The following is a 57,671-nucleotide window of genomic DNA, read 5'->3' on the forward strand; positions in this document are numbered from 1 at the left end:
AAAGGTCGAGTCCGTGTCGCCATAAATCACGTCATAACCCTGCTCTTCGATCAGCGCTTTGGTCTGGCGCATGATCTCATGGCCGCGCATGGTGATCGACGAGGCCAGGCGAGGATCGAAGAAGCGGCAGGCGCTGGTGCCGAGCACGCCGTAAAAGGCATTCATAATGATCTTCAGCGCTTGTGAGAGCGGCTTGTTGCCCTGGCGCTTGGCGTCGTCCCGCCCGTGCCAGATTTGCCCGACGATCTCCGGCAGGCAGTGTTTCTTTCGCGAGAACCAGGCGCCAAGAAAGCCCTCTGTGCTGTGTGCGTTATCCGGCTGCGCCATTCCTTCGACCAGGCCGACAGGATCAATCAGAAAAGTGCGGATAATCGAGGGGTACAGGCTCTTAAAGTCAAGCACCAGCACCGAGTCATACAGTCCGGGCCGTGAATCCATCACATAGCCGCCGGGACTGGCTTGTGGCGGCACCTCGCCAAGATTCGGCGCCACAAAGCCCGCGCGGTGCATACGGGGAAAATAGAGGTGGCTAAACGCGGCGACTGAACCGCCATGCCGGTCAACCGGTAAGCCATTGACTGTCGCACGTTCCAGCAGGAATGGCATGATCTCGGTTTTATGGAAAATGCGTGTGACCAGCTCGCAATCTTTCAGGTTATAAGTGGCGAGCGCCGGTTTGTCTTCGGCAAAGCGACGATCGATTTCGTCCATCCGATCCCATGGATTATCAATGGCTTTCCCTTCACCGAGCAGCTCCCGCGACACGGCTTCCAGGGAGAAAGACGAGAAATTCCAGAAGGCGGACTTCAGCGCTTCAATGCCGTCGATAATCAACCGACCGGTGGCTTGAGCAAAGAAGACGCCATTTTTAAAGCCGTGCTCTCGCCACTCCAGTTCGCTGCCCTGACGGCCAAGCGTCAACGGAACGCGATAACGTTCAGCGCTATTTTGCAGGACCCGCAGATCGAACTGCACCAGGTTCCAGCCGATGATCACATCCGGATCGTGTTGAGCAAACCAGGTGTTAAGTTTTTCCAGCAATTGGGGGCGACTGGCGACATACTCCAGATCGAAATCCACCTCCTGCGGGTTGCCGTTCTCTGGCCCGAGCATATAGACCGTGCGCTGTCCGCAGCCTTCAAGGCCGATACAATAAAGCTCGCCGTGGCGGCTGGTTTCGATATCCAGCGAGACCCATTTCAGCGGCGGGCGGTAGTGCGGGTTGGGTTTTAGGCGTGCATTGACCAGCGCCGTTCCCTGACTCTCGCCATCGGCCCACACCGGCGCGGTGATAAAGCGTTCCATCAGAAAGCGTTCAGGCGGGCGCACATCGGCTTCATACACGGTGACACCGCCTTCGCGCAGCGCTTTTTCGATACGCATGAGCTGGCGATGACCGCGGCAGTAGAGGCCGTAAACGGGTTGACGGTGGAAATCCGTCAGGCTCAGGGGCGTTAAACGCCAGTGGCTTTCACTGCGCAGCAGGAGTTTGGTTTTTTCCACATGGGCGGCGGGAATAAACGCGACCGATTCCTGCGGCGGCAAGACTACGCGCAGCGGGCCACTGTTGGTCGCCAGCCAGAACTCCACCTCGGTGCCGCCGGGGGTATCCCGCCAGTGTCGGGTTAATAAAAAGCCTTCTCGCGCTTGCGCCACAGCGTTCTCTCATAAAACAAAACCAGGCAAGATTATAGCCTGGTTCGGTGTGATAAGCTGTGGTTTTATACAGTTATTGCCCGTAATAGGCTTTGGCGCCATGTTTACGCAGATAGTGCTTATCCAGCAAGGTCTGCTGCATCGGCGGCAGGCGCGGTTCGAGCTGGCGGCAGAAAATGCCCATATAGGCCACTTCTTCCAGCACGATGGCGTTATGCACCGCATCGTCGGCATTTTTACCCCACGCAAACGGCCCATGAGAATGCACCAGCACACCGGGCATTTGCGCCGGATCGATACCTTTTCTTTCAAAGGTTTCGACGATCACATTACCGGTTTCCCACTCGTACTCGCCGTTAATCTCTTCATCGGTCATCTTGCGCGTGCAGGGGATTTCACCATAGAAGTAGTCAGCATGCGTGGTGCCGGTCGCCGGGATCGGCTGACCCGCCTGCGACCAGATGGTGGCATGCCGCGAATGGGTGTGCACAATGCCGCCAATCGTCGGAAAAGCCTGGTACAGCAAGCGGTGGGTGGGCGTGTCCGATGACGGCTTTTTCTGCCCCTCGACCACTTCCCCGGTGGTGATATCGACCACCACCATATCGTTGGCGGTCATCACGCTGTAATCAACGCCAGAGGGTTTAATCACCAGCACGCCTTTGTCGCGATCGACGGCGCTGACGTTGCCCCAGGTCAGGGTGACCAGGTTATGTTTTGGCAGCGCCAGGTTGGCTTCCAGCACCTGACGTTTGAGATCTTCGAGCATACTCCTCTCCTGAAAACGTTGCCGGACAGCGCTGCGCGTATCCGGCCTGCGGGGTTTGTGGCCCGGTGAATGAAGCGTCACCGGGCGTAAGCGCGAAGGTTTAACGTTTTGAACCGTAATACACTTCGTTCCAGCGCAGGGCATCTTTAAATGCCGGCAGGCGGGTGTCGTTATCGATGACGGTCAGCTCAACATCGTGCAGCTCGCTGAACTGGCGCATATCGTCGAGGGTCAGGGCCTGACTAAAGACGGTATGGTGCGCGCCACCGGCAAGGATCCAGGCTTCCGATGCGGTGGGCAGATCCGGCTGCGCTTTCCACAATGCGTTAGCGACCGGCAGTTTCGGCAGATCATGCGGGGTTTTTACCGCATCCACGCAATTCACCAACAGGCGGAAACGATCCCCCAGATCGATCAGGCTGGCGTTAATCGCCGGGCCGGTTTGGGTAGAGAAGATCAAACGTGCCGGATCGGCTTTGCCGCCAATGCCAAGGTGTTGCACATCGAGGATCGGTTTTTCATGCGTGGCGATGCTTGGGCAGACTTCCAGCATGTGGGAGCCCAGCACCATGTCGTTGCCGTTTTCGAAGTGATAGGTGTAATCCTCCATAAAAGAGGTGCCGCCCGCCAGTCCGCCGGACATCACTTTCATGATGCGCAGCAGCGCAGCGGTCTTCCAGTCGCCCTCACCGGCAAAACCGTAACCTTGTTGCATCAGACGCTGTACCGCCAGGCCCGGCAACTGTTTCAGACCATGCAAATCTTCAAAGGTGGTGGTAAAGGCGTGGAAGCCACCCTCTTCAAGGAAGCGTTTCATACCCAGTTCAATACGGGCGGCATCAAAGACATTCTGACGTTTATCGCCATGCACCTGCGCCGCCGGGGTCAGGCGGTAGCTGCCTTCGTACTCATCCACCAGCGCGTTAACATCGCCATCGCTGACGGCGTTGACCACCTGCACCAAATCGCCCACGCCCCAGGTATTGACCGAGAAGCCGAACTTGATTTGCGCCGCGACTTTATCGCCGTCGGTCACCGCCACTTCGCGCATGTTATCGCCGAAACGCACCACTTTCAGATGACGGGTGTCCTGTTTGGAAACCGCCTGACGCATCCACGCACCGATACGCGTATGGGCGTGTTTGTCCTGCCAGTGGCCGGTCACAACGCTGTGTTGCAGACGCATACGTGCACCAATAAAGCCGAACTCGCGGCCGCCGTGCGCTGTCTGGTTAAGGTTCATAAAGTCCATATCAATGCTGTCCCACGGCAGGGAAGCGTTGAACTGGGTGTGGAATTGCAGCAACGGTTTGTTAAGGATGGTCAGGCCGTTGATCCACATTTTGGCCGGAGAGAAGGTGTGCAGCCACACCACCATCCCGGCGCATTTGTCGTCGTAGTTGGCGTCGCGGCAAATGGCGGTGATCTCATCAGGCGAGGTTCCCAGCGGTTTCAGCACCAGCTTGCAGGGTAATTTCGCTTCGGCATTGAGGGCGTTGACCACCTGTTCGGCATGCTTCGTCACCTGTTTCAGGGCTTCCGGCCCGTACAGGTGCTGGCTGCCAATGACGAACCACACTTCATAATTGTCGAAAATAGTCATGATCTTGTCCTTAATGAGTTAAAGCGGCCTGCGAGACTGTCGCGGCTGAAGGGAGATAGTGCTGTTCGGCGCTCTTCGCCCACTGCTGATAGCGACGATAGAGCCGTTCAAACTGTTGCGCCTGCGGCGAAGGCTGCAGGGTTTTTTCGATGGCGCTGGCCATCTTCTGCTGCGCCGCCGGGATATCCGCATGGACTTCCGCCGCCACGGCAGCAAAGATCGCCGCGCCCAGGGCGCAGCATTGCTCGGAGGCGACAACCTGAAGCGGACGGTTGAGCACGTCGCAGCAGGCCTGCATTACGCCGATGTTTTTGCGTGCAATGCCGCCCAACGCCATCACGTTGTCAACGGCGATCCCCTGTTCGGTAAAGCACTCCATAATGGCGCGTGCGCCAAAGGCGGTTGCGGCAATCAGGCCGCCAAACAGCGCGGGCGCATCGGTAGCCAGATTGAGGTCAGTGATAACGCCTTTCAGGCGTTGGTTGGCATTAGGCGTGCGCCGACCGTTAAACCAGTCGAGCACCACCGGCAGATGTTCAAGAGACGGATTTTTCACCCATGCGTCAGTCAATGCGGGCAGAAGCTGTTTCTGGCTGGCTTTGATGTGCGTTTTCAGTTCCGGATGCTGCTGCGCCAGTTGTTCCAGCGGCCAGCCGAGGATGCGACCAAACCAGGCGTAGATATCGCCAAACGCGGATTGCCCGGCTTCCAGACCAATAAACTGCGGAACCACGCTACCGTCGACCTGACCGCAAATGCCTTTCACTGCGCGATCGCCCACGCTCTGTTTGTCGGCGATCAGAATGTCGCAGGTCGAGGTGCCAATTACTTTTACCAGCGTGTTCGGTTGCGCCCCTGCACCCACGGCACCCATATGACAGTCAAAGGCCCCGCCGGAGATCACCACGGATTCGGAAAGCCCGAGGCGTTGCGCCCATTCGGCGGTCAGCGTGCCGACCGGTAAGTCTGCGGTATAGGTTTCGCGAAACAGCGGCCAGTCCAGATGTTTATTGATTATCGGATCCAGCGCGTCGAAGAACGATGCCGGAGGCAGACCGCCCCAGCTTTCATGCCACAAGGATTTATGCCCGGCGCTGCAGCGGCCGCGACGAATGGCTTCCGGACGCGTGGTGCCGGAGAGCAAGGCGGGAACCCAGTCGCAGAGCTCAATCCACGATGCTGCCGCCTGGGCGACGGCGCCGTCGGCGCGGGTAACATGCAGGATTTTTGCCCAGAACCATTCACTGGAGTAAATACCGCCAATATAACGGGAGTAGTCCGTGCTACCCGGCGTATGGCACAAGCGGGTGATCGCTTCTGCTTCTTCAACGGCGGTGTGATCTTTCCACAACACAAACATGGCGTTCGGGTTGTCGGCGAATTCGGGTCGCAGCGCCAGCACACGACCTTCAGCATCAATCGGCGCCGGTGTTGAACCGGTACTGTCCACACCAATGCCCTTGATCTCCGCTCGCTGAGCATCGCTTAATTCCGCCAGCACTGTTTTGAGTGCGGCTTCCATCGACTCAATGTAATCCCGCGGGTGGTGGCGGAACTGGTTATGCGGTGCGTCGCAATAGCGCCCTTCCTGCCAGCGCGGATACCATTCCACACTGGTGGCGAGCTCCGCCCCGGATGTGCAGTCTACCGCCAGCGCACGTACTGAATCGCTGCCGAAATCGAGGCCAATTGTGATTGCCATTGTGTTGCTCCATAAGAATAACCGTTAGGAAAAACATAGTGAGCGGCGGCAAAAACCGTCAGGCAGGATCCGCTAATCTTATGGACTAAATTGCTATGGCATCGCAAAGTGTGACGCCGTGCAAAAATTCGATGTGGACATTTCTGCCACCTTTATAGACACTTTCGTTATCCCTTTTAACCCTGCGTGAGGGCGTCAAAAAGGCGTAATCGCTTTTGTCTGGCGGGATTAAGTCATCACCGGGTTTGCGCCATTTGTCCGCAGATGGCGGAGAAGTGAAGGGATTATCAATATGGACAATTGGTTTCTTTGCCGAGCACGGGAGTATTGCGTTTATGGCTGAATCACAAAATGATCCACTGCTGCCTGGCTACTCGTTTAATGCGCATTTGGTGGCGGGTTTGACGCCCATAGAGGCGGACGGTTATCTCGATTTTTTTATCGATCGTCCGCTGGGGATGAAAGGCTTTATCCTGAACCTCACCGTGCGCGGTGAAGGGATTGTAAAAAATCACGGTAAACAGTTTATCTGCCGCCCGGGGGATATTCTGCTCTTTCCTCCGGGGGAAATTCACCATTATGGTCGCCATCCGGATGCCTCCGAATGGTATCACCAGTGGGTTTACTTCCGTCCGCGCGCCTACTGGCATGAGTGGTTAAGCTGGCCGACGCTTTTTGCACAAACCGGTTTTTACCGCCCTGATGATGCAAATATGGCGCGTTTTCGCGAGCTTTTCGCGCAAATTATCGATGCCGGGCAAAGTGCCGGACGCTATGCCGAACATCTTGCGATCAACCTGCTGGAACAACTGCTGTTGCGCAGGATGGAAGCGATCAACGAATCGTTGCATCCGCCGCTGGATAACCGCGTGCGCGATGCCTGCCAGTACATTAGCGATCATCTGGCGGATAACCATTTTGATATCGCTGGCGTTGCGCAGCATGTCTGCCTGTCGCCTTCGCGGCTTTCGCATCTGTTTCGCCAGCAGCTCGGGGTGAGTGTGCTGAGCTGGCGCGAGGATCAGCGCATCAGTCAGGCCAAATTGCTGCTCAGCACTACGCGCATGCCGATTGCCAGCGTCGGGCGCAATGTCGGGTTTGACGATCAGCTCTACTTTTCCCGGGTGTTTAAAAAATGCACCGGAGCCAGCCCGAGTGAATTCCGTGCAGGATGTGAATAATTCGTAAAGATTGGCAATGGTTGGTTCTGAAAAAGGATATAGCCTGTAAAATTTTCAGATAATTGAAGGCTTGACGATCGCGGCTCCCCTCCGGAGAATCCGGCCTTCATTGCTGAACAGGACAGGTTATGGAAGCACTGCTGGAACATTTTATTACCCAATCCGCCACTTACTCCCTGGCGGCGATTGCGCTGGTGGCGTTTTTCGAGTCGCTGGCGCTGGTCGGGCTGATCCTGCCCGGCACGGTAATGATGGCGGCGCTGGGCGCGCTGATTGGCAGCGGTGAAGTCAATTTCTGGCAGGCATGGTTAGCGGGCATTGTCGGTTGTCTGCTGGGCGACTGGATCTCGTACTGGCTGGGCTGGCGTTTCAAAGCTCCGTTGCACCGCTGGTCGTTTATGAAAAAGAACAAAGCGCTGCTGGATAAAACCGAACATGCACTGCATCAGCACAGCCTGTTCACCATTCTGGTGGGGCGTTTTGTCGGGCCGACGCGCCCGCTGGTGCCGATGGTGGCGGGGATGCTGGATCTGCCGGTCAGTAAATTCCTGCCGCCGAACATTATCGGTTGCCTGCTGTGGCCTCCTTTTTACTTCCTGCCCGGCATTCTGGCGGGGGCGGCAATCGATATTCCTGCGGATATGCAAAGCGGCAATTTCAAATGGTTGCTGTTGCTGGCGGCGCTGCTGCTGTGGCTGGCGTTCTGGCTGTGCTGGCGTTTGTGGCGCTCGGGGAAAGCCGGGATCGATCGTTTAACCACTTATCTGCCGCGCCAGCGTTTACTCTGGCTGGGGCCGGGAATGATGGGCGCAGCGGCGATCGCCGTTTTCACGCTGATGGAACACCCGCTGATGCCGGTTTACCTCAACATTTTGGGCAAAGTGATCCGCGGTTACTGACCGCGAATGCCCAGCAACGCAGACACCGCCGGTTTGCCGCTCAGCAGGTCGGTGGTCTTCCCATCCCAGGCGATACGCCCATCGGCGATAACCAGCGAACGCTCAGCAATGCGCGCAGCGTCCTCAACGCTGTGCGAGACCATCAGCAGCGTTAATTGCTGACGACGGCACACTTCCTGCACCAGGGCCAGCATCTCCTGACGTAGCGCCGGATCGAGGGCGGAGAAGGGTTCGTCCAACAGCAGTAGCGGTTGTTCGCGCACCAGGCAACGGGCAAGCGCCACGCGCTGACGCTGGCCGCCAGAGAGCTGATCCGGCAGCCGATCCTGCAGCGTCTCAAGCCCCATTGTGGCGGCAATTGTGACCAGTTTTTCCTGCTGATTGTGATTCAGTTTCAGCCCGGGGTTAAGCCCCAGACCGATGTTCTGGCGCACGGTCAGGTGGGTAAACAGGTTGTTTTCCTGAAATAGCATGGATACCGGGCGCTGTGACGGTGGTGTTGTCGTGTGCGTGACGCCCTCTATCATCAACGTGCCGCTGGCCGGGGTCAGAAACCCGGCAATCAGATTCAGTAGCGTACTTTTCCCTGCCCCGCTGGGGCCGAGAACGGCAATATGCTCTCCCCGTTCGACGGAGAGCGTGAAGCGCATCGGCAGATGCTGGTAAAGCCAGGTGACATCAATCAGTCTTAGCATGGCGGCCCGGAAGTTTTTCAATCACGGTGAATAATGCAAAACAGAGCAGCAGCAAAAGCAGTGCGGTGATGGCACCATCCTGGCTGCGGTAAGCGCCGATTTGCTGATACAGATAAAACGGTAAGGTGCGAAAGTCGTCATTGCCAAACAGCGCCACAACGCCAAAATCGCCAATGGAGAGCACGCAGGCAAAGGCCAGCGCCTGCGCCAGCGGGCGTTTCAGCGCGGGCAGTTCCACCACCCGCAGGCGCTGAAAACCCTGCATGCCCAGCGACTGGCACAGCACGCTGTAACGCGCCGTCAAATCACGCATTGGGTTTTCCAGCACTTTTAGCGCGTAAGGGATCGCCATCAGCGCGTTGGTGAAGATCACGATGCCATCGGCGGAGGTGGGCACGCCAATGCTGCTGTTGAACAGCAAAAAGAAGCCGGTCGCCAGCACGATCCCCGGCATCGCCAGAATCAGCATTCCGCTCAACTCCATGGCTTGCCCGGCGATCTGCCGCTCACGCGCGCGGAGCTCGCGGCTGCTCCACAGTAGCATCATGGTCAGCACAACACACAAAATCCCCGCAGCCAGCGCAATGCGCAGAGAAGTCCACACCGCCTGCCACAGTACCGGTTCAGACAGCACCCTGAGTAAGCTCAGGTTGACGCCATCGACGATCACCGCCAGTAACGGAGGGAGCAGCAGTAACAGCGCCAGGACGATCAGTGTGCTATCGGCGATCCGGCTAAACAGCCGATCTTCCGGGTTACGCCAGCCCTGGATCTGATGGCTACCGACGGCAATCGCTTTGCTTAAACGTTGGCTGAGCAACACCAGGCCCAGGCAACAGAGCATCTGGATCAGCGCCAGCATCGCGGCGCGGGTGGGATCAAAGTCGAAACTTAATGCCTGATAGATAGCCAGCTCAATGGTGGTCGCCTGCGGCCCGCCGCCCAGCGACAACACCGTGGCAAAACTGGCGAAACAGAGCATAAAAATCAGCGCGGCAACCGCCGGTATCTGGCGGCGCAGCCATGGCCACTCCACAAAGCGGAAGAAGGACCAGCCGCGCATGCCCAGTTGTGCTGCCAACTGCCGCTGCTCACCGGGGATTTGCTCCAGCGACTGCAACAACAAACGCGAGGCCATCGGCAGGTTAAAGAAAATGTGGGCTAACAAAATGCCCTGCAAACCATACGGCGAGAAGGTCCATTCCAGCCCAAGCGCGTGGCAGAGCGTGGCAAGCCAGCCCTGACGACCATACACGCTGAGGATACCGAACACGGCGACCAGCACCGGCAGGATCAGCGTCATCGCGCACAGGCGCAGCAGTGCGAGTCGGCCAGGAAAGCGCCGTCGGTAGAGCGCACGGGCAAGGAAAATCGCCGGGACGACCGAAAACAGGGCGGAGAGGAAGGCCTGCCAGAAGGAAAAACGCACCACATGCCACAAGTAGCTGTCCTGCAGGAACGCGGTGAGTCCGGTCGCCGGTGCGTTTTGCCAGAGTGCGAAAAATGCCGCCAGCGCCACCGCCACCATGAGGGTGGCGGCGGTGATGCCGGGGAGCAGCCAGCCTGCTATTAGCGGCTGACGGCGCGTTGCCATGCATTAATCCAACCCGCGCGCTGTGCGGCGACATCCTGCGGGCTATATTCGAGAGAGGTTTGTGGTTTCACCAGCGTTTCAAAACCGGCAGGCAACGTGACATTGCTCACCGGATACATCCAGTTGCCAGTGGGAATGGTGTTCTGGAAAGAGGGCGAAACCATAAATTTGAGGAATTTCCCGGCCAGTTCAGGCTGTTTGCTGGCGGCGGTGCGTGCGGCGACTTCTACCTGTAAATAGTGGCCTTCGCTGAAATTCGCCGCGGCATAGTTATCTTTTTTCTCTTCGATCAGATGGTAAGCCGGCGAGGTGGTGTAGCTCAGCACCAGGTCGCTTTCCCCTTTCAAAAACAGACCGTAGGCTTCGCTCCAGCCTTTGGTGACGGTGACCGTTTTCGCCGCCAGTTTCTGCCAGGCTTCCGGGGCTTTGTCGCCATAGACTTTTTGCATCCACAGCAGCAGACCCAGACCCGGCGTACTGGTGCGGGGATCTTCGTAAATCACGCGCCATTTTTGATCGCTTTCGACCAGCTCTTTCAGGCTTTTCGGCGGGTTTTTCAGCTTGTTTTTATCGTAAACAAAGGCGAACCAGCCGTAGTCAAACGGGACAAATGTTTCGTTTTTCCAGCCGCCAGGTACGCTGATCGCATCAGTGGCGACGCCGCTTTTGGCGAACAGATTTGTCTGCGTTGCGGCTTCCAGCAGGTTGTTATCCAGCCCCAGCACCACGTCGGCTTTGCTGTTTTTACCTTCCATGCGCAGGCGGTTAAGCAGCGAAACGCCATCTTCCAGCGTCACGAATTTCAGTTCGCAGTTACAGTCGGCTTCAAAGGCTTTTTTGACCGCAGGACCTGGCCCCCACTCGGCGGCGAATGAGTCGTAGGTGTACACGGTCAGTACGGGTTTGGCAAAAACAGGCGCTGCGATCAGCAGCAGGAATGGCAATGATTTTTTTAACACTTTGCACCTCAACATGGGTGGCAAAGGATTTTGAGCAATAGCCTCAAATCCCTTCGCCGGCGTTATCCGGATCAGGTTCGACGGGTATTTTCTCAGCACACGCCATGGCGCAGCACCCCGTTGAGAACGCCGCTATTGTAATGATTTGGTAAAAAATGCGAAAGCCTTATGGATCCGGCGGCGCAAACCAGGCGGATTTAAAATCGAACCAGCCTAACGTGTTCATACGCAGGCCGCGCATGGAACGCTGGCCCTGGATCATTAACCAGTGATGAATCAGCGGCACAATGGCTTTGCTGGCCAGCAGTTGCTGCGACCAGATGGCAAGATTCATTTCCCCTTTGCGCCACTGTGCGGCATCTGCCTGCCAGTCACGCTGAATACAGTGTTGTACCAGCGGGACCTCATACAGGTTAGCAAACACCGAGAAATCCAGCGGCAGGGTAAAGTTGGCGCTGTTGAGCCAGATATCGCTGGCGGCGTCGCCGCGGTGCCACTCCTCGTAATCCACTTCCTGTACGATCAGTTTCACGCCTTGCTGCGCCAGTAAAGTGCTCATGGTGCGGGAGAGCGCTTCGTGCTCATTATGCTCGCGATAAAACGTCAGGGTCAGGGTTTCCAGTCCGGCGGGCTTCTCTCCACTGCCGGGGCGCGCATGGTGCCAGCGTGGCAGCAGGCCATACGCCGGGAACCAGTAACGTTGGTATTGTTCGTTGGCATGCCACAGCAGATTGGTCGGCGAGAGAATCTGGCTGACCCATTCTCTGACTTCAGGGTTGGCGCCACGGCTGGAGCGGGCGTCGAACAGCAGGTAGTAGCAGCCTTCTTCGAGGCGGCTCTCCACGGCTTTTTCGCCGTCGGTCGGTCCCTCCAGCGTCAGGCCGCTGGTCGGTTCGTCGGCCAGGTCCGGTAATACCCAGACATTGACCTCATCGATCAGGGCGCGAAAGCCGAAGTAATCGTCAAAAGCATGGATCTTTAGCTGGTTGCTGGTATTCCGTGTGACGGCGTAAGGACCGGTGCCAATCGGTTGACTGGCGAAATTACCCAGTGTGTTCCACTCACGCGGCAGGATCATCGACGGAACATAGCCCATTAACCAGGGCAGCCAGTTATCCGGTTGCGTGAGATGAATATCCAGCGTCCACGGCGTGGGTGAGAGCACTTCGCGAATATGGGAGTACAGCGGCAGCGAGGTTGCGCGCTGGAGTGAGGCAATCACATCGCTCATGTCTAATTCACGGCCGTGGTGAAAATGGATGCCGGGACGTAAATAAAAGCGCCAGTGCAGAGGCGATATCGACTTCCAGTGGTGGGCAATATCCGCTTCCAGTTCCCCGTTTTCCTCATTTATACGCGTCAGCGCACTGAAGATTTGCCGCGCCATGTGGGTTTCGGAACGCCGCAAGGCTGTACCGGGCAGCAGGTTACGCAGTGGCCGGTAATAGAGCACGCGCAGGATATGCCGACCGCTGCGGAAGCTGCGACCGAGATGAGAGACCAACATCTGGCGAACCGCGGTTTTATCCCCCACCAGTTGCACAAGCTGATCGATACGATCCTGCTCCAGCAGATCTTCGGCGCGCTGCTGTTGCAGCGCAAGGCCGGTATAGAGGAAGGTCAGGCGCGATCGTTTGCCGCGTCCGGCTTCGGCATCCCACGTTAGCCACCCGCGATCCTGCATGGTATTCAGCAGCGTACGCATGTGACGCCGCGAGCAACTGAGCAACTCCGCCAGCTCATTGAGCGTGGTTTCCTGGGATTTTCCATCGCAGCATTGCCACAGACGGATGAACTGTTGTTGCAGGCGACCGGACGACATAAAAGGGGAACTCCTGGCAGAAACTCAGCAATTTATTAATCCCTATATTAAGCCAATAATTCTCCGTGATGAAAGCGAGGAGGTGATTATGAAAGGATCATCCACACGGCGGTTTTATCTGGACTATTTTCTCGCCACGCAGGATGCATGCTGGCTCGCCTGTCAGAGCGCAAGGTCGCGCCTGAAAATGCTGGAAGAATTGATGCAGTGGGACGTGACAACGCCGATCCGGAAAGGCTGATTCGCGGCCATCATGTGTGACTGAGTATTAGGTGCTAATCGCCTGCGCCAGCAAAATCTTTTTTGCTGGCTTTTTTCATTTATTATTTCAACGCTTTTTTCGCCTTTGACAAGGAATTGATCATGCTCTGGTTGATGACGATGGGGCGCCGCCTGAACGGTGTGTACGTCGCTTTTATGATCGTCGCATTTATGATGGGAGTTGCCGGGGCTGTGCAGGCGCCGACGCTCAGTCTGTTTCTAAGCCGTGAAGTGGGTGCGGAGCCATTCTGGGTTGGACTCTTTTATACCGTCAATGCGATCGCCGGAAATTGATCCTCTTTTGCTGCCTGATGGCCGTGGGCAATGCATTGCTCTTCGCGTTTAACCGCCATTATCTGACATTAATTACCTGCGGCGTATTGCTGGCCTCACTGGCTAATACCGCCATGCCGCAGCTTTTTGCGCTGGCCCGTGAGTACGCAGACAGCTCCGCGCGGGAAGTGGTGATGTTCAGCTCGGTCATGCGTGCGCAACTTTCACTGGCCTGGGTCATTGGCCCGCCGCTGGCGTTTATGCTGGCGTTGAATTACGGCTTTACCGCCATGTTCACCATTGCCGCCGGGCTGTTTGTGATTAGCCTGGTGTTAATTGCTTTCTGGTTGCCCTCGGTCGCGCGTATTGCGCAGCCAGCTGATGTGGCGGTAACGCAGGTGGGGGGCTGGCGTGATAAGAACGTACGGATGTTGTTTATCGCCTCCACGCTGATGTGGACCTGCAACACCATGTACATCATTGATATGCCACTGTGGATAAGCCTTGAGCTTGGTCTGCCGGACAAGCTGGCCGGGATCCTGATGGGGACGGCAGCAGGGCTGGAGATCCCGGCGATGATCCTGGCCGGTTATGTGGTCAAACGCGTGGGCAAGCGGCGCATGATGGTGACTGCGGTCGCGGCGGGCGTACTGTTCTATGTGGGGTTAATGTTCTTTCATAGCCAGACGGCATTGCTGGTATTGCAGCTGTTTAACGCGGTGTTCATTGGCATTGTTGCCGGGATTGGTATGTTGTGGTTTCAGGATCTGATGCCGGGGCGCGCAGGCTCGGCAACGACGTTGTTCACCAACAGCATCTCTACCGGTGTCATCCTGGCGGGCGTTATCCAGGGCGTGCTGGCGCAAAGTTTTGGTCATGGCTCGGTGTATGCAGGGATTGCCGCGATTTCAGTGATGGCGCTGCTGCTGACCAGTCAGGTGAAAGATGTGTGAGTAGCTGGCAGGCCTGTGTATCCAGCAAACCGCCATCCGGCCATACACCGGATGGCGTTTCATTTAGCCCATAAAGGCAGGCTGTTTGTTTTCGTATGCGGCGATGGCGTCTTCGTGCTGCAACGTCAGGCCGATGCTGTCCAGACCGTTCAGCATGCAGTGGCGACGGAAGGCGTCAAGCGTGAAGCTGTAAGACTTATCGCCTGCTTTAACCACCTGCGCTTCCAGGTCAACCTCAAACGTAATGCCCGGGTTGCTTTGCACCAGTTTGAACAATGTATCCACCTCTTCATCGCTCAGCGTAACCGGCAGCAACTGGTTGTTGAAGCTATTGCCATAGAAGATGTCGGCAAAGCTCGGGGCGATAACGACCTTAAAACCGTAGTCGGTCAGCGCCCACGGTGCGTGTTCACGTGAGGAGCCGCAACCAAAGTTTTCGCGCGCCAGTAAAATCGATGCACCTTTGTATTGCGGAAAATTCAGCACGAACTCCGGGTTCGGCTGCTGGCCCTGATCATCGAGAAAACGCCAGTCGTTGAACAGATGCGCGCCAAACCCCGTGCGCGTGACCTTCTGCAAAAACTGCTTCGGGATAATGGCATCAGTGTCGACGTTAGCGGCATCCAGCGGAACAACCAGGCCGGTATGTTGGGTAAATTTCTCTGCCATGGTGGTCTCCTTATTGCTGCAGGCTGCGAATATCAGCGAAATGGCCGGTGACAGCCGCGGCAGCAGCCATCGCCGGGCTGACCAGGTGCGTGCGTCCGCCGCGGCCCTGGCGGCCTTCAAAGTTACGGTTACTGGTGGATGCGCAACGCTCGCCAGGGTTCAGACGGTCATTGTTCATCGCCAGGCACATAGAACAGCCCGGCAAACGCCATTCAAAACCGGCTTCGATAAAGATCTTATCCAGGCCTTCTGCTTCCGCCTGCGCTTTCACCGGGCCGGAGCCAGGAACCACCAGAGCCTGAACGCCCGGTGCGACTTTGCGCCCTTTGGCGATTTCTGCCGCCGCCCGCAAATCTTCAATGCGAGAGTTGGTGCAGGAGCCGATAAAGACTTTATCGATCGCCACGTCGGTCAGCGGAACGCCGGGTTTGAGGCCCATATAGGCTAGCGCTTTTTCTGCGGAGGCGCGCTCTACCGGATCGGCAAAGGAGGCCGGATCGGGAATTTTGTCGGTCACGGAGATAACCTGACCCGGGTTGGTGCCCCAGGTCACTTGCGGCGCAATCTCTTCCGCCTGCAGCGTTACCACGGTGTCGAAGACCGCACCTTCGTCGGTCTTCAGGGTTTTCCAGTACGCGACGGCGTCGTCAAAATCTTTGCCCTTCGGCGCGTGCAAACGCCCCTTCACATAGTTGAACGTGGTTTCATCCGGTGCGACCAGACCTGCTTTTGCGCCCATCTCAATGGCCATGTTGCACAGCGTCATCCGGCCTTCCATGCTCAGGGCGCGGATCGCCTCGCCGCAGAACTCCACCACATGCCCGGTACCGCCTGCGCTGCCGGTTTTACCGATAATCGCCAGCACGATATCTTTGGCGGTGATACCCGGCGCGGCTTTGCCTTTCACTTCGATTTTCATGGTCTTCGCGCGGCCCTGTTTCAGGGTTTGCGTTGCCAGTACGTGTTCAACTTCAGATGTCCCGATGCCGAAGGCCAGCGCGCCAAACGCGCCGTGCGTTGCGGTATGAGAGTCGCCACACACAATGGTCATGCCCGGCAGGGTAATGCCCTGTTCCGGCCCCATCACGTGGACGATGCCCTGATAAGGATGGTTCAGGTCATACAGTTCAACGCCGAACTCGTTACAGTTTTTGATCAGCTCCTGCATCTGGATGCGCGCCATCTCGCCGGAGGCGTTGATGTCTTTGGTCTGCGTGGAGACGTTGTGATCCATGGTGGCAAAGGTTTTACCCGGCTGACGAACCGGGCGGTGATGCGCGCGCAGGCCATCAAAAGCCTGCGGTGACGTCACTTCATGCACCAGATGCCTGTCGATATACAACAGCGGGGTTTCATTTGGCGCTTCATAGACCACGTGGGCGTCAAACAGTTTTTCATACAAGCTCTTGGCCATGATCATACCCCTTCAGCGACATAGCGGGCGATGATGTCGCCCATCTCATCGGTACTAACGGCGGCAGCGCCGCGGGCTAAATCGCCGGTGCGTACGCCTTCTTCTAAAGCACGGTTGATGGCGCTTTCGATGGCGGAAGCAGCATCGTCAGCGTCCAGGCTGTAGCGCAGTAACAACGCCAGCGACAGGATCTGTGCAATCGGGTTAGCGATATTTTTACCGGCGATATCCGGCGCTGAGCCGCCAGCCGGTTCATACAGACCAAACCCTTGCTCGTTCAGACTGGCCGAAGGCAGCATACCCATGGATCCCGTGATCATGGCGCATTCATCAGACAGAATGTCGCCAAACAGGTTTGAACACAGCAGCACATCGAACTGGGACGGATCTTTAATCAACTGCATGGTGGCGTTGTCGATATACATATGAGCCAGTTCAACATCCGGGTATTCCGGCGCGATTTCATTGACGATTTCACGCCATAACAACGACGTCTGCAGGACGTTGGCTTTGTCAATAGAGTGCACTTTTTTACGGCGCTTACGTGCCGATTCAAAGGCGATACGTGCGATGCGCTCGATCTCAAAACGGTGATACACCTCGGTATCAAACGCTTTCTCGTGCTGACCTGTCCCTTCGCGCCCTTTTGGCTGACCGAAGTAGATACCACCGGTTAATTCACGCACACACAGAATATCGAAGCCATTTGCGGCGATGTCTTCGCGCAGCGGGCAAAATGCTTCCAGACCCTGGTACAGCCTGGCCGGACGCAGGTTGCTGAACAATTTAAAGTGCTTACGCAACGGCAGCAGCGCGCCGCGCTCCGGTTGCTGTGCCGGGGGTAAGTTTTCCCATTTCGGACCGCCAACAGAGCCAAACAGAATGGCATCAGCCTGCTCGCAGCCTTCAACCGTTGCCTGTGGCAGCGGGTTCCCGTGGCGGTCAATCGCGATGCCGCCAACGTCATAATGGCTGGTGGTAATGTGCATGCCAAAACGACTACGCACGGCTTCCAGTACTTTCAGGGCTTGTGCCATGACTTCCGGGCCAATGCCATCGCCCGGCAACACAGCAATATGGTAATTCTTCGACATCACACGGTTTCCTTGTTGTTCTCTTTGTTCTGAGCTTTGCGTTGCAATTCTTGTTCAACTTCGGCAGCGCGCCAGATGCTGTTCAGCACGTGCACCATGGCCTTGGCGGAGGATTCGACAATGTCGGTCGCCAGACCGACGCCATGGAAACGACGGCCGTTATAGTTCACCACGATATCCACCTGGCCCAGCGCGTCTTTGCCGTGGCCTTTGGCGCTCAAGCCGTATTTCACCAGTTCAATGTCGTATTCGGTGACACGGTTAATGGCCTGATAGATAGCATCGACCGGACCGTTGCCGTTGGCGGCTTCCGTTTTGATTTCGTCTCCACAGGCCAGTTTCACCGAGGCGGTGGCGATATCGTTGGAACCAGACTGCACGTTGAAATAGTCCAGACGGAAATGTTCTGGCTCTTCCTGCTGTTTGTTAATGAACGCCAGGGCTTCCAGATCGTAATCAAAGACCTGGCCCTTTTTATCCGCCAGTTTCAGGAAGGCGTCGTACAGGTTATCCAGGTTGTAATCGGCTTCTTTGTAGCCCATCTCCTCCATGCGGTGTTTAACCGCCGCGCGACCTGAACGGGAGGTCAGGTTCAGCTGTACCTGGTTCAGACCGATGGATTCCGGGGTCATGATTTCGTAGTTTTCACGGTTTTTCAGCACGCCATCCTGATGAATACCGGAGGAGTGGGCGAAAGCGCCGGTGCCGACAATCGCTTTGTTCGCCGGGATCGGCATGTTGCAGATTTGACTGACCGTCTGGCTGGTGCGCCAGATTTCATTGTGATTAATGCGGGTGTGCACATTCATAATGTCTTTGCGCACTTTAATCGCCATGATCACTTCTTCCAGTGAACAGTTACCGGCACGTTCGCCGATACCGTTCATTGCGCCTTCAACCTGGCGTGCGCCCGCATGCACTGCAGCGATGGCGTTGCCTACGGCTAAACCTAAGTCATCATGGGTGTGAACGGAGATAATCGCTTTATCAATGTTCGGCACGTGCTCATACAGGCCGGAAATGATGTTGGCGAATTCAAAAGGCATGGTGTAACCGACGGTGTCCGGAATATTGATAGTTTTTGCCCCTGCGTTGATCGCTGCTTCCACAACGCGCGCCAGATCGGCAATCGGCGTGCGGCCCGCGTCTTCACAGGAGAACTCAACATCGTCGGTATAATTGCGTGCGCGTTTTATCATGTAGATGGCACGTTCGATCACTTCATCCAGCGTGCTGCGCAACTTGGTGGCGATATGCATGGGCGAAGTGGCGATAAACGTGTGAATACGAAATGCTTCTGCCACTTTTAACGATTCTGCTGCGACGTCGATATCTTTTTCCACGCAGCGGGCGAGGGCACAAACCCGGCTATTTTTCACCTGGCGCGCAATGGTCTGTACTGATTCAAAATCACCCGGGGACGAAACCGGGAAACCGACTTCCATCACATCGACACCCATACGTTCCAGCGCCAGGGCAATTTGCAGCTTCTCTTTCACGCTCAGGCTTGCCTGTAACGCCTGTTCACCATCGCGTAATGTGGTATCGAAAATAACGACTTGCTGGCTCATGGTTTAGGTCCTTTTTCTCTTAGGTCGCCTCGCTACGAGCATAAAAAAACCCGCGCCAAGGCGCGGGTTCTTAGTCTTAAACTGGAAGACGATTCAACTCTGAATGTCGCCCACCGGTCTACCGCGCACGAGAGATGCGTTTAGTAGTAGTAGACCAGCGAAACCGACGTTGCGAATCATGAATCATGCTCCAGATGAATGCGATATGCTTTTAGTGGTACTGGATACGCCGGGCAATGTCAACCCTTGTCCCTGAAAATGGCCCGCAGCAGGTTCGAATTATTTTGTTGTCGGTTAGTCAATTATTCTGTGTGTAAAAAGAAAAACAAAATTACTGGTTGTATGTTAACGCCGGTTTTATTGTCATTATCGGATTGACATAATCCACGGAGTCGCAGACATAGGACTTCCCGAGATGAAAGGGTGGCGTGCGACATAATATTGGTTTAACTTAAATAACCATCAATAAAATTACTATTATTTATTGTGTGTAAAATATAGACTTATTGCGTTTTTTGGAGGGGGTTACGGGATATCAATAATTCAGACGTATTAACTTTTTTTTCGGTATATGTAATGCTGTTGTTGCTTTTTTTATTTTTTCTACGGTTTGTTATCGGGCTTTATATAATCCTAATTTACCGTAGCTCACTTCTAATAATGCTATATGCATGATAAATCATCTTCCTGAATATTATTATTATACAAGCGAAGGGAGATTATCATGACGACAGCATGCAGCACTCCGGGGAAAGTCGTTGATAACCATAGTATTAATGAGGTCGGAAAGCCACAATTACGTTCCGTAGACCTGAATTTACTCACCGTATTTGATGCGGTCATGCAAGAACAAAACATCACCCGCGCGGCGCATTCGCTCGGTATGTCACAGCCAGCGGTCAGTAATGCCGTTGCACGGCTTAAGTTAATGTTTAATGACGAGCTTTTTGTTCGTTATGGACGGGGGATCCAGCCGACTACGCGCGCATTTCAGCTTTTTGGCTCTATTCGTCAGGCGTTGCAATTAGTGCAAAATGAGTTACCTGGTTCCGGTTTTGAACCGGTGACCAGCGAACGCGTGTTTAATCTTTGTGTCTGCAGTCCGCTTGATAATTTTTTAACATCGATAATTTACAATAATGTTGAAAAACTCGCCCCACATATTCATTTGGTGTTTAAATCTGCGCTTAATCACAATACTGAACATCAATTGCGTTACCAGGAAGTTGAGTTTGTGGTCGGCTACGAAGAATTTCGTCGCCCGGAGTTTTCCTGTGTACCGCTTTTTAAAGATGACATGGTGCTGGTTGTCAGTAAAAAGCATCCGCGGATTGATGCGCTCATCACAGAAGCGGACGTTTTTAATGAGCAGCACGCGGTCGTTTCCCTGGAACGCTATGCTTCCTTTAGCCAGCCCTGGTACGATACGCCTGATAAGCAAAGCCGCATTGCCTATCAAGGGATGGCGCTGACCAGCGTGTTAAACGTGGTTTCACAAACCCACCTGGTGGCCATTGCGCCGCGTTGGCTGGTGGATGAATCTGCTGCGGCTCTGGAGTTACAGGCGCTTCCTCTGCCTTTGCGGCTGAAAAGCCGAACGTGCTATCTCTCCTGGCATGAGGCGGCAGGGCGTGACAAAGGTCACCAGTGGATGGAAGAGGTGTTGGTCTCTGTCTGCCGTCGCTAACAGGCCATCAATAAACCAGGCTTCAAACGCCTGGTTTATTCTGCATTGATTTTCACTGCCAGTATTTTGTCCTGATTTTCATCTGTAGTGGCGTCGGCGCTCGCGTTAAAAATGCATGAATTACTGAACATGCAGCGGTTCGGATGATGAATGGTCATCGTCTTTGCTTATTACAGATGTTTCCACCAATTCTGGTTTGTGGACTTCGTTTTTCCTCTTTTCCGGCGGGTGGGCAGCGGCGGTTTGCTCATTGCTTGCCAGATTTTGAGCGGTTATGGTAACTGCCATTCATAATCAGAAGGCAGGGACTTCCTGTTCTGTACAGTGCGACAGTGCGGAAATGATTTTCGCTGTCAATCGACAAACGAAAGCCTGGAGGCAAACCATGGAGATGTTGTCTGGAGCCGAGATGGTCGTCCGATCGCTTATCGATCAAGGCGTCAAGAAGGTGTTCGGTTATCCCGGAGGCGCGGTCCTCGATATCTACGATGCCCTGCATACTGTAGGCGGTATTGAACATGTGTTAGTACGCCATGAACAGGCCGCGGTGCACATGGCTGACGGGCTGGCGCGAGCAACGGGTGAAGTCGGGGTGGTGCTGGTGACTTCCGGTCCGGGGGCGACAAACGCCATCACCGGCATTGCCACGGCGTATATGGATTCGATTCCGCTGGTGGTGCTTTCCGGGCAGGTGGCGACCTCTTTAATTGGCTATGACGCTTTCCAGGAGTGCGACATGGTGGGGATTTCCCGCCCGGTGGTGAAACACAGTTTCCTGGTTAAGCAAGCCGAAGATATTCCCGGCGTATTAAAGAAAGCGTTCTGGCTGGCGGCCAGCGGGCGGCCAGGGCCGGTGGTGGTCGATCTGCCGAAAGACATTATGAATCCGGCTAACAAGTTGCCTTATGTCTGGCCGGAGTCGGTCAGCATGCGTTCCTATAACCCCACGACACAGGGGCACAAAGGGCAAATCAAACGCGCCCTGCAAACGCTGAGCGCAGCCAAAAAACCGGTTATCTATGTTGGTGGTGGCGCGATTAATTCCGCCTGTGAAATTCAACTGCGCCAGCTGGCGGAAAAGCTCAATTTACCGGTGGTATCGTCTTTGATGGGGTTGGGCGCATTCCCGGCGTCGCACCGTCAGGCGCTTGGCATGCTGGGTATGCACGGCACCTATGAAGCTAATATGACCATGCACAACGCTGATGTCATTTTTGCGGTGGGTGTGCGTTTTGACGATCGCACGACCAATAATCTGGCGAAATACTGCCCGGATGCTACGGTACTGCATATTGATATCGATCCGACGTCTATCTCTAAAACGGTGCAGGCGGATGTACCGATCGTGGGCGATGCGCGGCTGGTGCTGGAGCAAATGCTGGAGTTGCTGGAGCAAGAGGCGTATCCGCAATCGCCAGATGATATCCGCGACTGGTGGCTGCGCATCGATCAATGGCGTGCGCGACAGTGCCTGAAATATGACACGCAAAGTGAGAGCATCAAACCGCAGGCGGTGATCGAAACCATCTGGCGTTTAACCCATGGCGATGCGTATGTCACGTCTGATGTCGGGCAACACCAAATGTTTGCGGCGCTCTATTATCGTTTTGATAAGCCGCGACGCTGGATCAACTCCGGTGGGCTGGGCACCATGGGCTTTGGTTTGCCTGCGGCGCTTGGCGTAAAAATGGCCTTCCCGGATGAGATGGTCATCTGTGTCACCGGGGACGGCAGTATCCAGATGAATATTCAGGAGCTTTCTACGGCGCTGCAATATGAGTTGCCGGTGCTGGTGCTGAATCTGAACAACCGTTATCTGGGGATGGTGAAGCAGTGGCAGGATATGATCTATTCCGGTCGCCATTCGCAATCTTACATGCAGTCGCTACCGGATTTTGCCCGCCTGGCGGAAGCGTATGGTCACGTAGGTATCAATATTACGCGTCCGGAAGAGCTGGAGCAGAAGCTCGCGCAAGCGCTGGAGCAGGTGAAAAATAATCGCCTGGTGTTTGTTGATGTTACCGTTGACGGTAGTGAACACGTTTATCCGATGCAGATCCGCGGCGGCGGCATGGATGAGATGTGGTTAAGCAAAACGGAGAGGACCTGATTATGCGGCGGATACTGTCTGTCTTACTGGAAAATGAGTCGGGTGCGTTATCGCGCGTGATTGGTCTGTTCTCACAGCGTGGCTATAACATTGAAAGCCTGACGGTTGCGCCCACTGACGATCCCACATTGTCGCGCATGACGATCCAGACCGTCGGCGATCAGAAAGTGCTGGAGCAAATTGAAAAGCAACTGCATAAACTGGTCGATGTCCTGCGCGTGAATGAGCTGGGGCAGGGGGCGTACGTTGAGCGTGAGATTATGCTGGTGAAGATCCAGGCCAGCGGCTACGGGCGCGAAGAAGTGAAGCGCAATGCAGAGATCTTTCGCGGTCAGATCATTGATGTTACCCCGTCTATTTATACGGTTCAGCTTGCCGGCACCAGCGATAAGCTGGACGCATTTTTAGCCACCATTCGTGACGTAGCTAAAATCGTTGAAGTTGCCCGCTCCGGCGTCGTGGGGTTGTCACGCGGTGATAAAATCATGCGCTAAGCGTGATTAGTCTGCAGCATCTGAAGGCCTGACATCTGGTGTCGGGCCTTTTTTTTGCGAAATCAGATGGAACCAGAGACGAAAGCGGTTGCCGCAGTGCCTATTCTGCGCTTAGATGTTATGGAAATTAGCCTATATCCCTAAAAAGGTTATGGAGTGCATTATTTTAAGGGGCAATTGTGAAACTGGATGAAATCGCCCGGCTAGCCGGCGTCTCACGAACCACGGCAAGCTACGTCATCAATGGTAAGGCGAAGCAATATCGTGTCAGCGACAAAACCGTTGAAAAAGTCATGGCTGTCGTTCGTGAGCATAACTACCACCCGAATGCGGTAGCGGCTGGGTTGCGAGCAGGACGTACTCGCTCTATTGGGCTGGTTATCCCCGATCTCGAAAACACGAGTTACACGCGTATTGCTAACTATCTGGAACGGCAGGCCCGTCAGCGCGGTTATCAGTTGCTGATTGCCTGTTCAGAAGATCAACCAGATAACGAAATGCGCTGTATTGAACATCTCCTGCAGCGCCAGGTAGATGCCATCATCGTCTCCACTTCGTTGCCGCCGGAGCATCCGTTCTATCAGCGCTGGGCAAATGACTCCTTCCCGATTGTCGCACTGGATCGCGCGCTGGATCGTGAACACTTCACCAGCGTTGTCGGTGCCGATCAGGACGATTCAGAAATGTTGGCGGCGGAACTGCGCAAATTCCCGGCTGAACGTGTGCTGTACATGGGGGCGCTGCCGGAGCTCTCGGTAAGTTTCCTGCGTGAGCAAGGGTTCCGCACCGCCTGGAAAGACGATCCGCGCGAGGTGCAGTATCTCTATGCCAATAGCTACGAGCGAGAAGCCGCTGCTCAGCTGTTCGAAAAATGGCTGGAAACAAACCCAATGCCGCAGGCGCTGTTTATCACTTCGTTTGCATTATTGCAGGGGGTGCTGGACGTGACCTTGCGCCGCGACGGTAAACTGCCGTCTGATTTGGCCATTGCGACGTTTGGCGATCACGAGCTGTTGGATTTCCTGCAATGCCCGGTGCTGGCTGTTGCGCAGCGTCATCGTGATGTGGCAGAGCGTGTGCTGGAAATTGTGCTGGCAAGCCTCGACGAGCCGCGTAAACCGAAAGCGGGTCTGAGCCGCATCCGCCGCAATCTCTACCGCCGCGGGATATTAAGTCGCGTTTAACCACCGGCATTAAAGGCAGCGGCAGCTGCCTTTTTTGTTTTTGCCCCTGTCTTTAATCAATTTATTGCACTTTATCCACCTAAGATAAATCCTTATTTTTTATCAGGTGGTTTTTTTATTTATTCAGGTTGTTTCTTTAAATCCAATTTTTATGAGTTATTGAGAAGTAACTGAACATGATTTCTGTATTAAATTGTTACATCTGAAAAATGGGCGCAATTGCCGAATTAACAACCATTTCTGGCATGGGGGTTTTGTCATCGCTCATCCGCCGCCGCGCTAAGTGCAGCCTGACGTAACTGGCACTGTTCAGGGGCGTCAATATGTCTTAAAATGCCGCCCGCGTCGCAAACTGACACTTTATATTTCGCGCGCAGAAATTGAATGGTTTTAAACGCCGGTGCGCATATTCTGTTTTTTTTCTTGCAAATATTCATGACGTTAATTTGCCTCGTAAGCTGAGCAGTAATTCACCAACGCAGATATTCACTGCGAATAAGGGATCTTTTACTCTGGTTAGCCTTTGCGCTGGCTTGACAAGCTTTTCCTCCGCTCCGTAAACTCCCTTGGTGGGATTTTGTGGGATAAAGTGGTGAAAAAGATCACCCGGGGGTGAATCGGACATGTTCCGTGGCGCGACGTTAGTCAATCTCGACAGCAAAGGGCGGTTATCCGTTCCGACCCGTTATCGGGATTTGCTGCAGGAGAATGCTTCCGGTCAGATGGTGTGCACCATTGACATCCGTCACGCATGCCTGCTGCTTTACCCTCTGCCCGAATGGGAAATTATCGAGCAAAAATTGTCGCGTCTGTCGAGCATGAATCCGCTCGAGCGGCGCGTACAACGTTTATTGCTGGGACACGCCAGCGAGTGCCAGATGGATAGCGCCGGGCGTTTATTGATCGCACCTGTTTTGCGGCAACACGCCGGGCTGACCAAAGAAGTGATGCTGGTCGGGCAGTTCAATAAATTTGAGCTGTGGGACGAAACGACCTGGTATCAACAGGTCAAGGAAGATATCGACGCTGAGCAATCTGGTTCCGAAGCGCTTTCGGATCGATTGCAGGATTTGTCTCTGTAAAGATGATGGAAAATTTTAAACACACGACGGTGCTGCTGGATGAGGCCGTTAATGGCCTGAATATTCGTCCGGATGGCATTTACATCGATGGCACTTTTGGTCGCGGTGGTCACTCGCGCCTGATCCTCTCCCGTTTGGGAGCGGCAGGACGCTTGCTGGCGATCGATCGCGATCCGCAGGCGATTGCTGTAGCTCAAACCATTGATGATCCCCGCTTCTCCATCATTCATGGACCTTTCTCTGCGCTTGCTGATTATGTCAGCGAGCGTGAACTTGTTGGCAAGATCGACGGAATTCTTCTCGATCTTGGCGTTTCTTCACCGCAACTCGACGATCCTGAACGCGGTTTCTCCTTTATGCGTGATGGGCCGCTGGATATGCGTATGGATCCTACGCGTGGCCAGTCCGCCGCCGAATGGCTGCAAACCGCTGAAGAAGCCGACATTGCCTGGGTGCTGAAAACCTTTGGCGAAGAGCGTTTTGCCAAACGTATTGCCCGCGCCATTGTTGAGCGTAACCGCGTTGATCCGATGACCCGCACAAAAGCGCTGGCGGAAGTGGTTGCGGCGGCGACACCGGTGAAAGACAAGTTCAAACATCCCGCGACCCGTACCTTCCAGGCGGTGCGCATTTGGGTGAACAGTGAACTGGAGGAGATCGAGCAGGCGCTAAAAAACTCGCTCGGCGTGCTGGCCCCGGGAGGGCGGCTTTCGATTATCAGCTTCCATTCGCTGGAAGACCGGATTGTAAAACGCTTTATGCGTGAACAAAGCCGGGGCCCGCAGGTTCCTGCCGGGTTGCCGATGACCGAAGAGCAACTCAGGAAACTGGGTGGCCGTCAGTTGCGAGCATTAGGAAAGTTGATGCCGGGTGAAGAAGAAGTGGCTGAAAACCCACGTGCCCGTAGTTCAGTTCTGCGTATTGCAGAGAGGACGAACGCATGATCGGCAGAGTGACAGAGACCCTGAGCAAAATGAAGGGATCGTTAGGAAGCAACGAGCGCCATGCTTTGCCTGGCGTGATCGGCGACGATCTTTTGCGATTTGGGAAACTGCCACTCTGTCTGTTCATTTGCATCATCATGACGGCGGTGACGGTGGTGACCACCTCTCACCACACGCGCTTATTAACCGCGCAGCGCGAGCAGATGGTTCTCGAACGCGATGCGCTGGATATCGAGTGGCGCAACCTGATCCTGGAAGAGAATGCGCTTGGCGATCATAGCCGGGTTGAGCGGATCGCGACGGAAAAGCTGCAAATGCAGCATGTCGATCCTTCCCAGGAAAATATCGTAGTACAGAAATAGTGACGAATAAGGAATCACGCGACGCATGAAAGCAGCGGCGAAGACGCTTAAACCGAAACGCCAGGAAGAACAGGCCAACTTTGTGAGTTGGCGTTTTGCGTTGCTTTGCGGTTGCATTTTACTGGCGCTGGGATTCCTGCTTTGCCGGGTCGCGTATTTGCAAATCGTCAACCCGGATATGCTGGTGCGTGAAGGGGACATGCGTTCCCTGCGCGTTCAGGAAGTCGCGACATCGCGCGGGATGATTACCGATCGTTCCGGTCGTCCGCTGGCGGTAAGTGTGCCAGTGAAAGCCATTTGGGCCGATCCGAAAGAATTGCATGATGCAGGCGGCGTTACGCTGGATAACCGCTGGAAAGCACTTTCCGACGCGCTGAACATGCCGCTCGATCAACTCGCTGCGCGCATTAACGCCAACCCCAAAATGCGTTTTATCTATCTGGCCCGCCAGGTCAACCCGGATCTGGGCGACTACATCAAAAAACTCAAGCTTCCGGGCATCCACCTGCGAGAAGAGTCTCGTCGTTACTATCCGTCCGGGGAAGTGACCGCTCACCTCATTGGCTTTACCAACGTTGACAGCCAGGGGATTGAAGGGGTCGAGAAAAGTTTTGATAAGTGGCTCACCGGGCAACCCGGCGAGCGCGTTGTGCGTAAAGACCGCTATGGTCGCGTTATCGAAGATATTTCCTCAACGGACAGCCAGGCTGCGCATAACCTTGCGCTGAGCATCGATGAGCGCCTGCAGGCGCTGGTCTACCGTGAACTGAATAACGCGGTGGCATTTAACAAGGCAGAGTCCGGTAGCGCGGTGTTGGTAGATGTGAACACCGGCGAAGTGCTGGCAATGGCGAACAGCCCCTCGTACAACCCGAATAACTTCACCGGTACGGCGCAGGATGCCATGCGTAACCGCGCTATCACCGACGTCTTCGAACCGGGCTCCACCGTTAAACCTATGGTGGTGATGACCGCGTTGCAGCGCGGCGTCGTAAACCCTAATACGGTGTTAAATACCGTGCCTTATCGTATTAACGGCCATGAAATCAAAGACGTGGCGCGCTACAGCGAGTTAACCCTCACCGGGGTGCTACAGAAGTCGAGTAACGTTGGTGTGTCAAAACTGGCGTTAGCGATGCCCTCCTCAGCGTTAGTAGATACTTACTCACGTTTTGGACTGGGAAAAACGACCAATTTGGGGATGGTCGGGGAACGCAGTGGCTTATTTCCTCAAAAACAACGGTGGTCTGACATAGAGAGGGCCACCTTCTCTTTCGGCTACGGGCTAATGGTAACGCCGTTACAGTTAGCGCGTGTCTACGCAACGATTGGCAGCTATGGCATCTATCGCCCGCTGTCGATTACCAAAGTTGACCCGCCCGTGCCGGGCGAACGTGTCTTTGCCGAGCCTATCGTGCGCACCGTGGTGCACATGATGGAGAGCGTTGCGCTGCCAGGCGGCGGCGGGGTGAAGGCCGCCATCAAAGGGTATCGCATCGCTATCAAGACCGGTACAGCTAAAAAAGTCGGTCCGGACGGTCGCTATATCAATAAATACATTGCTTACACCGCTGGCGTCGCGCCTGCCAGCCGCCCGCGCTTTGCGCTGGTGGTGGTCATTAACGATCCGCAAGCGGGTAAATACTACGGTGGCGCCGTGTCCGCGCCGGTCTTTGGTGCCATCATGGGCGGCGTTCTGCGCACCATGAACATTGAGCCGGATGCGCTGACCACGGGCGAGAAAAGTGAGTTTGTAATTAATCAAGGCGAGGGAACAGGTGGCAGATCGTAATTTGCGCGACCTTCTCGCTCCGTGGGTGCCAGGTGCGCCGGAGCGAGCACTGCGGGAGATGACGCTCGACAGCCGTGTGGCTGCATCGGGCGATCTCTTTGTGGCGGTGGTCGGTCATCAGGCGGACGGGCGTCGTTATATCCCGCAGGCGATTGCGCAAGGTGTTGCTGCCATTATTGCTGAAGCGAAAGACGAAGCAAATGACGGTGAAATTCGTGAAATGCACGGCGTTCCGGTCATTTATCTCAGCCAGTTAAATGAGCGCCTTTCTGCGCTGGCGGGCCGTTTTTACGGTGAGCCTTCTGAACAATTACGCCTGATTGGCGTAACCGGCACCAACGGAAAAACCACCACCACGCAATTGCTGGCGCAATGGAGCCAGCTACTGGGCGAAACCAGCGCGGTGATGGGGACCGTCGGTAACGGTTTGTTGGGCAAAGTGAGCCCGACGGAAAACACCACCGGTTCAGCGGTGGATGTGCAGCATGTGATTGCCAGCCTCGCGAAGCAAGGGGCAACGCTTGCTGCGATGGAAGTCTCATCACACGGTTTGGTGCAGCATCGCGTTGCCGCACTGAAATTTGTCGCCTCCGTGTTTACCAATTTAAGCCGCGATCACCTCGATTATCACGGGGATATGACGCAGTACGAAGCGGCGAAATGGCTGCTGTTTTCCTCGCACCACTATGGTCAGGCGATCGTCAACGCCGATGACGAAGTGGGGCGCCGCTGGCTGGCGAATCTGCCGGATGCGGTCGCGGTATCGATGGAAGATCATATCAACCCGAACTGCCATGGCCGCTGGTTGAAAGCCGTGGCGGTGGATTATCACGACAGCGGCGCCACGATCCGCTTTGACTCCTCATGGGGTGAAGGCGAAATGGAAAGTCGTCTGATGGGCGCATTTAACGTCAGCAATCTGCTACTGGCGCTGGCAACGCTGCTGGCGTTGGGCTATCCGCTTCATGACTTACTGAAAACCGCATCCCAACTGCAGCCGGTTTGCGGGCGTATGGAAGTGTTCAGCGCACCGGGGAAACCGACGGTTGTCGTTGACTATGCCCATACGCCGGATGCGCTGGAAAAAGCGCTGCAGGCGGCGCGTCTGCACTGTACCGGCAAACTGTGGTGCGTGTTTGGCTGTGGCGGCGATCGTGATAAAGGCAAACGTCCGCTGATGGGCGCCATTGCTGAACAATTCGCGGATGTGCCGGTAGTGACCGATGACAACCCGCGCACAGAAGAGCCGCGGGCGATTATCAATGACATTCTTGCCGGGATGCTGGACGCCGGTCGTGCCCATGTGGTGGAAGGCCGCGCAGAAGCGGTGACCAATACCATCATGCAGGCCAAAGAGAACGACGTGGTGTTGCTGGCCGGTAAGGGCCACGAAGATTACCAGATTGTCGGTACGCGCCGTCTTGATTATTCCGACCGCGTGACGGCCGCGCGTTTGCTGGGGGTGGTGGCATGATTAGCGTAACGCTTGGCCAACTCACCGGCATTCTGCAGGGGGAATTACACGGTCAGGATGTCACTGTTGATGCGGTGACCAGCGATACCCGCAAATTAACGCCGGGTTGCCTGTTCGTGGCGCTGAAAGGCGAACGTTTCGATGCTCATGACTTTGCTGATAAAGCCAAAGAGGGCGGTGCGGGCGCGCTGCTGGTCAGCCGGAAACTGGATACCGACCTGCCGCAACTGGTGGTGAAGGATACCCGACTGGCGTTTGGCGAACTGGCTGCATGGGTTCGTCAGCAGGTTCCGGCTCGCGTCGTCGCGCTGACAGGATCTTCCGGCAAGACCTCGGTAAAAGAGATGACCGCCGCCATCCTCAGCGAGTGCGGGAATACCCTCTATACCGCAGGTAACCTCAACAACGATATCGGCGTGCCGATGACGCTGTTGCGTTTGACCAAAGCGCATCAGTACGCGGTGATTGAACTGGGGGCTAACCACCAGGGCGAAATCGCCTGGACCGTGGGACTGACCCGTCCGGAAGCCGCGCTGGTGAATAACCTGGCGGCGGCACACCTGGAAGGTTTTGGTTCGCTGGCGGGGGTGGCAAAGGCCAAAGGTGAAATCTACACCGGTCTGCCGGACAACGGCATCGCCATTATGAATGCCGATAACAATGACTGGCTGAACTGGCAGAGCATCATCGGCGATCGCAACGTCTGGCGCTTCTCGCCGAATGCGGCGAACAGTGATTTTACCGCCACCAACATTCATGTGACCTCGCACGGTACAGAGTTCACGTTACAAACGCCGGGCGGCAGCATTGATGTCACGCTGCCGTTGCCGGGCCGCCACAATATTGCCAATGCGCTGGCGGCGACCGCGCTGGCGATGGCGGTTGGCGCAAGCCTGGATGCGGTGAAGAAAGGTCTGGCGAATCTGAAAGCCGTACCTGGCCGCCTGTTCCCGGTTCAGTTGAGCGAAAATCAGCTGTTGCTGGATGACACTTACAACGCCAACGTCGGATCAATGACCGCTGCGGCGCATGTGCTGGCCGAAATGCCTGGCTACCGGGTGATGGTGGTGGGCGACATGGCTGAATTGGGCGATGAGAGCAAGGCCTGTCACATTCAGGTCGGTGAAGCGGCAAAAGCTGTCGGCATCGACAAGGTACTGAGCGTGGGAACATTGAGCCAGGCATTAAGTTCTGCCAGCGGTGTTGGCGAGCATTTTAACGATAAAGCGGCAGTGGTGGCGCGTTTAAAAACGCTGATTGCCGAACAACAAATTTTGACCATTTTGGTTAAAGGTTCACGTAGTTCCGCCATGGAAGAGGTGGTACGCGAATTACAGGAGAACGGGACATGTTAGTGTGGCTGGCCGAACATTTGGTCAAATATTATTCAGGCTTTAACGTCTTTTCTTATCTGACGTTTCGCGCCATTGTCAGCCTGCTGACCGCGCTCTTCATCTCGTTGTGGATGGGGCCGCGCATGATTGCCCGCCTGCAAAAACTCTCTTTTGGCCAGGTCGTACGTAACGATGGCCCGGAATCACACTTCAGCAAACGCGGTACCCCCACGATGGGCGGCATCATGATCCTTACCGCCATCGTTGTTTCCGTGCTGTTGTGGGCTTACCCGTCCAACCCGTACGTTTGGTGCGTGCTGGTTGTGTTGGTGGGCTACGGCGTAATTGGTTTTGTCGACGACTACCGCAAGGTGGTGCGTAAAGACACGAAAGGGCTAATCGCGCGCTGGAAATATTTCTGGATGTCAGTCATCGCACTGGGTGTGGCCTTTGCTTTGTACCTTGCGGGCAAAGATACCCCGGCGACCGAACTGGTGGTGCCGTTCTTTAAAGATGTGATGCCGCAACTGGGCTTGCTCTACATTGCGTTGGCCTACTTTGTGATTGTCGGCACCGGCAACGCGGTCAACCTGACAGATGGTCTGGATGGCCTGGCGATTATGCCCACGGTATTTGTTGCCGGCGGTTTTGCGCTGGTGGCCTGGGCGACCGGGAACATGAACTTTGCGAACTACCTGCATATTCCTTATCTGCGCCATGCCGGGGAACTGGTTATCGTCTGTACGGCGATTGTTGGCGCAGGGTTGGGTTTCTTGTGGTTTAACACCTACCCGGCTCAGGTCTTTATGGGCGATGTGGGATCGCTGGCGCTGGGCGGCGCGCTGGGCATTATCGCTGTGCTGCTGCGCCAGGAGTTCCTGCTGGTGATCATGGGTGGCGTATTTGTGGTGGAAACACTGTCGGTCATTTTGCAGGTCGGCTCCTTCAAGCTGCGCGGACAGCGCATTTTCCGTATGGCGCCGATTCACCATCACTATGAACTGAAAGGCTGGCCGGAGCCGCGCGTGATTGTGCGTTTCTGGATTATTTCGCTGATGCTGGTGCTGATTGGCCTGGCAACGCTGAAGGTACGTTAATCATGGCAGATTACCAGGGTAAAAAGGTCGTCATTATCGGTTTAGGCCTGACAGGTCTTTCCTGCGTAGACTTTTTCCTCGCGCGCGGCGTGACGCCGCGGGTGATGGATACGCGCGTTTCACCGCCGGGGCTGGATAAGCTGCCCGAAGAGGTGGAGCGCCATCTTGGTAGTCTTAACGATGACTGGCTGCTGGCGGCGGATCTGATCGTCGCAAGCCCGGGCATTGCGCTGGCTCACCCTTCTCTGAGCGCGGCGGCGGACGCCGGCATTGAGATCGTTGGCGATATTGAACTGTTCTGCCGCGAAGCGCAGGCACCGGTGGTGGCCATTACCGGTTCCAACGGCAAAAGCACCGTAACGAAGCTTGTGGGCGAGATGGCCGAAGCGGGCGGCGTCAATGTCGGCGTCGGCGGCAATATTGGTCTGCCTGCGCTGATGCTGCTGGATGAAGCGCGCGAGCTGTATGTTCTTGAGTTGTCCAGCTTCCAGCTCGAAACCACGTCGAGTCTGCAGGCGGTTGCGGCAACCATTCTGAATGTGACGGAAGATCATATGGATCGTTATCCGTTTGGTCTGCAACAGTATCGTGCGGCGAAACTGCGTATCTACGAAAACGCGAAAGTGTGCGTGGTCAATGCTGATGATGCGCTCACCATGCCGGTTCGCGGCGCGGACGAGCGCTGTGTCAGCTTTGGCGTGGATGTGGGCGATTATCACCTGAACCGCCAACAGGGTGAAACCTGGCTGCGGGTAAAAGGTGAAAAAGTGCTGAACGTAAAAGAGATGAAACTGAGCGGACAGCATAACTACACCAACGCGCTGGCTGCGCTGGCGCTGGCCGATGCCGCTGGTTTACCGCGCGCCAGCAGCCTGAAAGCGCTGACGACATTTACCGGTCTGGCGCATCGCTTCCAGTTGGCGCTGGATCATAACGGCGTGCGCTGGATCAACGATTCGAAAGCCACCAATGTCGGGAGTACCGAAGCGGCGCTAAATGGCCTGCATGTTGACGGTACGCTGCATTTGCTGCTGGGTGGTGACGGTAAGTCCGCCGATTTTTCGCCGCTGAAGCGTTATCTCGGTGGCGATCGCGTGCGTTTGTACTGCTTTGGCCGCGATGGTGCGGAGTTGGCAGCGTTGCGCCCGGAGATCGCCGATCAAACCGATACCATGGATCAGGCGATGCGCCTTATCGCTTCGCGTGTGCAACCGGGCGATATGGTGCTGTTGTCACCGGCGTGCGCCAGCCTGGATCAGTTTAAGAATTTTGAACAACGGGGCGATGTCTTTACCCGTCTGGCGCAGGAGTTAGGTTGATGCGTTTAACTCTCCCCCGCCCGAGAATGCCGCGCCTGCCAGGATTTGGGATCCTGGCGTGGCTGTTTGCGGCATTAAAAGGCTGGGTGATGGGCTCCAGAGAGAAAGATACCGACAGCCTGGTGATGTATGACCGCACGCTACTGTGGTTGACGCTGGGCCTGGCGGCTATCGGTTTTGTGATGGTGACCTCGGCGTCAATGCCGGTGGGGCAACGTCTCACTAACGATCCCTTTTTCTTTGCTAAACGCCATGCGTTGTATCTGTTCCTTGCGTTTTGCTCGGCGGCGATCACGTTGCGGTTACCGATGGAGTTCTGGCAGAAGTACAGCTCTGTCATGCTGATCGCTGCGATCATTATGCTGCTGGTGGTGCTGGTTGTGGGGAGTTCCATTAACGGGGCGTCGCGCTGGATTGACCTTGGTCTGATGCGTTTTCAGCCTGCGGAGTTCACCAAACTGTCGCTGTTCTGTTATCTGGCGAACTACCTCGTGCGTAAGGTCGATGAAGTGCGTAATAACCTGCGCGGCTTCCTCAAACCGATGGGGGTGATTCTGGTGCTGGCGGTATTACTGCTGGCGCAGCCGGACCTGGGTACCGTGGTGGTGCTGTTTATTACGACGCTGGCGATGTTGTTCCTGGCGGGGGCGAAGTTGTGGCAGTTTATCGCCATTATCGGTATGGGCATTTCGGCAGTTGTGCTGCTGATCCTCGCAGAACCGTACCGTATCCGCCGCGTGACGTCGTTCTGGAACCCGTGGGAAGATCCGTTTGGCAGTGGTTATCAGTTAACCCAGTCGTTGATGGCGTTTGGCCGCGGCGAACTGTGGGGACAAGGGCTGGGTAATTCCATACAGAAACTGGAGTACTTGCCGGAAGCGCATACCGACTTCATCTTCTCCATTATCGGGGAAGAGCTCGGTTATATCGGTGTGGTGCTGGCGCTTTTAATGGTATTCTTCGTCGCTTTCCGCGCCATGTCCATCGGGCGTAAAGCGCTGGATATTGACCACCGCTTCTCAGGTTTTCTGGCGTGCTCTATTGGTATCTGGTTTAGCTTCCAGGCTCTGGTTAACGTAGGGGCGGCCGCAGGTATGCTGCCGACCAAGGGGTTGACGTTGCCGCTGATCAGCTACGGTGGCTCCAGCTTATTAATTATGTCGATGGCGATTACGCTGTTGCTGCGAATAGATTATGAAACGCGTCTGGAAAAAGCCCAGGCGTTTACACGAGGTTTGCGATGAGTGGTCAACCGAAGCGGTTAATGGTGATGGCGGGCGGCACCGGCGGGCATGTATTCCCCGGGCTTGCGGTCGCGCACCATTTAATGGATCAGGGCTGGCAAGTGCGCTGGCTTGGAACCGCGGATCGCATGGAGGCCGATCTGGTGCCTAAACATGGGATCGAGATCGACTTTATTCGTATCTCTGGCCTGCGTGGCAAAGGGATCAAGGCGCAGTTGTTGGCGCCGGTGCGCATTTTCAACGCCTGGCGTCAGGCGCGCGCGATTATGCAGCGCTTTAAACCCGACGTGGTGCTGGGAATGGGTGGTTATGTTTCTGGCCCTGGTGGCCTGGCGGCCTGGTCGCTGGGGATCCCGGTGGTGCTGCATGAGCAAAACGGCATTGCCGGTTTGACCAACAAATGGCTGGCGAAAATTGCCACCAAAGTGATGCAGGCATTTCCTGGTGCTTTCCCGAAAGCGGAAGTGGTGGGTAACCCGGTTCGCGTTGATGTGCTGGCGCTGCCGCTGCCGCAGCAGCGTTTACCGGGGCGCGATGGCCCGGTGCGTGTGCTGGTTGTCGGCGGCTCGCAAGGCGCACGCGTACTGAATCAGACCATGCCGCAGGTGGCGGCAAAACTGGGTGAGTCGGTGACACTCTGGCATCAGAGCGGTAAAGGCGCACAACAGGAGGTTGAGCAGGCTTACGCCGCTGCGGGGGCGCCTCAGCATAAAGTGACGGAATTTATTGACGATATGGCGCAAGCCTACGCGTGGGCGGATGTGGTGGTTTGCCGTTCCGGCGCGCTGACGGTCAGTGAAATTGCCGCTGCTGGTTTACCGGCGTTGTTCGTGCCGTTCCAGCATAAGGACCGGCAGCAATACTGGAATGCGCTGCCGCTGGAAAAAGCCGGTGCGGCGAAGATTCTGGAGCAACCGCAATTCACCGCTGACGCGGTGGCGGCGATCCTCGCGGGCTGGAACCGCGAAGCATTACTGGATATGGCGGAGCGCGCGCGTGCGGCGGCCATTCCGGATGCCACCGAACGAGTGGCGCATGAAGTGAGCCTGGCAGCACAGGCCTAAATACTGGCGGCGCCTGTTGCGCCGCGCGAATTTGAAGTAGTCGATGGCGTTTAGAGAATGAATACACAAGAACTGGCGAAACTGCGTTCAATCGTGCCCGAGATGCGTCGCGTCCGGCACATTCACTTCGTTGGCATTGGCGGTGCCGGCATGGGTGGTATTGCCGAAGTACTGGCCAACGAAGGCTATCAGATCAGCGGTTCCGATCTGGCCCCGAACCCGGTAACGCAACAGTTGACGTCGCTTGGCGCCACTATTTATTTCAATCACCGCCCGGAAAACGTGAGTGATGCCAGCGTTGTTGTGGTCTCCAGCGCTATTTCTGCCGATAACCCGGAGATTGTCGCGGCACATGAAGCGCGTATTCCGGTGATCCGCCGTGCGGAGATGCTGGCGGAGTTAATGCGTTTTCGTCATGGCATCGCGATTGCGGGAACGCATGGTAAAACCACCACCACGGCGATGGTGGCAAGTATTTACGCGGAAGCCGGACTGGATCCGACGTTCGTTAACGGTGGTCTGGTGAAAGCCGCCGGGGTGCATGCGCGCCTGGGTCACAGCCGTTATTTGATTGCCGAAGCAGACGAGAGCGATGCCTCTTTCCTGCATTTACAACCGATGGTGGCGATTGTCACCAATATCGAAGCCGACCATATGGATACCTACCAGGGCGACTTTGAGAATTTGAAAACGACGTTTATCAACTTCCTGCATAACCTGCCGTTCTATGGCCGTGCAGTGATGTGCGTTGATGATCCGGTGATCCGTGAGCTGCTGCCGCGTGTGGGCCGGCAGACAACGACCTACGGTTTTAGCGACGATGCGGACGTTCGCGTTGAGAATTATCGCCAGATTGGGCCGCAGGGGCACTTTACGCTGGTGCGCCAGGATAAACCGGAACTGCGTGTGACGCTGAATGCGCCGGGCCGTCATAACGCCCTGAATGCCGCTGCCGCCGTTGCCGTGGCGACAGAGGAAGGTATTGAAGATGCGGCCATTCTGCGTGCGCTGGAAAGTTTCCAGGGAACCGGGCGTCGTTTCGACTTCCTTGGTGAATTCCCGCTGGAAGGGGTGAATGGCAAACCGGGTACTGCCATGCTGGTTGACGACTACGGTCATCACCCGACCGAAGTGGATGCCACCATTAAAGCAGCACGCGCGGGCTGGCCGGATAAAAAACTGGTGATGGTATTCCAGCCTCACCGTTATACCCGTACCCGCGATCTGTATGACGACTTTGCCAATGTGCTGACGCAGGTCGATGCGCTGCTGATGCTGGAAGTGTATCCGGCGGGCGAAGCGGCGATCCCGGGCGCGGATAGCCGTTCGCTGTGCCGTACCATTCGTGGTCGCGGTAAGATCGATCCGATTCTGGCATCCGATCCAGGCCAGGTTGCGGCTATGCTGGCACCGGTGCTGACCGGTAATGATCTGATCCTGATTCAGGGCGCTGGCAACATCGGCAAAATCGCCCGCAGTCTGGCGGAGAGTAAGCTGAAGCCACAGACCCCGGAGGAGAGCAATGGCTGAGAAAGTCGCTGTTCTGCTCGGTGGCACCTCCGCAGAGCGTGAGGTTTCGCTCAATTCCGGTGCTGCGGTGATTAGCGGCTTACGTGAAGGCGGTGTGGATGCGCATGGCGTTGATCCGCGCGATGTTGATGTCACTCGCCTGAAAGAGATGGGCTATAGCAAAGCGTTTATCGCGTTGCATGGTCGCGGCGGTGAAGATGGTACGTTGCAGGGGTTACTGGAACTGACCGGCATGGCCTATACCGGTAGCGGCGTGATGGCATCGGCGATTTCGATGGATAAATTACGCAGTAAGCTGCTGTGGCAAGGGGCGGGACTGCCGGTTGCGCCTTCTGTTGGCATCACGCGCGATGAGTTCGAAATAGGCCTAAAAAGTGATGATATTCAACGCATTGACCAACTGGGGTTACCCGTTATTGTCAAGCCCAGCCGTGAAGGCTCCAGCGTTGGGATGTCGAAAGTCGACAACAGTGATGATCTGCACGCAGCATTAGCGCTTGCGTTTCAATATGATGATGACGTTCTGATCGAAAAATGGCTGAGTGGGCCCGAATTTACCGTGGCGATACTCGGAAATGAAATTTTACCGTCGATCCGCATTCAACCGTCGGGAATCTTCTATGATTATGAGGCGAAGTATCTCTCTGATGAGACGAAATATTTCTGCCCATCAGGTCTGGAAGAAGAGCGTGAAGCGGTTTTACAGTCCCTGGTGCTTAAAGCCTGGCGTGTTTTAGGTTGTCGCGGGTGGGGGCGAATTGATGCGATGCTGGATAGCGACGGTCAGTTTTACTTGCTGGAAGCGAACACCTCGCCGGGGATGACAAGCCATAGCCTGGTGCCGATGGCGGCGCGACAGGCAGGGCTGAGCTTCTCGCAACTTGTGGTTCGCATTCTGGATCTGGCGGAGTGATATGTCTCAGGCTGCGCTGAACACGCGAAACCGTGACGAGGAAGCGGTATCGGCTTCCCGGCGGAATAATGGAACGCGTCTTGCAGGCATTGTGTTCCTGCTGGCGGTGCTGTGCACCGTGTTTGTTAGCGGCTGGGTGGTGCTGGGGTGGATGGATGATGCGCAGCGGTTGCCGTTGTCGAAACTGGTGGTGACGGGCGATCGCCACTACACGCGCAATGATGATATTCGCCAGACGATTCTGGCGTTGGGCGCACCCGGCACCTTTATGACGCAAGACGTGAACATTATTCAGAGTCAGATAGAGCGTCTGCCCTGGATAAAGCAGGCAAGCGTTCGCAAGCAGTGGCCGGACGAATTGAAGATTCATCTGGTTGAATATGTGCCCATAGCACGGTGGAATGATCAGCATATGGTTGATGTGGACGGCAATTCTTTCAGCGTGCCGGCCGAACGAACCAGTAAACAAGTTTTACCGATGTTGTACGGTCCCGAAGGCAGCGAAAGCGAAGTGTTACAGGGCTACCGCGATATGGGACAAGTGCTGGCTAAGGATAAGTTCACGTTGAAAGAAGCGGCGATGACCGCACGGCGTTCATGGCAGTTAACGCTGAATAATGACATCAAGCTTAATCTGGGCCGTGGCGATACCATGAAACGCCTGGCGCGCTTTATTGAACTCTACCCGGTTCTTCAGCAGCAGGCGCAAACGGATGGCAAAGAGATAAGCTACGTGGATTTACGCTATGACTCAGGCGCGGCTGTAGGCTGGAAAGCGGCCCCTGTTCAGGAACCGAATCAGCAGCAAAATCAGGCACAACAGAATCAGGCACAGGCAGAGCAACAATGATCAAGGCGACGGACAGAAAACTGGTAGTTGGACTGGAGATTGGCACCGCGAAGGTAGCCGCTTTAGTAGGGGAAGTTCTGCCCGATGGCATTGTGAATATCATTGGCGTGGGGAGTTGCCCATCCCGTGGGATGGACAAAGGTGGTGTAAACGATTTGGAATCGGTGGTGAAGTGCGTGCAACGCGCCATCGATCAGGCTGAACTGATGGCCGATTGCCAGATCTCCTCGGTCTACCTTGCGCTGTCGGGGAAACATATTAGTTGCCAGAATGAAATTGGCATGGTGCCGATTTCAGAAGAAGAAGTGACGCAGGAAGATGTTGAAAACGTGGTGCATACCGCCAAGTCGGTGCGTGTACGTGATGAACACCGCGTTTTGCATGTCATTCCGCAAGAGTATGCCATTGACTACCAGGAAGGCATCAAAAACCCGGTAGGTCTGTCTGGCGTGCGTATGCAGGCAAAGGTGCATTTGATCACCTGTCATAACGATATGGCGAAAAACATCGTTAAAGCGGTTGAACGATGTGGGTTAAAAGTTGACCAACTTATTTTCGCAGGGCTGGCTTCCAGCTACTCCGTATTAACGGAAGATGAGCGTGAATTGGGGGTCTGCGTTGTCGATATCGGCGGTGGTACAATGGACATGGCGGTCTACACTGGCGGTGCGCTGCGTCATACCAAAGTGATCCCTTACGCAGGGAATGTGGTAACCAGCGACATCGCTTACGCTTTCGGTACACCGCCAAGCGATGCAGAAGCGATCAAGGTTCGCCATGGTTGCGCGTTGGGTTCGCTGGTGGGTAAAGATGAGAGTGTTGAGGTGCCGAGTGTGGGTGGGCGTCCACCGCGTAGTCTGCAGCGTCAGACGTTAGCGGATGTGATTGAACCGCGCTACACCGAGCTGCTCAATCTGGTGAACGACGAAATTTTGCAGTTGCAGGAACAACTTCGTCAGCAAGGGGTGAAACATCACCTGGCGGCGGGGATTGTATTGACCGGCGGCGCGGCGCAAATTGAAGGTCTGGCGGCCTGCGCGCAGCGCGTGTTCCATACGCAGGTGCGTATTGGCGCGCCGCTCAATATTACTGGCTTAACCGATTATGCCCAGGAGCCTTACTATTCAACGGCGGTTGGGCTGCTTCACTACGGGAAAGAGACCCATTTGAGTGGTGAAGCGGAAGTGGAAAAACGTGTGTCAGTTGGCTCGTGGTTCAAAAGAATCAATAGCTGGCTGCGAAAAGAGTTTTAATTTTTTTCAGAGACCGCCGAAAATTAACGGTCTCAGGCGACAGGCACAAGACGGAGAGAAACTATGTTTGAACCAATGGAATTAACCAACGACGCGGTGATTAAAGTCATCGGCGTCGGTGGCGGCGGCGGTAATGCCGTAGAACATATGGTGCGCGAGCGCATTGAGGGTGTTGAATTCTTCGCAGTGAATACCGACGCGCAGGCGTTGCGTAAAACGGCGGTAGGTCAAACCATCCAGATCGGTGGTGGAATCACTAAAGGTCTGGGCGCTGGGGCAAACCCTGAAGTTGGCCGTAACGCCGCGGAAGAAGACCGTGAAGCGCTGCGCGCTGCGCTGGAAGGCGCTGATATGGTCTTTATTGCTGCGGGCATGGGCGGCGGGACCGGTACTGGCGCTGCACCAGTCGTCGCCGAAGTGGCAAAAGATCTGGGTATCCTGACCGTTGCTGTGGTGACTAAGCCTTTCAACTTCGAAGGCAAGAAGCGCATGGCATTCGCGGAGCAGGGTATTACTGAACTGTCCAAGCATGTTGACTCACTGATCACTATCCCGAACGACAAGCTGCTGAAAGTGCTGGGTCGCGGCATCTCTCTGCTGGATGCTTTCGGTGCAGCGAATGACGTGCTGAAAGGCGCGGTGCAGGGTATCGCAGAGCTGATTACGCGTCCGGGCCTGATGAACGTTGACTTTGCAGACGTGCGTACGGTGATGTCCGAAATGGGCTATGCGATGATGGGCTCCGGCGTTGCCAGTGGTGAAGACCGTGCGGAAGAAGCCGCCGAAATGGCGATCTCCAGCCCGCTGCTGGAAGATATCGACCTGTCTGGTGCGCGTGGCGTGTTGGTTAACATCACGGCGGGCTTTGACCTGCGCCTGGATGAGTTCGAAACTGTAGGTAATACTATCCGTGCGTTTGCTTCGGATAATGCGACCGTGGTTATCGGTACTTCTCTCGATCCGGATATGAACGACGAACTGCGCGTGACTGTGGTGGCGACCGGTATCGGTATGGACAAACGTCCGGAAATCACGCTGGTGACAAACAAACAAGCGCAACAGCCTGTGATGGATCGTTACCAGCAGCATGGCATGCAGCCGATGCAGCAGGAGCAGAAACCGGCGAAAGTGGTTAACGACAATGCGCCGCAGACCACTAAAGAGCCGGATTATCTGGATATTCCAGCGTTTCTGCGTAAGCAAGCGGACTAAGAATTTGCTGGAAGTTGGGCTTCTTCGCTCTTTGTGCTAAACTGGCCCACCGATTGTGTTATACAATTTGGTTGGATTGGTAATTAGGCGAGATTATACGATGATCAAACAAAGGACACTTAAACGTATCGTTCAGGCGACTGGCGTCGGTTTGCATACCGGCAAGAAAGTCACCCTGACGTTGCGCCCTGCGCCGGCAAATACCGGGGTCATCTATCGTCGCACTGACTTAAATCCACCGGTAGACTTTCCGGCTGATGCTAAATCTGTGCGTGATACTATGCTCTGTACTTGTCTGGTCAACGAGCATGACGTGCGGATTTCGACCGTCGAGCATCTGAATGCTGCTCTGGCGGGGCTGGGTATCGACAACATCGTTGTTGAAGTCGATGCGCCGGAAATCCCGATTATGGATGGCAGTGCTGCACCGTTCGTCTACTTGCTGCTGGATGCAGGGATCGAAGAGCTGAACAGCGCCAAAAAATTTGTGCGCATCAAAAACACCGTGCGTGTTGAAGACGGCGATAAATGGGCTGAGTTTAAACCGCACAACGGTTTTTCTCTCGATTTTACCATCGACTTCAATCACCCGGCGATTGATGCAAGCACGCAACGCTACGCGATGAACTTCTCTGCCGACGCATTTATGCGCCAGATTAGCCGTGCGCGTACCTTCGGTTTCATGCGTGATATCGAATACCTCCAGTCCCGTGGATTGTGCCTGGGCGGTAGCTTCGATTGTGCCATCGTAGTTGACGATTATCGCGTACTGAACGAAGACGGCCTGCGTTTCGAAGATGAGTTTGTTCGCCACAAAATGCTGGATGCGATTGGCGACCTGTTCATGTGTGGTCACAACATCATTGGTGCGTTTACGGCGTATAAATCCGGTCACGCACTGAACAACAAGCTGTTGCAGGCTGTTCTGGCAAAACAGGAAGCCTGGGAATATGTGACCTTCGAAGACGAAGCGGAATTGCCGCTGGCGTTCAAAGCCCCGTCTACGGTTCTGGCATAACGCCATAACTGCAAAAATCGACTGGTTAACCTGGCACTCTCTCCGGTCAGGGTGGCCAGTCGTTTTTATTTGTACGTTTGCAACAATCCTCTTTTCATTCCCTTCTCTTCTGAACAGACCTCTTGCGGCGCGATCGCTGTTTTCGTAACCACTTTTATCCCTCTGGCACCGGAATACTGCTGCGGTGCAGGCGGCTTTAGTGGTAAAATCCGTGCGCAAAAGGACACATACAGAAGCACATTCGGGTAAGCGTTATTTTTGGGTGGAGCAAGTGAGCGGAATACTGACGCGCTGGCGACAATTTGGTAGACGCTATTTCTGGCCGCATCTCTTATTAGGGATGGTCGCGGCGAGCCTTGGCTTGCCCGCACTTGCTGGTAGCGCCGAACCCACGCAAACGCCGCGCGAAACTACCCGTAATCACGACAGCACCGGCACGGTTAATTTCACCAGCCTTGCTTTACTGGAAGCCAATCGTCGTCCTAACTTTACTGTCGATTACTGGCATCAACATGCCATCCGCACCGTTATTCGTCATCTTTCGTTTGCCATGGCGCCTCAAGCGCTGCCTGTTGCGACGGAAGAGCCACTGCCGATTCAGGCACATCATCTCGCTTTACTGGATACGCTCAGCGCGTTACTGAACCAGGAAGGGAAACCGCCAGCGATTGTTCGCCTGGCACTCCAGACAACGGCTATACCTGACGCCGCGTTCCGTATTGCCACCTGGTTAGGTCAGGTGCAGGGCATTCGCGCCGGCCCTCTTCGCCTCAGCTAAAAAAAGAGTCCTTTATTCATTTTTTTAGCTCCGCAGAGCGGGGCGTTTGAGATTTTTATTATGCTTATCAAATTATTAACTAAAGTTTTCGGTAGTCGTAACGATCGTACACTGCGCCGTATGCGTAAAGTCGTGGCCCAAATCAATGCCATGGAACCGGAAATGGAAAAGCTCAGCGATGATGAGCTGAAAGCCAAAACCGCAGAGTTCCGTGCGCGCCTGGAAAAAGGCGAAAGCGTTGAGAGCCTGATCCCTGAAGCCTTCGCCGTGGTGCGCGAGGCAAGTAAACGTGTGTTCGGCATGCGTCACTTCGATGTGCAACTGCTGGGCGGCATGGTTCTCAACGAGCGTTGCATCGCAGAGATGCGTACCGGTGAAGGTAAAACCCTGACCGCAACCCTGCCTGCTTACCTCAACGCCCTGAGCGGCAAAGGCGTCCACGTTGTTACCGTCAACGACTATCTGGCTCAGCGTGACGCCGAGAACAACCGTCCTCTGTTCGAATTCCTCGGTATGAGCGTGGGTATCAACCTGCCGAACATGCCTGCTGTTGCTAAACGTGAAGCCTATGCGGCCGATATCACCTACGGTACCAACAACGAATACGGTTTTGACTACCTGCGCGATAACATGGCATTCAGCCCTGAAGAGCGTGTGCAACGTAAACTGCACTATGCGCTGGTGGATGAGGTGGACTCCATCCTTATCGATGAAGCGCGTACCCCGCTGATCATTTCCGGTCCGGCAGAAGACAGCTCCGAGCTGTACAAAAAAGTCAATAAAATCATCCCGCATCTGGTTCGTCAGGAGAAAGAAGACTCCGACACTTTCCAGGGTGAAGGCCACTTCTCAGTGGATGAAAAAGCGCGTCAGGTTACGCTGACTGAACGCGGCCTGGTGCTGATTGAAGAGCTGCTGGTCAAAGAAGGCATCATGGACGAAGGCGAGTCACTGTACTCTCCTGCCAACATCATGCTGATGCACCACGTGACTGCGGCACTGCGTGCTCACGCATTGTTCACCCGTGATGTGGATTACATTGTGAAAGACGGCGAAGTCATTATCGTCGACGAACACACCGGCCGTACCATGCAAGGGCGTCGCTGGTCTGATGGTCTGCATCAGGCGGTGGAAGCCAAAGAAGGTGTGGATATCCAGAACGAAAACCAGACGCTGGCGTCCATTACCTTCCAGAACTACTTCCGTTTGTATGAAAAACTGGCAGGTATGACCGGTACGGCAGATACCGAAGCGTTTGAATTCAGCTCGATTTATAAACTTGATACCGTGGTGGTTCCCACCAACCGTCCGATGATCCGTAAAGATATGGCGGATCTGGTCTATATGACCGAAGCGGAAAAAATCCAGGCGATTATCGAAGATATTAAAGAGCGTACTGCGAAAGGGCAGCCGGTTCTGGTTGGGACCATCTCGATCGAGAAATCAGAAGTGGTGTCTGAGGAACTGACCAAAGCGGGCATCAAGCACAACGTACTGAACGCCAAATTCCACGCCAAAGAGGCGGACATTGTGGCGCAAGCGGGCTATACCGGTGCGGTGACCATTGCCACCAACATGGCGGGGCGTGGTACGGATATTGTGCTGGGTGGTAGCTGGCAGGCGGAACTGGCGGAGCTCGAAGAACCGACGGCAGAGCAAATCGCCAAAGTGAAAGCCGACTGGCAGGTGCGCCATGATGCGGTGCTGGCGGCGGGTGGTCTGCACATTATTGGTACCGAGCGTCATGAGTCTCGTCGTATCGATAACCAGTTGCGCGGCCGTTCTGGCCGTCAGGGGGATGCGGGTTCTTCCCGTTTCTATCTCTCTATGGAAGATGCCCTGATGCGTATTTTCGCTTCCGATCGCGTCTCTGGCATGATGCGTAAACTGGGGATGAAACCGGGCGAAGCGATTGAGCACCCGTGGGTCACCAAGGCTATTGCTAATGCGCAGCGCAAAGTGGAAAGCCGTAACTTCGATATTCGTAAGCAACTGCTGGAATATGACGATGTTGCTAACGACCAGCGTCGCGCAATTTACACCCAGCGTAACGAACTGCTGGATGTAACCGATGTGAGTGAAACCATCGCCAGCATTCGCGAAGATGTTTTCAAAGCTACCATCGATGGTCATATTCCACCGCAGTCGCTGGAAGAAATGTGGGATGTTCCTGGTCTGCAGGAACGCCTGAAAAATGATTTCGATCTCGACCTGCCTATCGCTGACTGGCTGGATAAAGAACCGGATCTGCACGAAGAAACGCTGCGTGAGCGTATCCTGCAAAGCGCCATTGAAACCTATCAGCGTAAAGAAGAGGTGGTTGGCGCTGAGATGATGCGTCACTTCGAGAAAGGCGTGATGCTGCAAACGCTGGATTCACTGTGGAAAGAGCACCTGGCCGCAATGGATTACCTGCGTCAGGGGATCCACCTGCGTGGCTACGCGCAAAAAGATCCGAAGCAGGAATATAAACGCGAGTCCTTCGCTATGTTCGCCGCCATGCTGGAGTCACTGAAATATGAAGTGATCAGTACGCTCAGCAAAGTACAGGTGCGGATGCCGGAGGAAGTCGAGGCCATGGAGCTGCAGCGCCGTCAGGAAGCTGAGCGTCTGGCGCAAATGCAACAGTTAAGCCATCAGGATGATGAAACTGAAGCCGCTGCTGCGCTTGCTGCGCAGACGGGTGAGCGCAAAGTGGGTCGTAATGATCCTTGCCCTTGTGGTTCCGGTAAAAAATACAAACAGTGCCACGGCCGTCTGGCATAACGCATTGATAATAATAAAAAGGCGCAGAATTCTGCGCCTTTTTTATGGAGTCTGCATCATGAAAATACTGAACATCGCCGTTGGGATCATTCGTAACCCGCAAGGGGAAATTTTTATTACTCAGCGCGCTGCTGATGCGCATATGGCGAATAAATGGGAATTTCCTGGCGGAAAAATTGAAGCGGGCGAAACGCCGGAGCAGGCAATGATCCGCGAACTTCAGGAGGAGGTTGGTATTACGCCTCTTCAGGCAGAACTGTTTGATAAGCTGGAATATCAGTTCCCCGATCGCCACATCACCCTGTGGTTCTGGTTGGTAGAAAGCTGGGAAGGGGAGCCATGGGGTAAAGAGGGGCAGCCGGGTCATTGGGTTGCGCAAGACGCACTCGATGCTGACAAATTTCCCCCGGCAAACGAACCGGTGATAGCCAGGTTACTGGCTGACTGACCCTGATTTGCCTGCCAGGCGAAGCGCCTGCAGGCAACAGTGCTTAGTGCTGTTCTTCGCTCCAGTCATCGCTGTCCGACAGATTGCCGTCGCTGGGGATACGTTTCTCTTCTGCTGCCCACTCGCCCAAATCAATCAGCTGGCAACGTTTCGAACAGAACGGGCGAAACGGGCTGCTTTCTCCCCAGACAACAAGTTTCCCGCACGTTGGGCAGTTTACGGTAGTTTCTTCAGACATCTTCACTCCTTAACAGCAGGCCAGTTCAAAATCGAGACGCTCGGGAACCACGCCATGCTCGCTGTCCAGCGGCATAAAGCGAATGGCGAAGCGGCTCTTATGGCCGGAGATTTGCGGGTATAACTGGTCTTCCAGCGACAATTGCAGACGCAACAAATCGGCGTCATCGCCGTTATCCTGGTAAAAACCGTTCAGGCTGGTCTGGCGGCGGAACGGCGCGGCATTGCGGATCAAATCGAGGATCAACGTCAGGGTCTGCGTCAGCGGCGCCAGGCTGTCCAGCCAGACCGCAATTTGCGCATCCCGCTGTTCCTGCGGCAGGTGCAGCCACATATGCAGCGTCGGCAAATCAAAGCTGCAGCATCCACCGGGAATGCTCAGACGCTGGCGCACCAGGCCTATCAGACGGTCTTCGCGCAGTTGTTGGCCAATACGTGGGGCACTCATCAGCACGGCTCCGCTCGCTTTTAATTGCTGGCGGACAGCTTCAATCCGGCTCAGATCCACACCGGGAACATCACTCCATGCCTGCAGTTTACGCTGCTGGCGCTCCAGTTCTTTCAGAAGCTCGGTACGAGTATCACCCCGTTCAAACACATCCAGCAAATCACCAACGTTACGGAAAAAGTGCAACGCATCGGCATGGTCGCTCAGCGGTAAATGGACAGAGAGCTGTTGCAGTAAAAACTCGACACGCAACCAGGTACGCATCTTTTCGTTAAGCGGATGTTCAAAAAGGATGTGGGTGTGCATTTACGGTTTTTCCTGTGAAACGGCCTGCCGGGCATACGCCAGATATGCGGTGTGCAGGCGGGCAACATCCGATGCTATCGCATCCGGTGCGCCATTATTGTCAATAACATCATCCGCGACGGCAAGTCGCGCTTCGCGAGTGACCTGGGCCGCGAGAATATTTTTAGCATGTTCGCGGCTGACGCCATCACGCTGCATGGTGCGTGAAATCTGTGTCTCTGGTAAGACGTCAATAACCAAAACCCGATCGGCTTTGTGATGCAGCTGGTTTTCCACCAACAACGGCACGACCCACAGCACATAAGGTGATGTCGCCAGGGCAATCTTACTCTGTGTTTGCTGGTGAATAAGCGGGTGGAGTAACCCATCAAGCCAGCGTTTATCCGCCGGAGAAGCGAAAATACGCTCGCGTAATAAACGTCGATTGAGCGAGCCGTCCGCGAGAATCATGTCAGCGCCAAAATGTTCCGCAATAGCGCTTAATGCGTGAGAGCCTGGTTCCACCACCTGACGGGCAATAATATCCGCGTCGACAACATTAACGCCAAGCGCTGCGAAGGCATTCGCGACGGTGCTTTTACCGCTGCCAATACCGCCGGTTAATGCAACCGTATACCCCATTACGCCTAATCCCAAAATAGTCTGTCGCATATCACAATCTGCGATCTTTATTCTGCCCGCAATGCTATTTTTCGCGACCGTCCTGAAGACGGAAAAACGCAAAAGATTAAATATGTTTACGAGCTTAATCAACAGGTTGTGATTTAACCAAACGACATTAAAACCCGTTCGCCTAATCTTGCCTGTTCACCAGGTAAATTTATAGGATTGTAGCGTAAAAAAAGAGAATTTCGCAGTCTTGCGCGGCCCTTATTAGCGCGTATGATAGCGTCACTGGAGTTGTGAGTTTGTACTTTCGCCATTAACCCCAGGAATCCGCACATGCGTATTGAAGAAGATCTGAAGTTAGGTTTCAAAGACGTTCTTATCCGTCCTAAACGTTCCACCCTTAAAAGCCGTTCCGATGTTGAGCTGGAGCGCGAATTTACCTTCAAACATTCAGGAATGCGCTGGTCTGGCGTACCGGTTATTGCCGCCAATATGGATACCGTTGGCACCTTTGCAATGGCGAAAGCGCTGGCTTCGTTCGACATCCTTACCGCTGTACATAAACACTATTCCGTTGAAGACTGGAAAGCCTTTATCCAGCGTGAATCGGCTGACGTGCTGCGCCATGTCATGGTTTCAACCGGGACATCAGACGCAGATTTTGACAAGACAAAACAGATCCTTACGCTGCATCCGTCGCTGAATTTTGTCTGTATCGACGTGGCGAACGGATACTCTGAGCACTTTGTACAATTCGTTGCCAAAGCTCGTGAGGCCTGGCCGGATAAAACTATCTGCGCGGGTAACGTTGTGACCGGTGAAATGTGTGAAGAGCTGATCCTTTCCGGTGCGGATATTGTCAAAGTTGGCATCGGTCCGGGTTCTGTTTGCACCACACGTGTCAAAACCGGGGTCGGCTATCCGCAATTATCCGCAGTGATTGAATGCGCCGATGCCGCGCATGGTCTTGGCGGGCAGATTGTCAGTGATGGTGGCTGCACGGTGCCGGGTGATGTGGCGAAAGCGTTTGGCGGCGGCGCAGACTTTGTGATGCTCGGCGGTATGCTGGCGGGTCATGAAGAGAGCGGCGGCACCATCGTGGAGGAAAACGGCGAGAAATTTATGCTGTTCTATGGCATGAGTTCAGAATCCGCAATGAATCGCCACGTTGGCGGCGTTGCCGGTTACCGTGCAGCGGAAGGCAAAACCGTCAAGCTCGCGTTACGCGGCCCGGTGGAGAACACCGCGCGTGATGTCCTTGGCGGCCTGCGTTCAGCCTGTACGTATGTCGGTGCCTCCCGCCTGAAAGAGTTGACCAAACGTACGACCTTTATCCGCGTTCAGGAACAGGAAAACCGCGTTTTCAACAGCCTGTAATGGGTTTGCAGGCGCACTGCGCTGCGCCTGCATTAGCCCGTACCCCCCATCGCATCGCCAAGGTGAAAGATAGGCAGGTACATGGCAACCACCAGCACGCCAATAATCAACCCCGTTACCACCAGTAGCAGCGGCTCTAATACGGAAGCCAGCTCGTCTGCCTGATGCAGAGTCTGTTCACTGTGGTGCCGTGCCAGATTCTCCAGCATGGTATCCAGCGCCCCGGAGATCTCCCCGGTATGGATCAACTGAATACACAGCGGCGTGAAGTTGCCACTCTTTGCCAGCGCCGCAGAGATAGCCGCGCCGAGGGTGATATCCTGATGCGCCTGTTGCAGCACGCCTCGCCAGTAAGGACAGGTTAAGGTATCCCTGACATTTTCCAGCCCCTGCAAGAAGGTGATTCCAGAACGTTGCGTGAGTGACAGCACGGTAAATATCTGGCTCAGCCGTTGCCCACGCACCAGTTTTCCGACGATGGGGCAGCGTAGTAGCAGACGCTGCCGATAGTGCAGCCACCTCACCTGACGGCGCAGTAAGGTCATTGCGCATACCGCCAGCAACGCAAGTGCTGCCAATGGCAGCGCGCCTTGTTGCATCAGCGTCGCGCCAGCAATGACTCCCCGCGTCAGCGCAGGCAAGGGGGTATTGAACGTCTGGTAGATAGCTGAGAACTCCGGCAGCACCAGATACACCATTGCGATGACTACCGCCGCGGTCAGCGAAAGAATAATGAGCGGGTAACGCAGCGCCTTTTTTACTTTCAACGCCAGTGCTCGCTGTGCCTGTTGCTGGCTGGCCAGTTTAAAACAGCACTCATCCAGCTTTCCTGTCAGCTCACCGGTATGGACCATCGCCGCCCAGAGCGGAGGAAAAACATCTGGCCACTGGCGCAGCGCTGCCGAAAATGTTTCACCCTGTTCCAGCGCTTGCGCCAGATGGTGTAACAATGCCTGCCATTGCCTGGCTGGATGTTGCTGTGCCAGCAGTAACAAGCCTTCCGGTAATGTGAGCCCCGCCTGCAACAATGTTGCAAGCTGGCGCAGGAGCGTACAGCCATGTTCCGCACGCCACAGTGAACGCCTTACCGGCCTGCGCTTGAGCGTCAGAGGATGGATCTGCCGGTGATAGAGCGTTTGCATCGCGGCGTTGCGGTTTTCGCTCCAGTGCGCACCCTGTTGTAATGCACCCGCGTTATCGATTCCGGACCACTGCCAGAGGTGTTTAGTCGTCATGCGGCAAACCCAATATGCGCACCAACTCTTCCAGTGTCGTCAACCCTTGTTCCACCGCCAGGCAACCATGCTGAAACAGTGTTGTCATTCCCTCCGCACGGGCGCACTGTTCGATTTCTCCCGCACTTTGGCCGCTGGCAATGGCCTGGCGGACATCGCGGGTAATAGGGAGCACTTCGAACAATGCGACACGCCCATAAAAGCCGTGATAGCACCGATCGCAGCCTTCCGCGCGCCAGCGAGGTAACGGGCGAGGCCACAGGTCGCCGGGGAGCCGGGTATTTTCCGTGGTCAGTTTCCGGCAATGGGGGCAAAGTTTACGCACCAGTCGCTGGGCGATGACCAGCGACAGCGCCGAGGAGATCATCCAGCGTGCTACCCCCATTTGCTGGATACGCACCAGTGTTTCGCTGGTGGAGTTTGTGTGCAGCGTCGATAAAACCAGATGCCCGGTTTGCGATGCTTTGATAGCAATCTCCGCTGTTTCGCCATCGCGGATCTCACCAACCATGATAATGTCCGGGTCCTGGCGTAGCAGAGCGCGCAATACGCTCTGGAAGGTCAGCCCGGCGCGCGGATTAATTTGCGTCTGATTCAGCCCATCCAGCGGGATCTCGATGGGATCTTCTACGCTGCAAATGTTGACCTCCGGCCTGTTGCGTTTTTGCAGCGCGCTGTAGAGTGTCACGGTTTTTCCGCTGCCGGTCGGGCCTGTCACCAGCAACAGTCCCTGAGGTTGCGCCAGCGCCGCGGTAAAGAGTGACAATTGCGCGTCGGTCATACCGAGTGCAGCCAGATCCAGGGCCTGGTTAACCTGGTGCAACAGACGCAGCACCACCTTTTCACCGTGTCGGCAAGGCAAGGTAGCGATACGAAATGAGACCGATTGCCCGGAGAGATCCACACTGAACTGCCCATCCTGTGGCAGGCGACGTTCGGCAATATCAAGATTGCCAAGTACTTTGAGTCTTGCGGTTAGCGTGGCGGCTAAATCGCAGGGAAGGGGGGAGAGTGCATGCAAAACGCCATCGACGCGTAACCGTATGGCGTAATACGTCTCTCCGGGCTCGAAATGGATATCCGATGCCCGTAAGATCAGCGCTTGTTTCAGGGTCTGATCGAGAATTTCCGCCGCGGCGCTGCTTTCTTCAACGGGGACCGGGAAGTGCGTTTGTACCGCCATTTGCTGGTGCTTGTCCATTTGATCCTGCGTCCAGCAACGGATGTCTACCCGTTGCTGGACGGCAAAGCTGAGTGACTCCATTAACATGGGGCTGGGGTTATCCACCACGGCAATGGTCAGAACGTCGTCTTCACTGTTGAGCAACACGGCGTTATGTCGCTGACAGAGCGCGATAAGTTTATCGTGTTTCATCACGGCTCCTTACGGACGTCCGGTGCGAAAAACATCTTCGCAGGCTTGTTGCAAGGCGCTGTCTGCATTTGTATTACAGCTTCGTGCCCACCCCTTCATACCCTCGGCATCGCTCCATTGCGGCGTCATGACGACGCTGAGCCCGTTGAGGCTTTCCTGTCCGGTCAGTGAGACCACCCCTTTTGCGACGCTCATGGCGGCGACGTAACGCGTGGTGGTCGGGGCCGGTATGCCATTGCTGCTGGCATCGCAACTGTCGATGCCGCCGCGTTCCAACGCGCACAGTTCAATGGCGGTGCGATAAGGAACAAAGGTTTGCAACATGTCGGTCAGTGCGGCTTTACGCAGGTAATTTTGATAAGCGGGAATGCCGATAGCGCTCAGGATGGCGATAATGCCAATCACCACCATCAGCTCGATTAAGGTAAATCCTTGTTGTTTGTTCATCTCTGGCTCCTTGTGTGGAGCCGCTACTTTGTCAGCACGTTACGGGGGCGGCGAGACGCAAAAAGGACTTCGGGAAAGCGCCTTCCGGCTTTTTTGCCAGGCTTGCAGAGTGCAACAAATTGTTTGCGAGGAAGGGCGCAAAAAAAACGGGCCAGTGGCCCGTTCAGTCATGCAAAGGGGTTAGCGAAACCGCATCGACAGGTCGAGGGCGCGCACATGTTTGGTCAGTGCGCCCACAGAGATGTAGTCAACGCCCGTTTCAGCAAATTCACGCAGGGTTTCTTGCGTCACATTGCCGGAGACTTCCAGCCGCGCTTCGCCGTTGGTGCGCTTCACGGCCTCACGCATTTGGTCGGTGTTAAAGTTATCCAGCATGATGATATCGGCACCGGCTTTGAGCGCATCGTCGAGCTCTTCGAGGGTTTCTACTTCAACCTCTACCGGCACATCCGGATGCAGCCAGAAGGCTTTTTCCACTGCCTGGCGTACAGAGCCTGCGGCAATAATGTGGTTCTCTTTGATCAGGAAGGCGTCGGAAAGACCAAGGCGGTGATTCGCGCCGCCGCCGCACAGGACGGCGTATTTTAGCGCTGTGCGCAGGCCCGGCAGGGTTTTACGCGTATCCAGTAACTGTGTTTTCGTGCCGTCCAGCAGTTCCACATAGCGGCGAACTTCGCTGGCGACACCTGACAGGGTTTGCACAAAATTAAGCGCGGTGCGTTCGCCCGTTAGCAATACGCGGGAAGGACCCTCAAGTTCGAATAACGGCTGATTGGCATGAAGGGTGTCGCCATCGGCAACGTGCCAGGTGAGCGTCACATCATCGCCTGCCAGTTGAATAAAGACTTCTTCCACCCAACGCTTTCCGCAAAAAACGCCGTCTTCGCGGGTAATGATCACCGCATGCGAGCGGTTTTCTGGCGGTAACAATTGCGCGGTAATGTCATTATTCGCGTCGACTTCTCCGCCCAAATCTTCGCGCAACGCCTGGGCGACAGCGACAGGGATATCCAGTTCGATACGTTTGAGCAGTGCGTCACGTCGAAGGTCGGGGTTATAGCGGCGAGGCGGCATGATAAACTCCAAAAAAGGTAACGAATCACAAAGTTAGGCTATGTCTTGTTCGGGGATGCCATTACGGTACACAGCGCAAACATGCTACTCTGAAGCGTGTTTCAGCACCATCCTCTAAAAGGAGTTCCTTATGCAGCTACGCAAGGGCTGGCTGGTGGAAGCGCGGCATGTACCGTCTCCCCATTTTGATTGCCGCCCGGACGATGAGCAACCTTCACTGTTGGTGGTACATAATATTAGCCTACCTCCCGGTGAGTTTGGCGGCCCGTGGATAGATGCGCTGTTTACCGGCACTCTGGATGCCAACGCCCATCCCTTTTTTGCTGAGATTGTTCATCTGCGTGTTTCCGCACACTGCCTGATCCGCCGTGATGGTGAGGTGGTGCAATATGTGCCTTTTGATAAACGCGCCTGGCATGCGGGTGTCTCTTCTTATCATGGCCGGGAACGCTGCAACGACTTCTCGATTGGTATTGAGCTGGAAGGCACGGACACGCTGCCCTATACCGATGCGCAGTACCGGCAACTGGCGGCGGTAACACGAACGGTGATTGAGCTTTACCCGTCGATTGCCGACAATATGACCGGGCACAGTGATATTGCCCCTGTGCGCAAGACGGATCCCGGACCGGCTTTTGATTGGGTGAGATTCCGTGCGCTGGTCGCCGGTTTGTCAGAAAAGGAGATGCCATGACGTTATTCACCATGCTGCTGGTACTGGCAGCAGAACGGCTGTTTAAACTGGGAGAACACTGGCAGCTGGATCACCGTCTGGAAGTGCTGTTCCGGCGGGTAAAACACTACTCGATGTTAAGAACGCTGCTGATGGCGGTGCTGGTGATGCTGGTCACCTTTTTGATCCTGCGTGCGCTGTCGGGATTGTTTTTCAATGTTCCGCTGCTGGTGGTGTGGATCCTTATTAGCCTGTTGTGCATTGGCGCGGGGAAAGTCCGTTTGCACTATCACGCCTATCTTAAAGCCGCGGCGCGTAACGACAGCCATGCCCATAACGCGATGGCCAATGAGTTGACGCTGATCCACGGTGTGCCGCCGGGGTGCGATGAGCGTGATTTTTTACGTGAGCTGCAAAATGCGCTGGTGTGGATCAACTTCCGTTTTTATCTTGCGCCGCTGTTCTGGCTGATTGTTGGGGATTCCTGTGGGCCGGTGCTGCTGGCGGGGTATGCCTTTTTACGCGCCTGGCAATCATGGCTGGCGCGCTATCAGACGCCAACTGAGCGCCAACAATCCGGGATTGATGCGATTCTGCATGTGCTCGACTGGGTGCCGGTGCGCCTGGCGGGGGTGGTGTACGCGCTGGTGGGGCATGGCGAGAAAGCCTTGCCCGCCTGGTTTGCCTCCCTTGGCGATCGCCACACATCGCAGTACCAGGTGCTGACCCGCCTTGCCCAGTTCTCCCTGGCGCGCGAGCCGCATCTGGATAAAGTCGAAACGCCAAAAGCGGCCGTGTCGATGGCGAAGAAAACCTCGCTGGTGCTGGTGGTTGTGGTGGCGCTGCTGACTATTTACGGCACGCTGATTTAATCCGCGTGCCGCATTGTTACTGGTGATCCGCAGGCGGGATGCCGAAGTCAGGCATCCCGTTTTCTTGCCAACGGACGCGTTTCAGGCGGGTATGGCGGTTTGGATCGTAGAGCGGGTCGCCTTCTATTTCGGTGTAATTGCGTGCGTGGTACACCAGCACGTCTTCCCCTTCCGGTGTTTGCGTAAAGCTGTTGTGCCCGGGGCCATACTGATGGTTTTCATAGCTGGTTTTGAATACCGGCTGTGGCGCTTTATGCCAGTTGGCCGGATCCTGCGGATTGGCAGCGATATCAATCCATAACAACCCCATACAATAATTTTCATCGGTGGCGCTGGCGGAGTAGCTGATAAACAGCTTGTCGCCGTGGAACAGCACCGCCGGGCCTTCGTTCACCAGAAAACCCCTGCACTCCCAGTCGAACTCCGGCTTACTTAACAGCACCGGTTCGCCTTTGAGTGTCCACGGGTTTTCCATTTCCGCCAGATAAAGGTTGGAGTTACCCGCAATATCCGGTGCTTTTTGCGCCCACAGATACCAGCGTTTTCCCTGGTGGACAAAGGTTGTGGCGTCCAGCGCGAAGGTATCAAACGGTGTTTTCACCTGGCCTTTTTCTACCCACTGACCGGTTAGTGGATCGGCGTCGGTACACTCCAGGACGAACATGCGATGGCGGAACATGTTCAGCGCATCCAGCGCTTTCGTCCAGGTGGCGGCAAAATAGAGATACCATTTCCTGTCAATATGATGCAGCTCCGGCGCCCAGATAAGCTCACTCATTGGCCCGGTTTGCGGTTTACGCCATACCACCACACCGGCGGCCTGGCGTAGTCCTTCCAGCGTACTGGCGCGGCGGATTTCCAGCCGGTCATACTCCGGCACCGAGGCGACAAAGTAGTAAACCGTGCCATGGCGCAGAATATAAGGGTCGGCGCGTTGTTCAATAAACGGGTTCGGCCAGCTGTTCATTATGCTTTCCTTACGTTGTCGCCTGACGGCACATGCTGACGTTCGGTCAGTTCATGATAGTTAATACGGCGTTTTTCCAGATCGTCCTGAATCCGTCTCATCATGTCGCGGTCGACTTTCAGTAAACGTACGACGCCCGCGGTGATCAGGTAACCGACGCCAGGGATCACGGTAAACAGCAGCATAATGCCGTTAATTGCCGTGTCGCTTTGCTGTTTGGCGCCCGCGTCGTAGCCATACCACGAGAGCAGGAAGCCTACCATTGCACCTGCTATCGCCAGCCCGACTTTCAGGAAGAACAGGTTACCGGAGAAGCTGATGCCGGTAATGCGTTTACCGGTTTTCCACTCGCCGTAATCGTCCACATCGGCCATTAGCGACCAGTGCAGCGGCGAGGGGATCTGGTGCAGGATATTCAGCAGGAAGTAGAGCACCACAATTAGCGTCGTGGCGTGCGGGTCAAAGAAGTAGAACGCGCAGGAGAAAATAGCCAGTGCGATATTGGTCCAGAAGAAGACTTTCAGTTTGCACCAGCGGTCAGTCAGCACTTTCGCCAGCATACTGCCGAACATCATGCCCACCACGCCAAGGCTGATAAATAAGGTCGCGAAATGGGTGCTTTCTCCCATCACCCAGGTGACGTAGTACATGGTTGCCGCCATACGGATAAAACCGGGGCAGACGTTGCACAGCGTCAACAGCAAAATGCGCACCCACTGGTCATTTTTCCACACATCTTTGAAGTCTTTCTTCAGGTCGTCATTGGTGGGAACTGCCGGGTGAATACGTTCACGCACGGTGGCAAAGCAGAACAGAAACATGCACATACCAATGAATGCCAGCACGGTCATCGCCATCTGGTAGCCTTTGGCTTTGTCTGCGCCGCCGAACCATTCGGCCATTGGCAGCAGCGTCAAAGAGAGCAGCAGGGTGGCGATGCCGACCATCACAAAACGGTACGACTGGCAGGCAACGCGCTCT

General features: G+C 55.3%; 51 protein-coding genes, 1 pseudogene and 1 riboswitch (2 of these 53 cut by a window edge). Of the genes and pseudogenes, 30 read left to right on the forward strand and 22 right to left on the reverse strand.

Features of this window, described 5'->3' with window-relative positions:
- From polB to araB, 4 genes are all read right to left on the reverse strand, one after another.
- A protein-coding gene (gene polB / locus ACQ3G7_RS09595; protein ID WP_430889655.1) for a DNA polymerase II crosses the window boundary here: on the reverse strand, nt 1-1,656 show its 5' portion. 702 nt of this gene lie to the left of the window's left edge; only the first 1,656 of its 2,358 coding nucleotides appear in the window; the start codon lies at nt 1,654-1,656; the stop codon falls past the left edge of the window.
- A 73-nt stretch (nt 1,657-1,729) separates the two neighbouring features.
- The gene (gene araD / locus ACQ3G7_RS09600; RefSeq protein WP_430889656.1) at nt 1,730-2,425 is read right to left on the reverse strand and encodes an L-ribulose-5-phosphate 4-epimerase; all 696 of its coding nucleotides are present in this window, start codon (nt 2,423-2,425) and stop codon (nt 1,730-1,732) included.
- Nucleotides 2,426-2,525: 100 nt separating this feature from the next.
- Entirely contained in the window at nt 2,526-4,028 is a 1,503-nt protein-coding gene (gene araA, locus ACQ3G7_RS09605) for an L-arabinose isomerase (RefSeq protein WP_263098079.1), read from the reverse strand.
- A gap of 10 nt (nt 4,029-4,038) precedes the next feature.
- Nucleotides 4,039-5,730 (reverse strand): ribulokinase, encoded by a 1,692-nt coding sequence (gene araB, locus ACQ3G7_RS09610; protein WP_430889657.1) that lies wholly within the window; start codon nt 5,728-5,730, stop codon nt 4,039-4,041.
- A 335-nt stretch (nt 5,731-6,065) separates the two neighbouring features.
- Here araB and araC point away from each other — a divergent pair, with 335 nt between their 5' ends.
- Both araC and ACQ3G7_RS09620 read left to right on the forward strand, forming a co-directional pair.
- Entirely contained in the window at nt 6,066-6,911 is an 846-nt protein-coding gene (gene araC / locus ACQ3G7_RS09615; RefSeq protein ID WP_430889658.1) for an arabinose operon transcriptional regulator AraC, read from the forward strand.
- Between the two features lie 128 nt (nt 6,912-7,039).
- Nucleotides 7,040-7,810, forward strand: a complete 771-nt coding sequence (locus ACQ3G7_RS09620; protein ID WP_430889659.1) for a DedA family protein — start codon at nt 7,040-7,042, stop codon at nt 7,808-7,810.
- On the opposite strand, the gene thiQ is transcribed toward ACQ3G7_RS09620, so the two are convergent.
- From thiQ to sgrR, 4 genes are all read right to left on the reverse strand, one after another.
- A complete protein-coding gene (gene thiQ, locus ACQ3G7_RS09625) occupies nt 7,804-8,505 on the reverse strand; it encodes a thiamine ABC transporter ATP-binding protein ThiQ (RefSeq protein ID WP_430889660.1) in 702 nt (233 codons plus the stop codon). The two genes, ACQ3G7_RS09620 and thiQ, sit on opposite strands and share 7 nt — an antisense overlap.
- Nucleotides 8,489-10,099, reverse strand: coding sequence for a thiamine/thiamine pyrophosphate ABC transporter permease ThiP (gene thiP, locus ACQ3G7_RS09630; protein ID WP_430889661.1), 1,611 nt, complete (start codon nt 10,097-10,099; stop codon nt 8,489-8,491). The genes thiQ and thiP overlap by 17 nt, the downstream gene beginning before the upstream one ends.
- The gene (gene thiB, locus ACQ3G7_RS09635; protein WP_430889662.1) at nt 10,075-11,058 is read right to left on the reverse strand and encodes a thiamine ABC transporter substrate binding subunit; all 984 of its coding nucleotides are present in this window, start codon (nt 11,056-11,058) and stop codon (nt 10,075-10,077) included. The genes thiP and thiB overlap by 25 nt, the downstream gene beginning before the upstream one ends.
- Nucleotides 11,059-11,088: 30 nt before the next feature.
- A riboswitch (TPP riboswitch) is annotated at nt 11,089-11,188 on the reverse strand.
- A gap of 36 nt (nt 11,189-11,224) precedes the next feature.
- A complete protein-coding gene (sgrR, locus tag ACQ3G7_RS09640; protein ID WP_430889663.1) occupies nt 11,225-12,880 on the reverse strand; it encodes an HTH-type transcriptional regulator SgrR in 1,656 nt (551 codons plus the stop codon).
- A gap of 88 nt (nt 12,881-12,968) precedes the next feature.
- On the opposite strand from sgrR, the gene sgrT reads away from it, so the two are divergent.
- On the forward strand, nt 12,969-13,121 hold the full coding sequence (gene sgrT / locus ACQ3G7_RS09645) for a glucose uptake inhibitor SgrT (RefSeq protein ID WP_263098071.1): 153 nt from the start codon (nt 12,969-12,971) through the stop codon (nt 13,119-13,121).
- 122 nt (nt 13,122-13,243) lie between these two features.
- Nucleotides 13,244-14,367: pseudogene (locus ACQ3G7_RS09650) on the forward strand (MFS transporter).
- Nucleotides 14,368-14,430: 63 nt separating this feature from the next.
- On the opposite strand, the gene leuD reads toward ACQ3G7_RS09650, so the two are convergent.
- From leuD to leuL, 5 genes are all read right to left on the reverse strand, one after another.
- Complete coding sequence (gene leuD / locus ACQ3G7_RS09655; protein WP_061497729.1) at nt 14,431-15,036, reverse strand: 3-isopropylmalate dehydratase small subunit; 606 nt, start codon at nt 15,034-15,036, stop codon at nt 14,431-14,433.
- A 10-nt stretch (nt 15,037-15,046) separates the two neighbouring features.
- On the reverse strand, nt 15,047-16,450 hold the full coding sequence (gene leuC, locus ACQ3G7_RS09660) for a 3-isopropylmalate dehydratase large subunit (protein ID WP_430889664.1): 1,404 nt from the start codon (nt 16,448-16,450) through the stop codon (nt 15,047-15,049).
- Between the two features lie 2 nt (nt 16,451-16,452).
- Nucleotides 16,453-17,544: a 3-isopropylmalate dehydrogenase gene (gene leuB, locus ACQ3G7_RS09665; RefSeq protein ID WP_263098068.1), complete on the reverse strand. Its 1,092-nt coding sequence runs from the start codon at nt 17,542-17,544 to the stop codon at nt 16,453-16,455.
- Entirely contained in the window at nt 17,544-19,115 is a 1,572-nt protein-coding gene (gene leuA / locus ACQ3G7_RS09670; RefSeq protein WP_430889665.1) for a 2-isopropylmalate synthase, read from the reverse strand. The genes leuB and leuA overlap by 1 nt, the downstream gene beginning before the upstream one ends.
- Before the next feature lie 93 nt (nt 19,116-19,208).
- Nucleotides 19,209-19,295 (reverse strand): leu operon leader peptide, encoded by an 87-nt coding sequence (leuL, locus tag ACQ3G7_RS09675; protein ID WP_134319006.1) that lies wholly within the window; start codon nt 19,293-19,295, stop codon nt 19,209-19,211.
- A 544-nt stretch (nt 19,296-19,839) separates the two neighbouring features.
- On the opposite strand from leuL, the gene leuO reads away from it, so the two are divergent.
- The 23 genes from leuO (at nt 19,840) to mutT (ending at nt 47,070) form a co-directional block, all read left to right on the forward strand.
- Complete coding sequence (leuO, locus tag ACQ3G7_RS09680) at nt 19,840-20,802, forward strand: transcriptional regulator LeuO (protein ID WP_430889666.1); 963 nt, start codon at nt 19,840-19,842, stop codon at nt 20,800-20,802.
- A gap of 385 nt (nt 20,803-21,187) precedes the next feature.
- Nucleotides 21,188-22,912 carry an acetolactate synthase 3 large subunit gene (gene ilvI, locus ACQ3G7_RS09685; RefSeq protein ID WP_430889667.1) on the forward strand — a complete coding sequence of 575 codons (1,725 nt, stop codon included), beginning with the start codon at nt 21,188-21,190 and terminating at the stop codon, nt 22,910-22,912.
- 2 nt (nt 22,913-22,914) lie between these two features.
- A complete protein-coding gene (gene ilvN / locus ACQ3G7_RS09690) occupies nt 22,915-23,406 on the forward strand; it encodes an acetolactate synthase small subunit (RefSeq protein WP_007373137.1) in 492 nt (163 codons plus the stop codon).
- A 179-nt stretch (nt 23,407-23,585) separates the two neighbouring features.
- The gene (gene cra, locus ACQ3G7_RS09695) at nt 23,586-24,590 is read left to right on the forward strand and encodes a catabolite repressor/activator (RefSeq protein ID WP_061497721.1); all 1,005 of its coding nucleotides are present in this window, start codon (nt 23,586-23,588) and stop codon (nt 24,588-24,590) included.
- 623 nt (nt 24,591-25,213) lie between these two features.
- Nucleotides 25,214-25,672: a division/cell wall cluster transcriptional repressor MraZ gene (mraZ, locus tag ACQ3G7_RS09700; protein WP_061497719.1), complete on the forward strand. Its 459-nt coding sequence runs from the start codon at nt 25,214-25,216 to the stop codon at nt 25,670-25,672.
- A gap of 2 nt (nt 25,673-25,674) precedes the next feature.
- Entirely contained in the window at nt 25,675-26,616 is a 942-nt protein-coding gene (rsmH, locus tag ACQ3G7_RS09705) for a 16S rRNA (cytosine(1402)-N(4))-methyltransferase RsmH (RefSeq protein WP_263098064.1), read from the forward strand.
- Nucleotides 26,613-26,978 carry a cell division protein FtsL gene (gene ftsL / locus ACQ3G7_RS09710; RefSeq protein ID WP_061497715.1) on the forward strand — a complete coding sequence of 122 codons (366 nt, stop codon included), beginning with the start codon at nt 26,613-26,615 and terminating at the stop codon, nt 26,976-26,978. Before rsmH ends, ftsL begins: the two co-directional genes overlap by 4 nt.
- Before the next feature lie 25 nt (nt 26,979-27,003).
- Nucleotides 27,004-28,770, forward strand: a complete 1,767-nt coding sequence (locus tag ACQ3G7_RS09715) for a peptidoglycan glycosyltransferase FtsI (protein WP_263098063.1) — start codon at nt 27,004-27,006, stop codon at nt 28,768-28,770.
- Nucleotides 28,757-30,244, forward strand: coding sequence for a UDP-N-acetylmuramoyl-L-alanyl-D-glutamate--2,6-diaminopimelate ligase (murE, locus tag ACQ3G7_RS09720; RefSeq protein WP_430889668.1), 1,488 nt, complete (start codon nt 28,757-28,759; stop codon nt 30,242-30,244). The genes ACQ3G7_RS09715 and murE overlap by 14 nt, the downstream gene beginning before the upstream one ends.
- Nucleotides 30,241-31,599: a UDP-N-acetylmuramoyl-tripeptide--D-alanyl-D-alanine ligase gene (murF, locus tag ACQ3G7_RS09725; RefSeq protein WP_430889669.1), complete on the forward strand. Its 1,359-nt coding sequence runs from the start codon at nt 30,241-30,243 to the stop codon at nt 31,597-31,599. The genes murE and murF overlap by 4 nt, the downstream gene beginning before the upstream one ends.
- Nucleotides 31,593-32,675: a phospho-N-acetylmuramoyl-pentapeptide-transferase gene (mraY, locus tag ACQ3G7_RS09730; RefSeq protein WP_061497707.1), complete on the forward strand. Its 1,083-nt coding sequence runs from the start codon at nt 31,593-31,595 to the stop codon at nt 32,673-32,675. The genes murF and mraY overlap by 7 nt, the downstream gene beginning before the upstream one ends.
- Nucleotides 32,676-32,677: 2 nt before the next feature.
- Nucleotides 32,678-33,994 carry a UDP-N-acetylmuramoyl-L-alanine--D-glutamate ligase gene (gene murD, locus ACQ3G7_RS09735; protein WP_263098060.1) on the forward strand — a complete coding sequence of 439 codons (1,317 nt, stop codon included), beginning with the start codon at nt 32,678-32,680 and terminating at the stop codon, nt 33,992-33,994.
- Entirely contained in the window at nt 33,994-35,238 is a 1,245-nt protein-coding gene (gene ftsW, locus ACQ3G7_RS09740) for a cell division protein FtsW (RefSeq protein ID WP_263098059.1), read from the forward strand. The genes murD and ftsW overlap by 1 nt, the downstream gene beginning before the upstream one ends.
- Nucleotides 35,235-36,302 carry an undecaprenyldiphospho-muramoylpentapeptide beta-N-acetylglucosaminyltransferase gene (gene murG, locus ACQ3G7_RS09745; RefSeq protein ID WP_263098058.1) on the forward strand — a complete coding sequence of 356 codons (1,068 nt, stop codon included), beginning with the start codon at nt 35,235-35,237 and terminating at the stop codon, nt 36,300-36,302. The genes ftsW and murG overlap by 4 nt, the downstream gene beginning before the upstream one ends.
- A gap of 57 nt (nt 36,303-36,359) precedes the next feature.
- Nucleotides 36,360-37,832, forward strand: a complete 1,473-nt coding sequence (gene murC, locus ACQ3G7_RS09750; RefSeq protein WP_430889670.1) for a UDP-N-acetylmuramate--L-alanine ligase — start codon at nt 36,360-36,362, stop codon at nt 37,830-37,832.
- Nucleotides 37,825-38,745: a D-alanine--D-alanine ligase gene (locus ACQ3G7_RS09755; protein ID WP_430889671.1), complete on the forward strand. Its 921-nt coding sequence runs from the start codon at nt 37,825-37,827 to the stop codon at nt 38,743-38,745. Before murC ends, ACQ3G7_RS09755 begins: the two co-directional genes overlap by 8 nt.
- A gap of 1 nt (nt 38,746) precedes the next feature.
- Nucleotides 38,747-39,595, forward strand: coding sequence for a cell division protein FtsQ (ftsQ, locus tag ACQ3G7_RS09760; protein WP_430889672.1), 849 nt, complete (start codon nt 38,747-38,749; stop codon nt 39,593-39,595).
- A complete protein-coding gene (gene ftsA / locus ACQ3G7_RS09765; RefSeq protein ID WP_061497690.1) occupies nt 39,592-40,848 on the forward strand; it encodes a cell division protein FtsA in 1,257 nt (418 codons plus the stop codon). The genes ftsQ and ftsA overlap by 4 nt, the downstream gene beginning before the upstream one ends.
- 63 nt (nt 40,849-40,911) lie before the next feature.
- Nucleotides 40,912-42,060, forward strand: coding sequence for a cell division protein FtsZ (gene ftsZ / locus ACQ3G7_RS09770; RefSeq protein ID WP_263098054.1), 1,149 nt, complete (start codon nt 40,912-40,914; stop codon nt 42,058-42,060).
- Nucleotides 42,061-42,160: 100 nt separating this feature from the next.
- A complete protein-coding gene (gene lpxC / locus ACQ3G7_RS09775; RefSeq protein WP_061497686.1) occupies nt 42,161-43,078 on the forward strand; it encodes a UDP-3-O-acyl-N-acetylglucosamine deacetylase in 918 nt (305 codons plus the stop codon).
- A 271-nt stretch (nt 43,079-43,349) separates the two neighbouring features.
- A complete protein-coding gene (secM, locus tag ACQ3G7_RS09780) occupies nt 43,350-43,856 on the forward strand; it encodes a secA translation cis-regulator SecM (protein WP_430889673.1) in 507 nt (168 codons plus the stop codon).
- 60 nt (nt 43,857-43,916) lie between these two features.
- Complete coding sequence (gene secA / locus ACQ3G7_RS09785; protein WP_430889674.1) at nt 43,917-46,622, forward strand: preprotein translocase subunit SecA; 2,706 nt, start codon at nt 43,917-43,919, stop codon at nt 46,620-46,622.
- 58 nt (nt 46,623-46,680) lie between these two features.
- Complete coding sequence (gene mutT, locus ACQ3G7_RS09790) at nt 46,681-47,070, forward strand: 8-oxo-dGTP diphosphatase MutT (protein WP_430889675.1); 390 nt, start codon at nt 46,681-46,683, stop codon at nt 47,068-47,070.
- Between the two features lie 43 nt (nt 47,071-47,113).
- Here mutT and yacG read toward each other — a convergent pair whose 3' ends face one another.
- Genes yacG through coaE form a run of 3 tightly spaced genes read right to left on the reverse strand, consistent with a single transcriptional unit; the run spans nt 47,114 to nt 48,682 of the window.
- On the reverse strand, nt 47,114-47,308 hold the full coding sequence (gene yacG, locus ACQ3G7_RS09795; RefSeq protein ID WP_263098049.1) for a DNA gyrase inhibitor YacG: 195 nt from the start codon (nt 47,306-47,308) through the stop codon (nt 47,114-47,116).
- A 9-nt stretch (nt 47,309-47,317) separates the two neighbouring features.
- Nucleotides 47,318-48,061 (reverse strand): cell division protein ZapD, encoded by a 744-nt coding sequence (zapD, locus tag ACQ3G7_RS09800; RefSeq protein WP_430889676.1) that lies wholly within the window; start codon nt 48,059-48,061, stop codon nt 47,318-47,320.
- Entirely contained in the window at nt 48,062-48,682 is a 621-nt protein-coding gene (coaE, locus tag ACQ3G7_RS09805) for a dephospho-CoA kinase (RefSeq protein ID WP_430889738.1), read from the reverse strand.
- Nucleotides 48,683-49,003: 321 nt separating this feature from the next.
- Between coaE and ACQ3G7_RS09810 the strand changes: the two genes are divergently transcribed.
- Nucleotides 49,004-50,047: a GMP reductase gene (locus ACQ3G7_RS09810; protein WP_430889677.1), complete on the forward strand. Its 1,044-nt coding sequence runs from the start codon at nt 49,004-49,006 to the stop codon at nt 50,045-50,047.
- Nucleotides 50,048-50,079: 32 nt separating this feature from the next.
- On the opposite strand, the gene hofC is transcribed toward ACQ3G7_RS09810, so the two are convergent.
- The 4 genes from hofC to nadC form a co-directional block, all read right to left on the reverse strand.
- A complete protein-coding gene (gene hofC / locus ACQ3G7_RS09815; RefSeq protein ID WP_430889678.1) occupies nt 50,080-51,282 on the reverse strand; it encodes a protein transport protein HofC in 1,203 nt (400 codons plus the stop codon).
- Nucleotides 51,272-52,657 carry a type II secretion system protein GspE gene (gene gspE / locus ACQ3G7_RS09820; protein ID WP_430889679.1) on the reverse strand — a complete coding sequence of 462 codons (1,386 nt, stop codon included), beginning with the start codon at nt 52,655-52,657 and terminating at the stop codon, nt 51,272-51,274. The genes hofC and gspE overlap by 11 nt, the downstream gene beginning before the upstream one ends.
- Before the next feature lie 9 nt (nt 52,658-52,666).
- Nucleotides 52,667-53,104 (reverse strand): prepilin peptidase-dependent pilin, encoded by a 438-nt coding sequence (gene ppdD, locus ACQ3G7_RS09825; RefSeq protein WP_263098044.1) that lies wholly within the window; start codon nt 53,102-53,104, stop codon nt 52,667-52,669.
- Nucleotides 53,105-53,284: 180 nt separating this feature from the next.
- Nucleotides 53,285-54,178 (reverse strand): carboxylating nicotinate-nucleotide diphosphorylase, encoded by an 894-nt coding sequence (nadC, locus tag ACQ3G7_RS09830; protein WP_430889680.1) that lies wholly within the window; start codon nt 54,176-54,178, stop codon nt 53,285-53,287.
- A 130-nt stretch (nt 54,179-54,308) separates the two neighbouring features.
- Between nadC and ampD the strand changes: the two genes are divergently transcribed.
- Together ampD and ampE are read left to right on the forward strand one after the other, a co-directional pair.
- Nucleotides 54,309-54,872, forward strand: a complete 564-nt coding sequence (gene ampD / locus ACQ3G7_RS09835; RefSeq protein ID WP_263098042.1) for a 1,6-anhydro-N-acetylmuramyl-L-alanine amidase AmpD — start codon at nt 54,309-54,311, stop codon at nt 54,870-54,872.
- The gene (gene ampE, locus ACQ3G7_RS09840) at nt 54,869-55,723 is read left to right on the forward strand and encodes a beta-lactamase regulator AmpE (protein ID WP_430889681.1); all 855 of its coding nucleotides are present in this window, start codon (nt 54,869-54,871) and stop codon (nt 55,721-55,723) included. The genes ampD and ampE overlap by 4 nt, the downstream gene beginning before the upstream one ends.
- A 16-nt stretch (nt 55,724-55,739) precedes the next feature.
- On the opposite strand, the gene ACQ3G7_RS09845 is transcribed toward ampE, so the two are convergent.
- The gene (locus tag ACQ3G7_RS09845) at nt 55,740-56,690 is read right to left on the reverse strand and encodes a glycoside hydrolase family 43 protein (RefSeq protein ID WP_430889682.1); all 951 of its coding nucleotides are present in this window, start codon (nt 56,688-56,690) and stop codon (nt 55,740-55,742) included.
- Nucleotides 56,690-57,671 carry the 3' portion of a glycoside-pentoside-hexuronide (GPH):cation symporter gene (locus tag ACQ3G7_RS09850; protein ID WP_263098039.1) on the reverse strand. 425 nt of this gene lie beyond the right edge of the window, so the window shows 982 of its 1,407 coding nt (coding positions 426-1,407); its start codon lies off the right edge, out of view; it ends in the stop codon at nt 56,690-56,692. Before ACQ3G7_RS09850 ends, ACQ3G7_RS09845 begins: the two co-directional genes overlap by 1 nt.

It is taken from the genome of Kosakonia sp. N21, assembly GCF_050587465.1.
Classification (GTDB): domain Bacteria; phylum Pseudomonadota; class Gammaproteobacteria; order Enterobacterales; family Enterobacteriaceae.

Coding starts and splice junctions, on each gene's coding strand:
- gspE (WP_430889679.1), bottom strand. CDS start 52,657: ATGAAACACGATAAACTTATCGCGCTCTGTCAGCGACATAACGCCGTG.
- yacG (WP_263098049.1), bottom strand. CDS start 47,308: ATGTCTGAAGAAACTACCGTAAACTGCCCAACGTGCGGGAAACTTGTT.
- ampE (WP_430889681.1), top strand. CDS start 54,869: ATGACGTTATTCACCATGCTGCTGGTACTGGCAGCAGAACGGCTGTTT.
- coaE (WP_430889738.1), bottom strand. CDS start 48,682: ATGGGGTATACGGTTGCATTAACCGGCGGTATTGGCAGCGGTAAAAGC.
- araA (WP_263098079.1), bottom strand. CDS start 4,028: ATGACTATTTTCGACAATTATGAAGTGTGGTTCGTCATTGGCAGCCAG.
- leuC (WP_430889664.1), bottom strand. CDS start 16,450: ATGGCCAAGAGCTTGTATGAAAAACTGTTTGACGCCCACGTGGTCTAT.
- leuL (WP_134319006.1), bottom strand. CDS start 19,295: ATGATTCGCAACGTCGGTTTCGCTGGTCTACTACTACTAAACGCATCT.
- lpxC (WP_061497686.1), top strand. CDS start 42,161: ATGATCAAACAAAGGACACTTAAACGTATCGTTCAGGCGACTGGCGTC.
- sgrT (WP_263098071.1), top strand. CDS start 12,969: ATGAAAGGATCATCCACACGGCGGTTTTATCTGGACTATTTTCTCGCC.
- hofC (WP_430889678.1), bottom strand. CDS start 51,282: ATGACGACTAAACACCTCTGGCAGTGGTCCGGAATCGATAACGCGGGT.
- ftsL (WP_061497715.1), top strand. CDS start 26,613: ATGATCGGCAGAGTGACAGAGACCCTGAGCAAAATGAAGGGATCGTTA.
- araC (WP_430889658.1), top strand. CDS start 6,066: ATGGCTGAATCACAAAATGATCCACTGCTGCCTGGCTACTCGTTTAAT.
- ACQ3G7_RS09715 (WP_263098063.1), top strand. CDS start 27,004: ATGAAAGCAGCGGCGAAGACGCTTAAACCGAAACGCCAGGAAGAACAG.
- araB (WP_430889657.1), bottom strand. CDS start 5,730: ATGGCAATCACAATTGGCCTCGATTTCGGCAGCGATTCAGTACGTGCG.
- mutT (WP_430889675.1), top strand. CDS start 46,681: ATGAAAATACTGAACATCGCCGTTGGGATCATTCGTAACCCGCAAGGG.
- ftsZ (WP_263098054.1), top strand. CDS start 40,912: ATGTTTGAACCAATGGAATTAACCAACGACGCGGTGATTAAAGTCATC.
- ftsW (WP_263098059.1), top strand. CDS start 33,994: ATGCGTTTAACTCTCCCCCGCCCGAGAATGCCGCGCCTGCCAGGATTT.
- murC (WP_430889670.1), top strand. CDS start 36,360: ATGAATACACAAGAACTGGCGAAACTGCGTTCAATCGTGCCCGAGATG.
- araD (WP_430889656.1), bottom strand. CDS start 2,425: ATGCTCGAAGATCTCAAACGTCAGGTGCTGGAAGCCAACCTGGCGCTG.
- ppdD (WP_263098044.1), bottom strand. CDS start 53,104: ATGAACAAACAACAAGGATTTACCTTAATCGAGCTGATGGTGGTGATT.
- leuA (WP_430889665.1), bottom strand. CDS start 19,115: ATGAGCCAGCAAGTCGTTATTTTCGATACCACATTACGCGATGGTGAA.
- ftsA (WP_061497690.1), top strand. CDS start 39,592: ATGATCAAGGCGACGGACAGAAAACTGGTAGTTGGACTGGAGATTGGC.
- ACQ3G7_RS09620 (WP_430889659.1), top strand. CDS start 7,040: ATGGAAGCACTGCTGGAACATTTTATTACCCAATCCGCCACTTACTCC.
- ACQ3G7_RS09755 (WP_430889671.1), top strand. CDS start 37,825: ATGGCTGAGAAAGTCGCTGTTCTGCTCGGTGGCACCTCCGCAGAGCGT.
- ilvN (WP_007373137.1), top strand. CDS start 22,915: ATGCGGCGGATACTGTCTGTCTTACTGGAAAATGAGTCGGGTGCGTTA.
- ftsQ (WP_430889672.1), top strand. CDS start 38,747: ATGTCTCAGGCTGCGCTGAACACGCGAAACCGTGACGAGGAAGCGGTA.
- mraY (WP_061497707.1), top strand. CDS start 31,593: ATGTTAGTGTGGCTGGCCGAACATTTGGTCAAATATTATTCAGGCTTT.
- murG (WP_263098058.1), top strand. CDS start 35,235: ATGAGTGGTCAACCGAAGCGGTTAATGGTGATGGCGGGCGGCACCGGC.
- thiP (WP_430889661.1), bottom strand. CDS start 10,099: ATGGCAACGCGCCGTCAGCCGCTAATAGCAGGCTGGCTGCTCCCCGGC.
- rsmH (WP_263098064.1), top strand. CDS start 25,675: ATGATGGAAAATTTTAAACACACGACGGTGCTGCTGGATGAGGCCGTT.
- sgrR (WP_430889663.1), bottom strand. CDS start 12,880: ATGTCGTCCGGTCGCCTGCAACAACAGTTCATCCGTCTGTGGCAATGC.
- murF (WP_430889669.1), top strand. CDS start 30,241: ATGATTAGCGTAACGCTTGGCCAACTCACCGGCATTCTGCAGGGGGAA.
- thiQ (WP_430889660.1), bottom strand. CDS start 8,505: ATGCTAAGACTGATTGATGTCACCTGGCTTTACCAGCATCTGCCGATG.
- murD (WP_263098060.1), top strand. CDS start 32,678: ATGGCAGATTACCAGGGTAAAAAGGTCGTCATTATCGGTTTAGGCCTG.
- ACQ3G7_RS09810 (WP_430889677.1), top strand. CDS start 49,004: ATGCGTATTGAAGAAGATCTGAAGTTAGGTTTCAAAGACGTTCTTATC.
- leuD (WP_061497729.1), bottom strand. CDS start 15,036: ATGGCAGAGAAATTTACCCAACATACCGGCCTGGTTGTTCCGCTGGAT.
- zapD (WP_430889676.1), bottom strand. CDS start 48,061: ATGCACACCCACATCCTTTTTGAACATCCGCTTAACGAAAAGATGCGT.
- ampD (WP_263098042.1), top strand. CDS start 54,309: ATGCAGCTACGCAAGGGCTGGCTGGTGGAAGCGCGGCATGTACCGTCT.
- leuB (WP_263098068.1), bottom strand. CDS start 17,544: ATGTCGAAGAATTACCATATTGCTGTGTTGCCGGGCGATGGCATTGGC.
- leuO (WP_430889666.1), top strand. CDS start 19,840: ATGACGACAGCATGCAGCACTCCGGGGAAAGTCGTTGATAACCATAGT.
- ilvI (WP_430889667.1), top strand. CDS start 21,188: ATGGAGATGTTGTCTGGAGCCGAGATGGTCGTCCGATCGCTTATCGAT.
- mraZ (WP_061497719.1), top strand. CDS start 25,214: ATGTTCCGTGGCGCGACGTTAGTCAATCTCGACAGCAAAGGGCGGTTA.
- ACQ3G7_RS09845 (WP_430889682.1), bottom strand. CDS start 56,690: ATGAACAGCTGGCCGAACCCGTTTATTGAACAACGCGCCGACCCTTAT.
- secA (WP_430889674.1), top strand. CDS start 43,917: ATGCTTATCAAATTATTAACTAAAGTTTTCGGTAGTCGTAACGATCGT.
- nadC (WP_430889680.1), bottom strand. CDS start 54,178: ATGCCGCCTCGCCGCTATAACCCCGACCTTCGACGTGACGCACTGCTC.